At 61.7% G+C, this 57,671-nt stretch carries 40 protein-coding genes and 5 pseudogenes (1 of these 45 running past the window's edge); 26 read left to right on the top strand and 19 right to left on the bottom strand.

The genetic code is table 11. From position 1 onward, the window contains the following. The 4 genes and pseudogenes from cydB to AACY45_RS22490 form a co-directional block, all read right to left on the bottom strand. Positions 1–691: the 5' portion of a cytochrome d ubiquinol oxidase subunit II gene (gene cydB / locus AACY45_RS22505; protein WP_339547450.1), read on the bottom strand. 446 nt of this gene lie to the left of the window's left edge; 691 of the gene's 1,137 nt are visible here — the first part of the coding sequence; it begins with the start codon at positions 689–691; the stop codon falls past the left edge of the window. Next, positions 684–2,256 (bottom strand): annotated as a pseudogene (locus AACY45_RS22500) (cytochrome ubiquinol oxidase subunit I). The gene cydB and the pseudogene AACY45_RS22500 overlap by 8 nt, the downstream one beginning before the upstream one ends. Further along, positions 2,253–2,453 carry a cytochrome oxidase putative small subunit CydP gene (gene cydP / locus AACY45_RS22495; RefSeq protein ID WP_339547449.1) on the bottom strand — a complete coding sequence of 67 codons (201 nt, stop codon included), beginning with the start codon at positions 2,451–2,453 and terminating at the stop codon, positions 2,253–2,255. The pseudogene AACY45_RS22500 and the gene cydP overlap by 4 nt, the downstream one beginning before the upstream one ends. Before the next feature lie 146 nt (positions 2,454–2,599). After that, positions 2,600–3,925, bottom strand: a complete 1,326-nt coding sequence (locus tag AACY45_RS22490) for a sigma-54 interaction domain-containing protein (protein WP_339547448.1) — start codon at positions 3,923–3,925, stop codon at positions 2,600–2,602. A 237-nt stretch (positions 3,926–4,162) separates the two neighbouring features. Here AACY45_RS22490 and AACY45_RS22485 point away from each other — a divergent pair, with 237 nt between their 5' ends. From AACY45_RS22485 to ilvA, 11 genes and pseudogenes are all read left to right on the top strand, one after another. After that, the gene (locus AACY45_RS22485; protein WP_339547447.1) at positions 4,163–5,041 is read left to right on the top strand and encodes an MBL fold metallo-hydrolase; all 879 of its coding nucleotides are present in this window, start codon (positions 4,163–4,165) and stop codon (positions 5,039–5,041) included. 51 nt (positions 5,042–5,092) lie between these two features. Then, positions 5,093–6,763: a TIGR01244 family sulfur transferase gene (locus AACY45_RS22480; RefSeq protein ID WP_339547446.1), complete on the top strand. Its 1,671-nt coding sequence runs from the start codon at positions 5,093–5,095 to the stop codon at positions 6,761–6,763. A gap of 28 nt (positions 6,764–6,791) precedes the next feature. Then, the gene (locus tag AACY45_RS22475) at positions 6,792–7,592 is read left to right on the top strand and encodes a sulfite exporter TauE/SafE family protein (protein ID WP_339547445.1); all 801 of its coding nucleotides are present in this window, start codon (positions 6,792–6,794) and stop codon (positions 7,590–7,592) included. Between the two features lie 14 nt (positions 7,593–7,606). Further along, positions 7,607–7,708 (top strand): annotated as a pseudogene (locus AACY45_RS22470) (transcriptional regulator); the annotation flags it as partial. Then, positions 7,705–8,145 carry a YeeE/YedE family protein gene (locus AACY45_RS22465; protein ID WP_339547444.1) on the top strand — a complete coding sequence of 147 codons (441 nt, stop codon included), beginning with the start codon at positions 7,705–7,707 and terminating at the stop codon, positions 8,143–8,145. The pseudogene AACY45_RS22470 and the gene AACY45_RS22465, both read left to right, overlap by 4 nt. Then, positions 8,142–8,561, top strand: coding sequence for a DUF6691 family protein (locus AACY45_RS22460; RefSeq protein WP_339547443.1), 420 nt, complete (start codon positions 8,142–8,144; stop codon positions 8,559–8,561). The genes AACY45_RS22465 and AACY45_RS22460 overlap by 4 nt, the downstream gene beginning before the upstream one ends. Before the next feature lie 13 nt (positions 8,562–8,574). Beyond that, positions 8,575–8,763, top strand: coding sequence for a YgaP family membrane protein (locus tag AACY45_RS22455; RefSeq protein WP_339547442.1), 189 nt, complete (start codon positions 8,575–8,577; stop codon positions 8,761–8,763). Positions 8,764–9,102: 339 nt separating this feature from the next. Further along, a complete protein-coding gene (locus tag AACY45_RS22450; RefSeq protein ID WP_339547441.1) occupies positions 9,103–9,660 on the top strand; it encodes a Tll0287-like domain-containing protein in 558 nt (185 codons plus the stop codon). A 427-nt stretch (positions 9,661–10,087) separates the two neighbouring features. Further along, entirely contained in the window at positions 10,088–10,465 is a 378-nt protein-coding gene (locus tag AACY45_RS22445; RefSeq protein ID WP_339547440.1) for a hypothetical protein, read from the top strand. A gap of 38 nt (positions 10,466–10,503) precedes the next feature. Continuing rightward, positions 10,504–11,661: a PQQ-dependent sugar dehydrogenase gene (locus AACY45_RS22440; RefSeq protein WP_339547439.1), complete on the top strand. Its 1,158-nt coding sequence runs from the start codon at positions 10,504–10,506 to the stop codon at positions 11,659–11,661. Positions 11,662–11,839: 178 nt separating this feature from the next. Beyond that, a pseudogene (gene ilvA, locus AACY45_RS22435) lies at positions 11,840–12,829 on the top strand (threonine ammonia-lyase, biosynthetic); the annotation flags it as partial. A gap of 41 nt (positions 12,830–12,870) precedes the next feature. Here the strand turns inward: ilvA and eco are convergent. Further along, positions 12,871–13,350 (bottom strand): serine protease inhibitor ecotin, encoded by a 480-nt coding sequence (gene eco, locus AACY45_RS22430; protein ID WP_339547437.1) that lies wholly within the window; start codon positions 13,348–13,350, stop codon positions 12,871–12,873. Positions 13,351–13,700: 350 nt separating this feature from the next. Here eco and AACY45_RS22425 point away from each other — a divergent pair, with 350 nt between their 5' ends. Further along, complete coding sequence (locus AACY45_RS22425; RefSeq protein WP_339547436.1) at positions 13,701–13,970, top strand: DUF1652 domain-containing protein; 270 nt, start codon at positions 13,701–13,703, stop codon at positions 13,968–13,970. A 78-nt stretch (positions 13,971–14,048) separates the two neighbouring features. Here the strand turns inward: AACY45_RS22425 and AACY45_RS22420 are convergent, their stop codons facing one another. After that, the gene (locus AACY45_RS22420; protein ID WP_339547435.1) at positions 14,049–14,315 is read right to left on the bottom strand and encodes a DUF2790 domain-containing protein; all 267 of its coding nucleotides are present in this window, start codon (positions 14,313–14,315) and stop codon (positions 14,049–14,051) included. A 324-nt stretch (positions 14,316–14,639) separates the two neighbouring features. Here AACY45_RS22420 and AACY45_RS22415 point away from each other — a divergent pair, with 324 nt between their 5' ends. After that, entirely contained in the window at positions 14,640–15,941 is a 1,302-nt protein-coding gene (locus tag AACY45_RS22415; RefSeq protein ID WP_339547434.1) for an OprD family porin, read from the top strand. 186 nt (positions 15,942–16,127) lie between these two features. Here AACY45_RS22415 and AACY45_RS22410 read toward each other — a convergent pair whose 3' ends face one another. From AACY45_RS22410 to AACY45_RS22400, 3 genes are all read right to left on the bottom strand, one after another. Continuing rightward, positions 16,128–17,063 (bottom strand): phospholipase, encoded by a 936-nt coding sequence (locus AACY45_RS22410; RefSeq protein ID WP_339547433.1) that lies wholly within the window; start codon positions 17,061–17,063, stop codon positions 16,128–16,130. 319 nt (positions 17,064–17,382) lie between these two features. After that, the gene (locus AACY45_RS22405) at positions 17,383–18,678 is read right to left on the bottom strand and encodes a glycosyltransferase (protein ID WP_339547432.1); all 1,296 of its coding nucleotides are present in this window, start codon (positions 18,676–18,678) and stop codon (positions 17,383–17,385) included. Between the two features lie 79 nt (positions 18,679–18,757). Next, positions 18,758–19,123: a response regulator gene (locus AACY45_RS22400; protein ID WP_339547431.1), complete on the bottom strand. Its 366-nt coding sequence runs from the start codon at positions 19,121–19,123 to the stop codon at positions 18,758–18,760. Positions 19,124–19,380: 257 nt separating this feature from the next. On the opposite strand from AACY45_RS22400, the gene AACY45_RS22395 reads away from it, so the two are divergent. The 5 genes from AACY45_RS22395 (at position 19,381) to AACY45_RS22375 (ending at position 25,917) form a co-directional block, all read left to right on the top strand. Next, complete coding sequence (locus AACY45_RS22395; protein ID WP_339547430.1) at positions 19,381–22,869, top strand: response regulator; 3,489 nt, start codon at positions 19,381–19,383, stop codon at positions 22,867–22,869. Then, positions 22,869–23,684, top strand: a complete 816-nt coding sequence (locus AACY45_RS22390) for a CheR family methyltransferase (RefSeq protein WP_339547429.1) — start codon at positions 22,869–22,871, stop codon at positions 23,682–23,684. Before AACY45_RS22395 ends, AACY45_RS22390 begins: the two co-directional genes overlap by 1 nt. Next, entirely contained in the window at positions 23,681–24,286 is a 606-nt protein-coding gene (locus AACY45_RS22385) for a chemotaxis protein CheB (RefSeq protein WP_339547428.1), read from the top strand. Before AACY45_RS22390 ends, AACY45_RS22385 begins: the two co-directional genes overlap by 4 nt. Continuing rightward, entirely contained in the window at positions 24,280–25,464 is a 1,185-nt protein-coding gene (locus tag AACY45_RS22380) for a hybrid sensor histidine kinase/response regulator (RefSeq protein ID WP_339547427.1), read from the top strand. Before AACY45_RS22385 ends, AACY45_RS22380 begins: the two co-directional genes overlap by 7 nt. A gap of 75 nt (positions 25,465–25,539) precedes the next feature. Continuing rightward, the gene (locus tag AACY45_RS22375) at positions 25,540–25,917 is read left to right on the top strand and encodes a response regulator (RefSeq protein WP_339547426.1); all 378 of its coding nucleotides are present in this window, start codon (positions 25,540–25,542) and stop codon (positions 25,915–25,917) included. Positions 25,918–26,057: 140 nt separating this feature from the next. Here AACY45_RS22375 and AACY45_RS22370 read toward each other — a convergent pair whose 3' ends face one another. From AACY45_RS22370 to AACY45_RS22355, 4 genes and pseudogenes are all read right to left on the bottom strand, one after another. Then, on the bottom strand, positions 26,058–27,728 hold the full coding sequence (locus AACY45_RS22370) for a response regulator (protein WP_339547425.1): 1,671 nt from the start codon (positions 27,726–27,728) through the stop codon (positions 26,058–26,060). Further along, positions 27,725–29,228, bottom strand: a pseudogene (locus tag AACY45_RS22365) (ATPase domain-containing protein). The gene AACY45_RS22370 and the pseudogene AACY45_RS22365 overlap by 4 nt, the downstream one beginning before the upstream one ends. A gap of 106 nt (positions 29,229–29,334) precedes the next feature. Further along, a complete protein-coding gene (locus AACY45_RS22360; RefSeq protein WP_339547424.1) occupies positions 29,335–30,390 on the bottom strand; it encodes a tetratricopeptide repeat protein in 1,056 nt (351 codons plus the stop codon). Between the two features lie 75 nt (positions 30,391–30,465). After that, positions 30,466–31,365, bottom strand: a complete 900-nt coding sequence (locus AACY45_RS22355) for a bestrophin family protein (protein ID WP_339547423.1) — start codon at positions 31,363–31,365, stop codon at positions 30,466–30,468. Between the two features lie 323 nt (positions 31,366–31,688). On the opposite strand from AACY45_RS22355, the pseudogene AACY45_RS29345 reads away from it, so the two are divergent. Further along, positions 31,689–31,778, top strand: a pseudogene (locus AACY45_RS29345) (IS66 family transposase); the annotation flags it as partial. A gap of 115 nt (positions 31,779–31,893) precedes the next feature. Here AACY45_RS29345 and AACY45_RS22345 read toward each other — a convergent pair. From AACY45_RS22345 to AACY45_RS22325, 5 genes are all read right to left on the bottom strand, one after another. Beyond that, positions 31,894–32,331, bottom strand: a complete 438-nt coding sequence (locus AACY45_RS22345; protein ID WP_339547422.1) for an acetyltransferase — start codon at positions 32,329–32,331, stop codon at positions 31,894–31,896. Between the two features lie 395 nt (positions 32,332–32,726). Next, positions 32,727–34,148, bottom strand: coding sequence for an efflux transporter outer membrane subunit (locus AACY45_RS22340; RefSeq protein WP_339547421.1), 1,422 nt, complete (start codon positions 34,146–34,148; stop codon positions 32,727–32,729). Next, the gene (locus AACY45_RS22335; RefSeq protein WP_339547420.1) at positions 34,145–37,324 is read right to left on the bottom strand and encodes an efflux RND transporter permease subunit; all 3,180 of its coding nucleotides are present in this window, start codon (positions 37,322–37,324) and stop codon (positions 34,145–34,147) included. The genes AACY45_RS22340 and AACY45_RS22335 overlap by 4 nt, the downstream gene beginning before the upstream one ends. A gap of 15 nt (positions 37,325–37,339) precedes the next feature. Next, positions 37,340–38,590, bottom strand: coding sequence for a multidrug efflux RND transporter periplasmic adaptor subunit MexE (mexE, locus tag AACY45_RS22330; protein WP_339547419.1), 1,251 nt, complete (start codon positions 38,588–38,590; stop codon positions 37,340–37,342). Between the two features lie 183 nt (positions 38,591–38,773). After that, positions 38,774–40,393, bottom strand: coding sequence for a condensation domain-containing protein (locus AACY45_RS22325; protein WP_339547418.1), 1,620 nt, complete (start codon positions 40,391–40,393; stop codon positions 38,774–38,776). Positions 40,394–40,891: 498 nt separating this feature from the next. On the opposite strand from AACY45_RS22325, the gene AACY45_RS22320 reads away from it, so the two are divergent. Next, positions 40,892–42,148 carry an amino acid permease gene (locus AACY45_RS22320; RefSeq protein WP_339547417.1) on the top strand — a complete coding sequence of 419 codons (1,257 nt, stop codon included), beginning with the start codon at positions 40,892–40,894 and terminating at the stop codon, positions 42,146–42,148. 237 nt (positions 42,149–42,385) lie between these two features. On the opposite strand, the gene AACY45_RS22315 is transcribed toward AACY45_RS22320, so the two are convergent. Further along, complete coding sequence (locus tag AACY45_RS22315) at positions 42,386–42,904, bottom strand: RNA polymerase factor sigma-70 (RefSeq protein WP_339547416.1); 519 nt, start codon at positions 42,902–42,904, stop codon at positions 42,386–42,388. A gap of 221 nt (positions 42,905–43,125) precedes the next feature. Here AACY45_RS22315 and AACY45_RS22310 point away from each other — a divergent pair, with 221 nt between their 5' ends. The 6 genes from AACY45_RS22310 to AACY45_RS22285 form a co-directional block, all read left to right on the top strand. Continuing rightward, positions 43,126–43,341 (top strand): MbtH family protein, encoded by a 216-nt coding sequence (locus tag AACY45_RS22310; protein WP_095168540.1) that lies wholly within the window; start codon positions 43,126–43,128, stop codon positions 43,339–43,341. Continuing rightward, a complete protein-coding gene (locus tag AACY45_RS22305) occupies positions 43,338–44,096 on the top strand; it encodes a thioesterase II family protein (RefSeq protein ID WP_339547415.1) in 759 nt (252 codons plus the stop codon). The genes AACY45_RS22310 and AACY45_RS22305 overlap by 4 nt, the downstream gene beginning before the upstream one ends. Then, positions 44,093–47,530 carry a condensation domain-containing protein gene (locus AACY45_RS22300; RefSeq protein WP_339547414.1) on the top strand — a complete coding sequence of 1,146 codons (3,438 nt, stop codon included), beginning with the start codon at positions 44,093–44,095 and terminating at the stop codon, positions 47,528–47,530. Before AACY45_RS22305 ends, AACY45_RS22300 begins: the two co-directional genes overlap by 4 nt. After that, positions 47,530–48,585 carry a TauD/TfdA family dioxygenase gene (locus tag AACY45_RS22295; RefSeq protein ID WP_339547413.1) on the top strand — a complete coding sequence of 352 codons (1,056 nt, stop codon included), beginning with the start codon at positions 47,530–47,532 and terminating at the stop codon, positions 48,583–48,585. The genes AACY45_RS22300 and AACY45_RS22295 overlap by 1 nt, the downstream gene beginning before the upstream one ends. A gap of 11 nt (positions 48,586–48,596) precedes the next feature. After that, positions 48,597–51,644: a non-ribosomal peptide synthetase gene (locus AACY45_RS22290; protein ID WP_339547412.1), complete on the top strand. Its 3,048-nt coding sequence runs from the start codon at positions 48,597–48,599 to the stop codon at positions 51,642–51,644. Next, a partial coding sequence (locus AACY45_RS22285; RefSeq protein ID WP_339547411.1) for an amino acid adenylation domain-containing protein occupies positions 51,641–57,671 on the top strand: 6,031 nt, incomplete at its 3' end. The genes AACY45_RS22290 and AACY45_RS22285, both read left to right, overlap by 4 nt.

Below are 57,671 nucleotides of genomic sequence, written 5' to 3'. Positions count from 1 at the left end.
TAATGCGATAACCGTCGATCCATTGCAGCCAGATGCCGGCCGCTATAAACGAGCACGCCAATACGATTGCCGCCCCCACCGCACCTTTGATTGCCCTGGCCTGGATAACACCTTCAGTACGATGTGCCAGATAGGCGCCGCCCTGCAAGGTGATCATTGCACTACTCACAACGCCGGTCAGAAGCGCAAAGGGATTGAGCAGTTGCCAGAAACTTCCGGTATAAGTCGACACCAGAAGATCGTTGAAGTGGAACGGTACACCTTGCAACAGGTTGCCGAACGCGATCCCGAACACCAGGGGCGGCACGGCCCCACCCACAAAAAGCCCCCAATCCCAAGTGCTGCGCCAAGTGGAGTTGTGAATCTTGCTGCGATAGTCAAAACCTACCGGGCGGAAGAACAGCGCCCATAGGACCAGAATCATCGCCCAATAGAATCCGCTGAATGCGGTGGCATATACCACAGGCCACGCCGCGAACAATGCGCCACCCGCAGTGATGAACCAAACCTGATTCCCATCCCAGTGCGGACCAACAGTGTTGATAACAACGCGTCGCTCCAGGTCATTGCGGCCAACAAAGGGCAGCAGCGTGCCAACCCCCATATCGTGACCGTCCATGATGGCGAAGCCGATCAGCAGCAGGCCGACCAGCGCCCACCAGATAATTTTCAGGGTGAAGTAATCAAGCATGGTGGAGTTCCTTCAAATGGGCGTCGTGAACATAACGGCCTGTACCGAGGCTGCCAGGACCTTGACGGGCAAACTTGACCATCAGGAACATTTCAACCACCAGCAGCACGGTGTAGAAAACGATGAATCCCGCCAGCGAGCCATAGAGGTTGTTGACGCTGAGGGTGGAAACACTCATGTGGGTCGGCAGGACGCCGTAGATGGTCCATGGCTGACGGCCGTATTCAGCGACAAACCAGCCCAGTTCGCAGGCAATCCATGGCGCAGGCAACATGCAAAGTGCCCAGCGCAGTAACCAGCGGCTTCGCGTGCAGGTCGACTTCAAGGTGCTCCAGAAGGCTAGCCCGAAGAGCATAAGCATGGCAAAGCCAAGGCCTACCATGATCCGGAACGCCCAGAACATCGGTGTCACGCGCGGTACAGTATCGTTTACGGCCTTTTCAATAATGGCCGGCGTAGCCTGGTTAACGTCTTCGACATACTTTTTAAGCAGCAGGCCAAAGCCCAGGTCCGCCTTGTATTCTTCGAATGTCTGGAAAGCCGCCGAATCGCTGCGATTGGCCCTTAGGGCCTCAAGCGCATTGACGGCGGTAACACCGCGGAGAATTCGAGCGCGGTTTTTTTCTTTGATGTCATGTATGCCTGGAATTTGCTTGCTGACTGAGCGGGTGCCAATCAAGCCCATCACCCAGGGCACTTCAACTTCCCAGTTATTTTTGGACTCGGCTTCGTTGATGCTGGCCACCAATGTCAGGCCCGCTGGTGCAGGTTTTGTTTCCCACATCGCCTCCATGGCTGCCAGCTTGGTTTGCTGTGCTTCACCCACTGTGTAACCCGACTCGTCACCCAGCACAATCACGCTCAGCACTGATGCCAGGCCGAAGGCCGCCGCCACCCGGAAGCTGCGTTTGGCGAACTCGACATCACGATTCTTGAGCAAGTACCAACTGGAAATCGACAGCACAAACATCGAGCCGGTGACGTAACCTGCGGAGACGGTGTGCACAAACTTGGCCTGTGCAACCGGGTTGAAAACCACCGCCCAAAAATCAACCATCTCCATGCGCATGGTGATGTAACTGAACTCTGAACCCACCGGATTCTGCATCCAGCCATTGGCGATCAGAATCCACAACGCTGAAAGGTTTGTACCAATCGCCATCAGCAGCGTGACCAGCAAGTGGTGCTCTTTCTTCAGGCGATCCCAACCAAAAAAAAAACAAGCCGATCATGGTCGATTCGAGGAAGAACGCCATCAAGCCTTCAATGGCCAGTGGGGCACCGAAGATGTCGCCGACGTAGTGCGAGTAATACGCCCAGTTGGTACCGAACTGAAATTCCAGGGTGATACCCGTGGTCACCCCGAGGGCGAAGTTGATGCCGAACAGCTTGCCCCAGAAGCGCGTCATGTCTTTCCAGATGACATTACCGGTCATCACATAGACGCTTTCCATGATGACCAGCAGCCACACCATGCCAACCGTGAGCGGTACAAAAAGAAAGTGGTAAAGCGCAGTGGCTGCAAACTGCAGCCGAGACAGATCCACCAGTTGTTCTGAAATCACTTGCTTGCCCCTTGAGTCGAGGTGGGTACACCGAACCTGTCGCCGATGGTGTTCGAGTCGACGCTGACGTGCGAATCCCGGATGAACAGCCACCACAGCACTGTCAGCACCAGTAGCTTGATCAGTACTGCTGTGAGCAGATGGCGTCGCAGTCGTTTGTCGGAAATGGTCATGACGATGCAGTTAGCACGCGGCATGCCAAGGGAGGCTTGTTTATTTTATCGTTTAATAACAGTGACTTAATAATGGAACTGCCACGGAAGGGGATGCCATGGCAGGTTAATGCGCTGCCAATCTGCCAGAGTGGCAGTCATTGGCAGTCGTGTGGCGTGAGCGCTAGCGACTAGGCCAAACCTTGTTCTTTCAGTCGTCTGTACAACGTACGCTCGCTAATCCCCATGTGCTTGGCCAGCTCACTGCGGGTACCTTTAAAAGTAGCGAGTGTTTGTACCAGCGTGCTGCCGTCGAAAGGGGGGGAAGTCGAGGACTGAGCAGGCATCACGACGCTGGGCTGGGGTAAATGTATGGAGCGGATCACTCCATCGTCGGCGAACAGACTGGCTCTTTCTAGAACATTGCGTAACTCACGGATATTGCCGGGCCAGGAAAGCCGTTGCAATTGTGCCAGGGCATCCGCATCTATCGTCAGCCGGCGCTTGCCTGTACCGGCACGTTGTAGAAATGAATTCACCAGCAACCCAATGTCTTCGACTCGGTTGCGCAAGGGGGGTAACTGAATGGGAAAGGCGCTAATGCGGTAGTACAGGTCCTGCCTGAACTCCCCTTTCTCCATCATTTTTTCCAGTGGTTTGTGGGTCGCCGCAATTAACCTGAAGTTGGCGTGAAGGGTCTCGACACTGCCGACACGACGATAGGTGCCCGATTCGATCAGGCGCAACAGTTTCACCTGCATTGCCAGCGGAACATCGCCAATCTCATCAAGGAACAACGTGCCGCCCTGGGCCGTTTCGACCAAGCCAGGCTTGCGCGTGGTGGCACCGGTGAATGCTCCTTTTTCATGGCCGAACAGCTCGCTCTCAAACAACGTTTCGGTCAATCCTGAGCAATCTACGACTACAAAGGGTCCAGTGGCCCGCTCGCTGGTTTCATGTACCGCGCGAGCGAACAACTCTTTGCCCGTACCGGACTCGCCTAATAGCAGTACCGGCAGCATTGATGGTGCGACCCGCTGCAGCTCAGACAGGGCGAGGTTAAAGGCGGGTGAACAGCCTACCAACCCTTCGTTGCTGGGTCGCGCTGAGGCGCTGCGGACCAGTGTGAGACGCTCCACATAGGCAGTAACAACGCCGTGCTCATCTAAAATCGGACGCAATTCGACGTCGACATGCTCGGGACCGCGAGGCGTATGGTGAATGTGCAAAACACGATCCGGCCCGCGCATTTCCTGCGCCTTTTTCATCGGACAATTCTCACCCGCCTGATCACATGGGACATCGTAATGGTGTGAGACTTGATAACACTTATGACCGATAAAGGGTTTGTCAGCACTGCCAAACTGTCGCTGATAGGCAGTGTTGGCCGCCAGGATGTTGTACTCCGGATCGAGCACGATCATCGGCTGTGATTCGTGCTCAAGAAACGAAACAAGTGACTGCACTTGATCCGGGTGTGGGAGTGAGTTGTCTGAGTTGAGCAGGATGGTCTTCATGGTGGCTCCTGAGAATCCATCCATCCTGTTGTGGCACTGCCACCTCTGTCAATAGGTACTGCCAATGGCAGTGGATTTGGGTGGGCGTAGAAAAAATCCAACCCTAAGCAGAAAGTTAAACCTAATAAAATCAAATGGATAAGATTAAATTCCTGTACGACTTTAGCCTGGCAGACTTATTGCTATGTCAGTCCTTAGTGTGAGCGGCTCGGTAAAAGCCCCCTAAGGAGACAGGTTATGAGCGTAAAACTTCACGTCGAAGGATTCTTCGACTCTGCTACCAATACCGTCAGCTACCTTGTGCTGGACGAAGCGACCAAGCACTGCGCCTTAGTGGACAGCGTACTTGACTACGACCCTAAATCCGGCCACACCGCCACAACGGCTGCCGACAAATTGATTGCGAGGGTGAACGAACTCAATGCGAGGGTCGACTGGATTCTTGAGACCCACGTCCACGCAGACCACCTGACGGCCGCGCCTTACTTGAAGGAAAAACTCGGTGGAAAAATAGGGATCGGCAGTCAGATTTCGACGGTGCAAGAGGTGTTCGGCACTCTGTTCAATACAGGTGGCGATATGGCGCGCGACGGAAGTCAGTTCGATCACCTGTTCGTTCATGACGAGCCCTTTACCATTGGCACGCTGCAATGCCACGCGCTCCATACACCGGGCCACACACCAGCCTGTATGACTTATGTGATCAGCGATGGGACCGAAACGGCTGCATTCGTCGGCGATACCTTGTTTATGCCTGACTACGGTACTGCACGTTGTGACTTTCCCGGTGGCGATGCGCGTACGTTGTTCCAGTCAATCAACAAGGTGCTGAGTCTGCCGGCCAATACCTTGCTGTACATGTGCCATGACTACCAGCCTGGTGGCCGCGAGGTGCAGTTCGTCAGTACTGTTGCAGACCAACGCGCGCACAACGTTCATGTGCGTAACGGGATTAGTGAGGAGGAGTTTGTGGCGATGCGCACAAAGCGTGATGCATCGATGGACATGCCGACGCTGATCCTGCCATCCGTTCAGGTCAACATGCGGGCCGGGCATTTGCCTGAGCCTGAAGCGAACGGGACGCGCTACCTGAAAATCCCACTCAACGTCGCCTGACGTTGCCTCCCCAAACAACCTATAAGAAAAATACCCATAACGGAGACCCTTATGGACATTCGCTGCCTTGCGCCTGGACTGTCGGTATCAGAACAGATTTTTCCCAACCAATTGGCTGAACTAAAAGAAGCCGGTTTTCGCGCCATTGTGTGTAACCGTCCCGATGGCGAAGGCAGCGATCAACCCTTGTTTGCCGAAATCAAACGAGCCGCCGGAGCGCTCGGCATCGATGCGCACTACCTTCCCGCTGAATCAGGCAAAGTGACCGATGAGCAAGGTATTGCCTTCGGCAGGATCCTTGAAACGCTTCCCAAACCGGTGTTGGCCTATTGCCGTTCCGGCATGCGCTCGACAACGATGTGGGCGCTGTCACAAGCGGGCCAACAACCCCTGCCATACATCGTCGAGACCGCCAAAAAAGCCGGGTTCGATATGAAAGGCGTCATTCGCCGGATTGCGAATCAGGGGCGCACGCCGGTCGAAGTTGCGGAGGCGCAGCATGCCGTGGTCATCATCGGGGGCGGTACGGCAGGTATCGCGACTGCATCCAGTTTACTGGCGCGAGATCCTGGACTCGACGTTGCCATAATCGACCCGGCAGATGTGCACTACTACCAGCCAGGCTGGACACTTGTCGGCTGTGGTGTCTTCGATGCGCCCCGAACTGCCCACACGATGGGCACGACCATCCCCCGAGGCGTGCACTGGATCAAGTCGGCGGTCGCCGCTTTCGAACCCGAGAGAAATGCCGTCATCCTTGATGGATGCAGAGTTGTCAAATACGAGCAACTGATCGTGTGCCCTGGGCTGAAGCTCAATTGGCATGCAATCGAGGGTTTGTCGGACACCCTAGGTCGCAACGGCGTGACTTCAAACTACCTGTATCACCTTGCCCCCTATACGTGGGAACTGGTGCAGCAACTGCGTGGTGGGCGAGCCATTTTCACGCAACCACCCATGCCGATCAAATGTGCCGGGGCGCCGCAAAAAGCAATGTACCTGTCGGCTGATCATTGGAAACGTACCGGTGTATTGGACAACGTCGAGATCGAGTTTTGCAGCGCCGGCGCGGTGCTGTTCGGCGTTCCCGACTATGTGCCCGCACTGATGGAATACATCAAGGACTACGGTGTCGACCTGAGTTTCGGCAACACACTCACCAGCGTGAATGGACCCGCACGGACTGCAACGTTCAACTGCGTTGATCCGGATGGTAGCTCCCATCTTGTAAAGCGCGAGTTTGATCTGCTTCATGTGGTGCCACCGCAGATTGCGCCGGATTTTGTTCGGGTCAGCCCTCTCGCTGATGCGGCCGGCTGGATCGATGTCGACCCTGCCACTCTGCGTCATAAAACCTGGGTCAATATTCACGCGCTGGGAGACGCTGCCAACTCCAGCAACGCCAAAACCGCGGCGGCTGCACGCAAGCAGGCTCCCGTTGTTGCCCACAATGTGTTGGCTGCAATGGGTAAAGCAAAAGGCAGTGCTCGCTACGACGGTTACGGCTCCTGCCCGCTGACGGTAGAACGCGGCAAGATCGTACTGGCGGAGTTCACCTATGGCGGCAAGGTCGCCCCCAGCTTCCCGTCCTGGCTGATTGACGGTACCCGGCCATCGAGGCTGGCATGGCTGCTCAAGGAGCGGATTCTTCCACCGCTGTACTGGAAGGGAATGCTCAAGGGCCATGAGTGGATGGCGAAACCTGAGCTGGCCGACCTATGAAACCAGACCTGAAAGCAAGGAGACTGAGATGACCGTCATCTTACTGCTCGGGCTTACTGTTGGGGTCATTCTCGCGCTGACCGGCGCCGGCGGAGGAATACTGGCTGTTCCCTTGTTGGTGTTTGGAGTGGGCTTGAGCATGGCTGAAGCAGGACCAATTGGCTTACTGGCTGTCGGTTTAGCCGCGAGCCTTGGTGCCGTAATGGGACTTAAAAACGGCACTGTCCGCTACAAAGCGGCGCTTTTGATCGCAGGAGCAGGGATCATCTGTTCTCCGCTTGGCCTTTGGTTGGCGCAGCGCATACCTAACCGTCCGCTGACGATCATCTTTGCCGTTGTCTTGATGTACGTAGCGTTCCGGGTGTTTCAACGCTCATTGCCTTCTTCCGCGCAAGCAAAGACACCGGTTATGAACAAATCACCACCTTGTTTGTTGGACGCAAATCGCGGAAAGCTGAACTGGACTGCACCCTGTGCATGGGCGCTTACCGTTTCGGGCATTGTCGCGGGAGGACTTTCTGGTTTGCTCGGCGTGGGCGGTGGCTTTGTGATGGTGCCGGCGCTACAGCGATACACCAATCTGACAGCGCAGTCAGTGCTTGCAACGTCTCTGGCCGTCATTGCTCTTATTTCAATTTCAGGCGTTGCTGCAAGTTCGGCAGCTGGGCACTTACAGTGGGCGGTTGCCATTCCGTTTTCCATTGGAGCATTGGTTGGAATGGTGTGCGGGCGCCTGATCGCGGCCCGGCTAGCGGGCCCACAGCTGCAAAGAGGCTTCGCCGCTGTTTCTATGGTGGTTGCGGTGGCCTTGATGGTGAAAGCTGTTTAGCCATGTACATGAGACGCCGTGACGGAAAGCAGGTGCTCTATCGCGTCAGCAGTCCCGCGGCATTGGCAGTCATCCAAACCTTGAATCAACAATTTTTCTCCGGAGAAGCCTCATGAATGTCGACTGGCTCAACTTCACTCCCTGGTCATCCCTTGCAGGTGGCGCATTGATTGGCCTGGCGGCCAGTCTATTCGTCGTCGCCAATGGGCGTATCGCGGGCATCAGTGGTCTGATCGGCAGTCTTTTGCAGCGTGGAAGCGAGGGGGTGAGTGAGAAAGCGCTGTTTCTCCTGGGCCTGCTCATCGCGCCGCTGCTATGGGGCTTGTTCGCCACGCTGCCGCAGATTGAGTTCCAAAGTGGCTGGTTCGGATTGATCGTCGCCGGTGTATTGGTGGGCATCGGCACACGATACGGTTCAGGTTGCACCAGTGGCCATGGGGTGTGCGGTATATCGCGCCTTTCGCCGCGATCGATGGTCGCCACTGTGTGCTTCATGTTCAGTGGTTTCGCCACCGTGTTTGTCTTGCGTCATCTTCTGGGGGGGTGGACATGATCAAACTGAGTGCATTCATTGCTGGTCTGCTATTCGGCTTAGGTCTGCTTCTGGCAGGCATGGCCAACCCGAGCAAAGTACTCGCTTTCCTGGATTTCACTGGTGCTTGGGACCCTTCCTTGGCGTTGGTCATGGTCGGGGCAATTGGCATAGCCGTTGGCCCGCTAACCTGGGCGCGACAACACTCCAGTTCGTTGCTGGGAAGGCCAATGCAACTACCGATCAAACGTGAGCTGGACCCGCGCTTGATTGGCGGGAGCCTGTTGTTTGGCATCGGCTGGGGAATAGCGGGCATCTGTCCTGGCCCCGCCGTGGCAATTCTGGCGACAGGACGCTGGCAAGTGATCGTATTCATGTTGGCCATGCTGGCCGGCATGTTGTTGTTTACTGCGCTGGAGACTCGGCGCAGCCATTGATCGGGAGATCGCCATGAAAGCGAACATTGGAACCATCGACCGTAGCCTGCGCATTGTCGCCGGTCTGCTTCTCATTGGCCTCAGTCTATCCGGTGTGATCGGCATGTGGGGTTGGATAGGTTTAGTGCCGCTGGTCACTGGCATTTTCCGTTTCTGCCCTGTCTATACGGTGCTAGGCATCAAAACCTGTAACCGTTGCTGAGCGACAAACGTTGCACACTTACGGGTGCCTGAAGGTGCCCGTGGTGGTTTAGGTACGCAGCGCAGATCATGACTCTTTACCAAGGCCGTTGTAGATCAGCACTCCGGTTCATATATCGAAGAGAGAATTCCATCACGAAACCACCTGTTGAAGTTTTTTTGACTCCGCCACGTACACCTACAGCTCTGTTGTCAGTGACTCACTTAAACCTAGGCATGCATCAATGGCATCGCCACCTGACAAGTGCAGTTGCACGTTTTAGATCGTGGTTCAATACCCCGCCAAGGCCATGTTTGTTAACCCCAACAGTTCGATCGATGAAAGTATAAGGAGATTGAAATGAGGATAGTAACGATTTTTCTGGGCGGAGCATTGAGTGTTGCAGCCTATGCTGACGACCTCGAAAAGATGACGGCTGAAGGAGCAAGTTTTATTCCCCCCTTCCAGCAGCATCTTATGGAAACCGTGAAATCAGCTATGCAAACAGGTGGATCAGTTAACGCCGTTGAGGCTTGCCAGTTGCTCGCACCGCAAATTGCTAATCAGCACAGTCAAACACCGTGGGTTGTGGGGCGGACAGCATTAAAGGTTCGAAATCCCGATAACGTACCAGACGCTTGGGAAAAGCAGATACTTGAGCAATTTGTTAAGCGCGCTGCGGCAGGTGAAGCATTATCTGGTTTAGCGTATTCCGAAATCGTAAAGGGTGAGTTCCGAATGATGAAGGCTATCTCCACAGGTGAAGCGTGTTTAGGATGCCATGGTAAGGAGATAAAAGCGGAACTGACTGCGGTAATAGATCAACGCTATCCGCAGGATAAAGCCCGAGGCTTTGCTCTAGGAGAGTTGCGCGGTGCATTTACTCTACGCCGAATCATAGAGACAGCAAATGATTAACTCAGGCATGCAAAACAACGAGAATATATCGATTCTTTGTGAGCGGAATTTCTGTTAAACCTACAACGTTCGATTCTTGAGCCGGGTACTAGAGCGGTTCAATTTTTATTAGACCACTGCATCTGACAACTAAGTAAGAAAAATGGGTAATTGCACTGACTTGACCAGTTGTTTGCATAGGACTTGACCAGATTTAGCCTCTATCTGATTGCGCCTTTCCAGAGTGCCTGTGCCATCGCCGTTGCCTCGCGCTGTGATGTTCAGGTACCCGCGTGGGGTGGCGAAAGTTTCCGGTGGGGGCCAGGTGGAGCCCGGTGGCAGGCAGCCCTGCAAGATCTTTTCTGGGAGTATTTCCTTCACAGCAGCGAACCCTGGGCGTAGCGTGGTATCGAAGACCTTATCGGCATGACAGTGGAGGACCTCCATCATGAGCAGGTACGTGTTGGCTGTAGCGCTGCTGGCGTCGACCTTGCTGGGGACGATGGCGCAGGCGCAGGACGATCCCGACCGGATTGCCGCGCTCGCCGCGCCTGGCCTTGTGGTTGCGCAGAATCTACCGGGCGCCAGCAACAACAACCCCTACAACAACCCGATTCGCCGGGCCAACCCCAACAGCATGCAGGGCACCCGACCGGCAGCGCCGGTGATTCGCGCGCCCAACACCGTGCCGGTGCCGCGCCCGCCGACCCTGGACAACGGCGGCATTGGCAACGGTTACCCGCGCCCCAACGCGACCCCTGGTACGGTGAGGCCCTATGTCTCACCCGCACCCCCTCCCAGAGACCCGGGCAGCAGCAATCGCTGATGGGCCCGTGGCAACGATCAGTCATAAAGGATGTGTGAATGTCAGGAAAAACTCTTTTGGCGACCCTGTTGGGCAGCGCCCTGATGATCGCGCTGCCGGTGTCGGCGGCGTCCAGTCAACAACTGCCGAGCGAGCTGGGCAGCCTGTCGGTGACCCAGCTCAGCCAAGGCCTGGAACACCCCTGGGCCCTGGCGTTTCTCCCCGACCAGCAAGGCATCCTGGTAACCGAACGGTCAGGCAACCTGCGGATCGTCGACGCCGGCGGCAAGCCCTCGGCGCCATTGAGCGGGGTGCCCAGTGTCTGGGCCAAGGGCCAGGGCGGCTTGCTTGACGTGGCGCTGTCGCCGCAGTTCAAGAGTGACCGCCTGGTGTACCTGTCCTATGCCGAGGGCGGTGGTGCCGGGGGCAAGGCCGGCACGGCCGTCGGTCGTGGCCGCTTGTCCACGGACCTCAAGGCACTGGAGGATTTCCAGGTGATCTTCCGCCAGGAGCCCAAGCTCTCCACCAGCAACCATTTCGGCTCACGCCTGGTGTTTGATCACGACGGCTATCTATTCATCACCCTGGGCGAGAACAACGTGCGCGAGACCGCGCAGGACCTCGACAAGCTGCAAGGCAAGGTGGTACGGATCTACCCGGACGGCCAGGTGCCCAAGGACAATCCGTTTGTCGGCCAGGCCGGGGTACGCCCGTCAATCTGGTCCTACGGCCAGCGCAACCCGCAAGGCGTGGCCCTGAACCCCTGGAGCGGCGAGCTCTGGGAAAACGAGCACGGGCCCAAGGGCGGCGATGAGATCAACATCATCGCGCGGGGTAAAAACTACGGTTGGCCCTATGCGACCCACGGCATCAACTACTCCGGGCTGCCAATCCCCGAAGCCCGCGGCCAGGCCGTCGAAGGGACCGTTGGCCCCCATCACGTCTGGCTACAATCGCCGGGTGTCAGTGGCATGGCGTTCTACGACAGCGACCGGTTCAAGGCCTGGCAGCACAGTGTGTTCATCGGCGCGCTGGCGACCCAGGAACTGATTCGTCTGCAACTTGCGGGCGACAAGGTGGTGCATGAGGAGCGTCTGCTGGGTGAACTGAAGGCGCGGATCCGCGATGTGCGCCAGGGGCCGGACGGCTACCTCTATGTACTGACCGACGAACAGAACGGTGCGCTCTACAAGATCGGCCTGCAAACCGGGGATTGACTTGCCGACGCCCCGACGCTAATTTCCGGGCATGACTTTCACCGTATCGCGCCGCCAGCCAAGCATTATTATTACCGCCATTCCGGATTTGGCGGGCTAGCTGACGGCTGCACCCAACCCGCCCTTGAGGCGGGTTTTGTTTTTCTGTCTCCAGGGCCTGCACACTCAGGAGACATCAATGGACACTCCCACCGCCGGGCAACCGCTGCTGGCGCACTACGTGAAAATGATCCTCGCCGCGCCGGTCTATCAACTGGCGGTGCGCACTCCCTTGCAGGCCGCGCCGGCGTTGTCCGAGCGCCTGGGCAACCAGGTCCTGCTCAAGCGCGAAGACCTGCAACCGACCTTCTCCTTCAAGATTCGCGGCGCCTACAACAAGCTGGCCCACCTGAGTGAGGCACACAAAGCCCACGGCGTGATCACCGCCTCGGCCGGTAATCATGCCCAAGGGGTGGCGCTGGCCGCGCGGGAGCTGGGGATCGACGCCTGTATCGTCATGCCCGAGTCGACGCCTGAGTTGAAGGTGCTCGGCGTGCGCAGCCGTGGCGCCCAGGCGCTGTTGCACGGCGCCAGTTTCCCGTTTGCCCTGGAGCATGCCCTGACGCTGGCGCGCGATAGCGGTCGCACTTTCGTCTCGCCGTTCGACGACCCGCAGGTGATAGCCGGGCAGGGCACCGTGGCCATGGAGATCCTGCGCCAGCATCCGGGGCGGCTGGATGCGATCTTTGTTCCGGTCGGTGGGGGCGGGTTGATTGCGGGCATCGCCGCGTACGTCAAGTACCTGCGGCCGGCTATCCGCATCATCGGCGTCGAATCCGAGCATTCGGCCTGTCTGCAGGCAGCCATGGCGGCCGGGGAGCCGGTGACGCTAGCGAGTGTCGGGAGTTTCGCCGATGGCGTTGCCGTGGCACAGATCGGCGCCCACGGTTTTGCCATCTGCCGCGACTACGTGGATCAGGTGCTGACCGTCAGCAACGATGAGTTATGCGCCGCCATCAAGGATATCTACGACGATAGCCGCTCGATCACCGAACCTTCCGGGGCGTTGGCCGTCGCGGGGATCAAGCAGTATGTACAACGCAACGCCATCGAGGGGCAGACGCTGGTCGCCATCGACTCCGGTGCCAACATCAACTTCGACAGCCTGCGCCATGTTGCCGAGCGCGCCGCCGTGTGGGGCGCGTCGGCGTGAGGCGTGGGCCTGCAGGGTTATTCCTGGACGGCTTTCTCGACCTTGTCGGAAGCCGACCAGATGCGGTAGCGCACTTCGATGTCCTTGGGCACGTAGAGCACGATCGGCAACTTGCTGTTGTAGCGCAGCATGAAGCCATCTCCGACCACGGGCACGAAGGCTTCCGTGCGCTTGCCATCCGGGCAAGCCATCAGGGTGCTCATCGGGCCGATGACCTTGTCCATCCGGTAGAACGGATAACCCCAGCCTTCCAGGTTCTTTTCTTCGAGCATGCCGCCCAGGCGTTGGCGATTGCAATCCACGGTCAGGGTCTTGCCGGCGAGGATCTCGACCTGGAAGTTGTCTTCAGCGGTTTGCGGGGCGAGGTGAATGACCTGCCGGGTAAAACCCTTGTCCGCCTTGGGGAAGGGCGCGACGTCTTCGAGTTTTGTGGCCAGGGCCTGGGTCGACAGACCGGCCAGCAGCACAGTCATGACGCTTAGATGAGAAGAGCGCATGATGCCTCCTTGCGTAGGGTGGATTCAGTAAGCGCGAGCATTCTTACCGCGGCGCTCGGCTAATGCAAACCGCAATGGCTTGGCGGGCAAATTGCAGGATGCTTTATCACGATTCTTGCGTTTTGCATGAGTCCATTCGTCGATGCCTGACCTAAGCTGCTGATTAGTCGACGAACTGCCGCGCGAGGTTTAGGGCATGTTTTATGCTCATGTAATAAGGCGCATCATGTAAAAAAACATCGGGATTGCGTCATGGCACAACCTGAGAACACCGCCAAGGAAAGAACCGGCTTGGTCGGCAGTGGTTGACCAAAAATCATTATTCGGTCGATAAAAAGGAGAGCCTGCTTATGTTTCTGTCTGCCTTGGAACTGCGCAATATCATTGAAAGCAGTTTTTTGCCTAAACGCTGCCAATGCACGCTGTCACCGGACCTTTCGATGACCATCAAGGTTTTCGGCGACCACCAGACCGATCAGATCGACCTGGTGGTTACCGGGATCGACGCCAGCACCCTCAACGGTTGCCGCGAAATCAATGAGCTGATTGCCGAACTGCGCCACGACCTGGCATACAGGCCCGGTACTCACGCGATCGAGCCGAAACTGCGGGCATTTTAAGCCTTCGCCCGCTGAATTCGACCCCGATGCGCCGAGCCTGGTCATGACGCCAGGCCCGGCGCATTGCTCCCTCTTCGTTCAGTTCTGATAGCTGCAGGCGTTCGATAGCGTCAGATAGCTGATGGCCTGCTGTTTGCCCTGGTTATCGATGAACGTCATCTGCGCCGTGACCACTTTGCACTCCTGGGTGCTGGGTTCGGTCATCGAAATCACGTGTTTCACCTGCAGCGGCATGCCGTAGTGATAGGGCACGGGTAACGCGGTAGTGGTGTTGTCGGCCAGCACCAGGCCGGACACCCCGGTGCTGGCAAGGGTAGAGGCAAGCAGCAGGATTCGCAGGTTCATGGGTAGTCTCCGCAGCGGGCTTGAAGTCGGCGCGGCATTTCGGATGCCGGCCCTGCCGCGTGGGGCGTCAAAGAGTTCTGCGCGAACGCGGTCCAGTCACTGTTGGACCACAGGATTAACCGGAGGTTAAGTCGGTTTGTGCTGAATTTCCGCCGGCCGATTTCAGACTAAAGTCGCCTGCCGCGATGCTGGGCCTTGTGCCACCATTGGCGATCACCCGTTATCACTTCCCCTTGTATTCCCGCGCCTTGTCCGGCGTGGGGTGCGCGTTATTTGTGTTGGTTGATTGACCCGTCGCACAGATGCACTGCTGGAGCTTTTTTCATGCGTCCCCCGTATTCCCTCATCACACCGTGCCCGGCCCTGGGCCTCGGCGCCCTGGCCCTGTGCGCAGGTTTTAGCGCAGCCACCCAGGCCAATGGTTTCATCGACGACAGTCACGCCAGCGTCGAGTCGCGTACGGTGTATTTCAACCGCGACTTTCGTGACGGGCACAGCAGCAACCCGCAAGGTGCCTCCAAGCGTGAAGAGTCCGCTCAGGGCTTTATTCTCAACCTGCAGTCGGGCTACACCGAAGGCACGGTGGGTTTTGGCCTGGATGCGCTGGGCATGCTCGGGCTCAAGCTCGACTCCAGTGCCGACAGCAGCAACAGCGGCCTGCTGCCGTCCTCCGGCAGTCACCCCCGTGGCTCGGCTGATCAATACGCCAAGCTCGGCCTGACCGCCAAGATGCGCATCTCCCGCAGCGTGCTGAAATATGGCGCGCTGTTGCCGGACATGCCGCTGCTCAAGTACAACGACGGGCGCCTGCTGCCGACCCAGTTCAACGGCGCCTTGCTGACGTCCAGGGAACTCAAGGACCTGACCTTTACCGCCGCCCGCCTGGACCAGTACACCGCCCGCGATTCCACCGACCAGCAAGACCTCCGCGTGCACTGCAAGAACAAGCGCTACGCCTGCAATATCACCGCCGATCACTTCGACCTGTATGGCCTGGACTTTAAGTTCAACGAGCGCGTGAGTGCGCAGTACCAGTACGCAGAGCTCGATGAGATCTACCGTCAGCACTTCGTTGGCTTGCTGGGGAACCAACCCTTGGGCCCAGGGCTGCTCAAGGCTGATCTGCGTTTGCTCAGCAGCGCCGACACCGGCGCCGCACGCGCTGGGAATATCGATAACCGCGCCTTGAGCGGGATGCTCGGCTACACCATCAGCGGCCACACCTTCAGTGCCGGCTGGCAGCGGATGATCGGCGACACCTCGATGCCCTACCTGGATGGCAGCAACCCTTATCTGGTCAACTACGTGCAGGTCAACGACTTCGCCGCGGCCCAGGAGCGCTCCTGGCAAGTGCGCTACGACTACGATTTCAAGGCGGTGGGCATCAACGGCCTGAGCTTCCTGACCCGTTACGTCAGCGGTGATCAGATTAAGGTGGCGGGCAGTGAGCAAGAGGGCAAGGAATGGGAGCGCGACAGCGAGCTCAAGTACGTGATCCAGGGCGGTACGTTCAAGGACCTGAGCCTGCGCCTGCGCAGCGCGACCTACCGCAGCAACTACGAGGCAGTGGCCCGGGACGTGGATGAAACGCGGCTGATCCTCAGCTACAACTTTTCAGTGCTGTAGGACCGGGGGAGCGATCGGGATGCCGCGGCCACGGTAGGGGCGGGCACCCGCTTGGCGTTCGCGCTTTTTGCCAACATGTCAGGGCGCTTTGTCGTTTGTTCACGCCCTGATCATGCCTTTTCGTCATCAAGTTGCGAGCCGCGGCCAAACGGGCGGACCCGCCGCCAGGATCGACCAGGGGGGCGGCTATTGATTCATGGCCTTGTACATGTTGGCTTCCCGACAATATTCGACCAGCAAGGTCTCGTCGATAAAGTCGACATTGATAATGCTGCATTTGAGCAGCCACTCGCCGCTGGGGCTGGGACTGAACCATTCATTCAGTTCATCGGTGATCTTATTGACCCGGACGAAGGTGTCGTCAACCTTGAAGAACGGGTCAAGCGGGGAAATGGCGGTGAGGTCGAACCGGATGTAACTGGTTGCCGACAGTGACCACGGCAGCGAACCACCCGGTGGATTGTCGAGTGTGCGGGCGATGTGTTGTTTCAACTCGCTGGGTGAGGTGAAGTCCTGGCCGCTCCATCGATGCTGGATCTTGGGCCAGAACACTCGCGCGTCGAGTTCATGGTGTGCCGCGGTGGCAATCACGACCCGCTGTTTGCGGCTGACCGATTTCAGCTCGCCCAGTGTCAGGTGGCGATTCTCGAAAGGAATCAGGCGTTCGCCCAGGCGACTGTCGATCACGTCGTTGAAGTCTTTGAAAGCAAAGCGATTGCCCCGACTGCCTTCGGTCTGATGCACATCGAGCAGGATGAACTCATTGGGGTTCTTGTCGAGGAAAAAGTCCAGGGCCTTGACCAGGTCGCTGATCGGGCTGCCGGTCGCGGGGCCGTGAAACGTGTCGAACTGATAAACGTCAGTGTTTCTGGAGTTGGAGAACACTCTCAGGTCCAGGGCGCGTGCACCGCTATTCAACTGTTGGATGTAGGGGCCGTTCTGGCACATGGCATGGCTGGCCAGCACGCTGTTCAGAGCGTTCTGGTTGGCGGTGTACACATCCATTCCCGCGTTATGCGCGCCCGGCCAAACCAGTTGGTTCAGGGTCAAGCGGTCCATGCTCGGGGTCTTGCTCATCCATTCATGCCGGAATGAGATTTTTTCGGTGTGGGTGATGTTCATATCTACACTTCCTTGAGTAGTCATGATCCCGTCCTGTCGCACCAGGCTATATAAGACGGGTGATGAAGTCGGGCTGTTGGTCAACAACGTTTCCATTCTTCCTATATGCACGCCGCACCGTTTGGTGGGTGAAGTCAGTCATGCGTCATCTGCCACTGTGCTATATGAGAAGAAGGAAGGCCCAAGCTAGGCGCAAGTCGCGGTGCTCGGTAGTTGCAGATTTCGCTGGGGGGCGTGGGAATTGGAGGCGGTGGTGCAGGAATAAGGCGTCGTGCCGAAACCCTGTGCGGCCCGGCACTGCGCCCCGTCAGCAACTCGCTCAAGCGTTGTTGCGGTTTTTCTCTTCAATCCATTGCGACATGTATTGGGTGCTCTTGTGCTGGTGATGACGCAACATGCTGCCAATAAAGTTGGCCCGGCGTAGTTCAAGCAGATGTGCGCGGCAGTGTTCCAGGCGTGCGATCAGTGCCGGGCCATGGAGGCTCTGGCGGTAGCGGGCGTGCAGCAGCTGTACGCCGGCATCCTGGGCCTGGTTCCAGAGGGTTTCATCCTGGTACAGGCGCACGGCGGCCGCGGCGATGGCCGTGGCACTTTCGCCAATCGCGCCGGCCCAGGGCATGTCCCCGGCCATCCCTTCGGCGCCGATGGGGGTCGTGACGTTAGGGGTGCCAGAGAGCATCGCGTCGACAATTTTGCCCTTGATCCCGGCCCCGAAGCGCAGGGGGGCCAGGCAAATACGCGCGGCGGCCATCACCTGCAAGGCGTCCTCTGCCCAGTTCATGATGTGAAAACCCTGCGCCGGATTGTGCAGCGCGCTGGCCTTGGGCGGCGTGTAGGCGCCGTAGATGTGCAACTGTGCGCCGGGCAGTTGCTGGCGGATCAGCGGCCAGATGGTGTTTTTCATCCAGAGCACCGCGTCCCAGTTCGGCGCGTGGCGGAAATTGCCGATGCTCAGAAAATGCGCGCGATCGGCATACGGAGCCAGGGCCTGGGCCGTGGGGTCGAGCATCAGAGGGCACCAGTGCAGGGCGCTGGGTGGCAGGCTGAAGTGCTCGACCAGCAACTGGATCTCCACTTCGGAGATCATCAGGTTGAGGTCGCAGCGAAACAACGCGGCTATTTCCCGGCGTGCCAGGTCGGTGTCGGCCATCCAGGCAAACTCTTGGGCCAGCGTGGGGGCAAACAGCGCGGCACAGTCATCAACGTCATCGCGGGTCTTGAGGTGGTCCTTGAGCCGCTGGTGGCGAGCGTGGCGCAGGCTCTGCAGATCTGACGTTTCCAGGACGCGCAGGGCCGTCGGGCACTGTTTTTCCACACGCCAGCCAAACTGCTCTTCCATCATGAATTGGTCGAACAGCACGATATCCGGCGCCAGTTCACTGACGAAGGCATCAAAACTGCTGCTATTGAGCTCAATGCTGCACTCTGCAATACCCATGGCCACCAGGTCGGCCTTGTGTTCACCAGGGCCTGCGGGGCTGCTGAAGGTAATGTCCCAACCCTGTTCCAGGAACCTCTCGAGGATCTGCATCACGTGCCCGCTGGCGGCGGATGAGCGGGGTTCGGGCCAGACGTAACCAATAACCAGGACCTTGGTTGCGCGGGACTGACTCATGAGCGGTATTTCCTTGAAGCGGCAGGGGGAAGGGCGCGAGGGGCGTTATTAAACCACAGGCCGCAGCCGTGCCGGCGGGTCAGGCGTCTGGCAGCAGGCTCTTGACCTTGTCGCGCAACTGATCGATGGAGAACGGCTTGCCGATCACGTGCATCCCGGCGGGCACTTCCAGGCTTTCGGCATAACCGCTGGCAAACAGGATCGGCAGGCTGGGGCGTAAAGCGCGTGCGCGCGTGGCCAACTCCCGACCATCCATTCCCGGCAGGCCAACGTCGGTCATCAGCAGATCAATCACCGTGTTGGGGTTTTCCAGCAGCTCCAGGGCCGCCTGGCTGCCATCCACCTCCAACACCTTGAACTGCAGTTCTTCCAGCACATCGACGATCAGCATGCGCACGATGGCGTCGTCTTCGACTACGAGGAGGGTGGAAGCGGTGCTGGGCATAGTGGCTGTTCTCGAAAAGGGCGGGGGGTGGCCGGTGGTGCACATTGACCGGCTTTTTCATCAGTAATCAGCGGGTCCCGACACGTTCCCGGCGAGCTGCAAAAACACGCCGGGTACGGACCCCGACAGGATAACCCTGGTGCTTAGGAGAATGCAGCGCAATGCAGGAAAATGCTGGCTACGCTGTCATAAAATGGATCCCAAAGGCGATTTTGGGGCAAACTCCTTCGTTTATGCCCGTCCACCAAGGCCCGCAAATGATCACTTCGTCGTCCGTTGATGAGCACAGTTTCCGCAAACTCCTGAGCCGCAACATCGGATTGCCCTTGGGTGTGGGTGCGCTCAGCGTGGTGTTTTTCGTCTCCCTGATCACGTACCTGATGTCGACCATCCAGTGGGTGGAACATACCGACCGGGTGATCAACAACGCCAACGAAGCGGTCAAGCTGACCGTCGACCTGGAAACCGGCATGCGTGGCTACCTGCTGACCGGCGACGAGCATTTTCTCGACCCTTACGAAACGGCCAGGCCGCGTATCGTGGTCGCCCTGAAAACCTTGCAGGAACTGACTGCCGACAACCCGGTCCAGGTCGACCGGCTGCGCCGCCTGCAAGCCATGCAGGAGGAATGGAACACCTACGCCCAGACCATGATCGAGCTGGCGCGCAGCAGCGGCGACTACCGTTCTGCGGTGCGCGCCGGTCGCGGCAAGCGCCTGACCGACGAGATCCGCAAGCAGTACGAAGACGTCATCGAGATGGAGCAGCAGTTGCGCACCTCGCGCAATGAACAAGTGCGGCGCACCACACTCTGGAGCATCTCGTTGTATGTCTTGTTCGTGGCGGGCATCAGCGCTTTGCTGGCCTACATCGGGCGCCGCGACTTGCTCAACCTCTCGCGCAACTACAGCGCCAACCTGGCGACCCAACACAGCAGCGCCCGGCGCCTGGAGCAACAGGCCTGGTTACGCAACGGCCAGACCGAACTGGCGGAGCAGATGCTGGGCCAACTGTCGCTGAGCCTGCTGGGGCGCAATATCCTGCAGTTTTGTGCGCAGTACCTGGGCAGTGCAGTCGCGGCGGCTTACGTCAAGGAAGATCATGGCGGCCTCACTCGGGTGGCGGCCTATGGCTTTTCCCGCGAACAGGCCGCCGTGGACCAGCAGATCTACAACGGCGAGGGCATCGCCGGCCAGGCCGTGCAGCAAGGCCGCCTGATTCGCCTGGACGAGGTGCCGGCAGACTATTTCAAAGTCAGCTCCGGGCTGGGGGACGGGGTGCCGCGCAGCGTGCTGGTGGTGCCTACCAGCGATGACGGCCAGGTCAATGGGGTGATCGAACTGGGTTTCCTGCGGGCCCTGGACGAGCGTGACATCGAATTGCTCGAATTGATCGCCGGCAACATCGGCACCTCGATCGAAGCGGCCCGTTATCGCCAGCGCTTGCAGGAGGTGTTGGCCGAAACCCAGCAGCTCAACGAAGAGCTGCAAGTCCAACAGGAAGAACTCAAGACCGCCAACGAAGAACTGGAAGAACAGTCGCGGATTCTCAAGGAGTCCCAGGCCCACCTGGAAACCCAGCAGGTAGAACTGGAACAGACCAACGAGCAACTTGCCGAACAGGCGCAAATCCTGGCCGAGCAGCGCGACGCCATGGACCTGAAAAACACCGAACTCAATCAGGCCCAGGTCCAGCTCGAGGACCGCGCCCAGGAACTGCAGCGTTCCAGCAAGTACAAGTCCGAGTTCCTGGCCAACATGTCCCACGAATTGCGTACCCCGCTCAACAGTTCGTTGATCCTCGCCAAGTTGCTGGCCGAAAACCCCCAGGCCAACCTCAGTGCCGAACAGGTCAAGTTCGCCGAGTCGATCTACTCGGCTGGGAACGACCTGCTGAACCTGATCAACGACATCCTCGATATTTCCAAGGTCGAGGCCGGCAAGCTCGAGGTGCGTCCGGAGCACACCAGTGTCGCGCGCCTGGTGGACGGCCTGCGCGGCATGTTCGAACCGCTGGCGGCCGACAAGCACCTGGCGTTCCACGTCCACCTGGACTCGACGGCACCGGCGCTGCTGTTTACCGACCGCCAGCGGGTGGAGCAGGTACTGAAAAACCTGTTGTCAAACGCAATCAAGTTCACCGAGCAGGGCGAAGTCAGCCTGAATGTCAGTGCACAGACAGGGGGTGGGATTTGCTTTGCGGTGCGCGACTCGGGGATCGGCATTGCCGGCGATCAGCACGCCAGTATTTTCGAGGCCTTCCGCCAGGCCGACGGCACCACCAACCGGCGTTACGGTGGGGCCGGTCTGGGGCTGTCGATTTCCCGCGACCTGGCCGCATTGCTCGGCGGTTCGATCACCGTCAGCAGCGAGCCGGGGCAGGGCAGCCTGTTTACCTTGCTGCTGCCCCAGCAGTACGTCGAACGTGACGAGGACAGCGTCGCGCCGCCGCCAGCGGCACCGGTGGCCTTTGTCCCGGCGGCCCCGGTGGCACGCCCGGCCGCCATCGTCGAACCGCAGATCCCGCGCTTTGCCGATGACCGCGCCCATGCGCCGTTCAGCACCCGCTGCATCCTGGTGGTGGAGGACGAGGTCAACTTCGCGCATATCCTCTACGACCTGGCGCATGAACTGGGTTATCAGTGCCTGGTGGCCCATGGTGCCGACGAAGGTTACGACCTGGCCAGTGAGTTCCTGCCTGACGCAATCCTGCTGGACATGCGCCTGCCGGACCATTCCGGGCTGACCGTGCTGCAGCGTCTCAAGGAGCACGCCGAGACCCGGCACATCCCGGTGCATGTGATTTCCGTCGAAGACCGGGTCGAGGCGGCGATGCACATGGGCGCCGTGGGCTATGCGGTCAAGCCGACCACCCGCGAGGAACTCAAGGACGTGTTCGCCCGCCTGGAGGCCAAGCTGACGCAGAAGGTCAAGCGGGTGTTGCTGGTGGAGGACGACGACCTGCAGCGCGACAGCATCGCCCGGCTGATTGGCGACGAAGACATTGAAATCACCGCCGTAGGCCTGGCCCAGGAGGCGCTGGAGCTGCTGCGCAACACTGTCTATGACTGCATGATCATCGACCTCAAGCTGCCCGACATGCTCGGCAATGACCTGCTCAAGTGCATGTCCACCGAAGACATCTGCTCGTTCCCGCCCGTGATCGTCTACACCGGGCGCAACCTGACCCGCGATGAAGAGGCAGAGCTGCGCAAGTACTCACGCTCGATCATCATCAAGGGCGCGCGCTCGCCCGAGCGCTTGCTGGATGAAGTGACATTGTTTCTGCACAAAGTCGAATCCCGGTTGTCCCATGAGCGGCAAACGATGCTCAAGACCGCGCGCAGTCGCGACAAGGTCTTCGAAGGGCGCAAGGTGCTGTTGGTGGATGACGATGTGCGCAACATCTTCGCCCTGACCAGCGCCCTGGAGCACAAAGGCGCAATCGTGGTCATTGGCCGCAATGGCCGTGAGGCGATCGACAAACTCAATGAAGTCGAGGACATCGACCTGGTGCTGATGGACGTGATGATGCCGGAAATGGACGGCTTCCAGGCCACCGTCGAGATCCGCAAGGATCCGCGCTGGCGCAAGCTGCCGATCATCGCCGTCACGGCCAAGGCCATGAAGGACGATCAGGAGCGCTGCCTGCAGGCGGGCGCCAACGATTACCTGGCCAAGCCCATCGACCTGGATCGCCTGTTCTCGCTGATTCGTGTGTGGTTACCGAAGATGGAAAGAATGTAGTGGAGCGTAATACCGAAATCGAACTGCGGCTGTTGATCGAAGCGATCTACCTCAAGTACAGCTACGATTTTCGTGACTACTCGGGCGCCTCGATCAAGCGCCGGGTCAATCATGCCCTGCACCAGTTCGAATGCAAGACCATTTCGGCGTTGCAGGAGCGCGTCCTGCACGATCCGGCGGCGTTCATGCAGTTGCTGCAGCTACTGACCATTCCGGTCAGCGAGATGTTTCGCGACCCGACCCACTTCCTGGCGATTCGCCAGGAAGTGGTGCCGCTGCTGCGCACCTATCCGTCGATCAAGATCTGGATTGCCGGCTGCAGCACGGGCGAGGAGGTCTACTCGATGGCGATCCTGCTGCGCGAAGAGGGCCTGCTGGAGCGCACGATCATCTACGCCACTGACATCAATCCGCGCTCCCTGGAAAAGGCCAAGCAGGGGATCTTTTCCCTGGAGAACATCCGCGCCTATACCCGCAACTACCAGGAGGCCGGTGGCCAGAGTTCGTTCGCCGACTACTACACCGCGGCCTACGACCATGCGATTTTCGACAAGAGCCTGCGGGACAACGTGACCTTTGCCGATCACAGCCTGGCGACCGATAGCGTATTCTCAGAAACTCAATTAATTTCATGTCGTAATGTATTGATTTACTTCAATAAAAATCTTCAGAATCGTGCCTTCGGATTGTTTCATGAGTCGCTCTGTCACCGCGGTTTCCTGGTGCTGGGCAGCAAGGAGACCCCCGACTTCTCGAGTTACGCCAAGCAGTTCGAGCCCTTGGTCAAACAAGAACGGATCTACCGTAAAACATGAACAGCGACGTGTTGGATACGGCCCCAGCCTCGCGGATCGAGGCTATCGTCATCGGCGCTTCGGCCGGTGGTGTGGAGGCGTTGCTGAATATTTTCGGCAGCCTGGAGCCGGGTTTCGCCTTGCCGATCATTGTCGTCCTGCACCTGCCGGAGCAACGGCGCAGCCAGTTGGTGGAGGTCATTGCGCGGCGGGTGGCAATGCCGGTGGTCGAGGCGCCCGACAAGGCCGTGATCGAGGCCGGCACCCTGTACCTGGCAGCACCCGGTTATCACCTGTCGGTGGAGCAGGACCGCAGCCTGTCGTTGAGCCTGGAGGCGCGCCTGCACTATTCGCGGCCAGCGATTGACTACCTGTTCGAATCCGCCGCCGACGCCTACGGCCCGGCACTGCTGGCGGTGCTGTTGACCGGCGCCAACCAGGATGGTGCGCGGGGCCTGGCACAGGTCAAGCGCCTGGGCGGGTTGACCGTGGTCCAGGACCCGGATGAAGCCCAGGTGGCGACCATGCCCGAAGCGGCACTGGCCCAGCAGCAACCCGATTACATTCTCCCTTTGCGCGGCATCGGCCGTCTGCTTGTCGAGCTGGAACGAACCTCATGCTAAGTACTATCCAGGCCAAATTGCTGATCGTCGACGATCTGCCGGAGAACCTGCTGGCCCTCGAGGCGCTGATCAAGCGCGAAGACTGCGCGGTGTACAAGGCGCTGTCTGCCGACGAAGCGCTGTCGTTGCTGCTGCAGCACGAGTTCGCCCTGGCCATTCTCGACGTGCAGATGCCGGGCATGAACGGCTTCGAGCTGGCGGAACTGATGCGCGGCACGGAAAAGACCAAGAACATTCCCATCGTGTTTGTCAGCGCCGCCGGACGCGAAATGAACTATGCCTTCAAGGGCTACGAAAGCGGCGCGGTGGACTTCCTGCATAAACCCCTGGATCTCCACGCGGTGAAGAGCAAGGTCAACGTCTTCGTCGACCTGTTCCGTCAACGCAAGGCCATGAAGCTGCAGGTCGAAGCCCTGGAGCAAAGCCGCCGCGAGCAGGAAGCCTTGCTCAAGCAGTTGCAGACCACCCAGGGGGAGCTGGAGCAGGCGGTGCGCATGCGCGACGACTTCATGTCGATCGTGGCCCATGAGTTGCGCACGCCGTTGAACGGGCTGATCCTGGAAACCCAATTGCGCAAGATGCACCTGGCCCGCGACAACGCACACGCCTTTACCCTGGACAAGATGCACGCGATGGTCGATCGCGATGAGCGGCAGATCAAGAGCCTGATCCGCCTGATCGAAGACATGCTCGACGTGTCGCGGATTCGCACCGGCAAGCTGTCCATTCGGCCCAACCGCTTCGACCTGACACAACTGGTGGCTAACCTGCTGCACAACTTTGCGCCGCAGGTCGAGGCTGCCGAGTGCTCCATCAGCTTTGTGGCCGAGCATCCGGTAGAGGGGCACTGGGACGAGTTCCGCATCGAACAGGTGATTTCCAATCTGTTGACCAACGCCCTGCGGTATGGCGGCAGAGGCCTGATCGACGTTCGGGTGTACAGCCAGGAGGGCCAGGCCTGGGTCGAGGTACGCGACCGCGGCATCGGGATCAGCGAAGAAAACCAGCAGCGGATTTTCCAGCAGTTCGAACGGGTTTCGGCGAAAACCGTGGTGGCGGGCCTGGGCCTGGGGCTGTTCATTTCCGAACAGATCGTCGCCGCCCATGGCGGTTCGATCAGTGTCCAGAGCCGGATCAACGAGGGCGCATTGTTCCGGGTTTGCCTGCCGCTGGAGTAAAACGGGCAAAATAAACGCAACCTCTGCACCGGTGCAGGGTCGTAATAGCAGCTATTGACCGAACAAAGGCTTGCCATGAGTGAAGATGCACAAGACGTCGTATTGATCGTCGAAGATGATCCTTCGATCCTGATGGTGCTTGACGCCTATCTGTCGGGCGAGGGCTATCGGGTGTTGCGGGCGGAGAATGGCGAAGAAGCGTTCGCAATTCTGGCCAGCAAACCCCACCTGGACATGATGATCACCGACTTTCGCCTGCCCGGAGGCATTTCCGGGGTGCAGATTGCCGAGCCGGCAGTCAAGCTGCGCCCGGAGCTCAAGGTGATTTTCATCAGCGGCTACCCCCAGGAAATCCGCGAGTCCGGCAGCCCCATCGCGCAAAAAGCGCCGATACTGGGCAAGCCGTTCGACCTCGACGTGCTGCAGGAATTGATGCAGGAAATGCTGTCCTGATTAAACCGTAACCCTGTAGCAGCTGCCGAAGGGTGCGTTGGGTTGCGCAGCGACCCCCACCTTCCCCAATCAAACGAGCGTCCTGCGGCCGCTGACGCAGCCTCGCGGGCTCGGCAGCTGCTACCGGCTTGGTGTCTGATTCAGGCGCGGATCATCTCGCGCACCTTGGCGGTCAGCAGGTCGAAGGTGAAGGGCTTGGTGATCATCTGCATGCCCGGGTCGAGAAAACCGCCGCGCACCGCAGCGTGTTCGGCATAGCCGGTGATGAACAGCACCTTGAGCTCGGGCCGGTATTGCCGGCCGATTTCCGCCAGTTGCCGACCGTTCATGCCAGGCAGGCCGACGTCGCTGATCAGCAGGTCGATACGTTGCTCGGAATTGAGGATCGGCACTGCGCTGTCGGCATTTGCGGCTTCGACGAAGGCATAACCCAACTCGCTCAATACCGCGCTGACCAGCACCCGCACCGCGGGATCATCCTCGACGATCAACACGGTTTCCCCGGCCTTGGCCGCCAGTGCGTGGGGAACCTGGGGCGGCTGACTGTGGGTGAGGTCGCCGCGAAAGCGTGGCAAGTACAGGTTCACCGTGGTCCCGCTGCCCACTGCACTCTGGATGGTCACGTGGCCGCGGGACTGCTTGCTGAAGCCATAGATCATCGACAGCCCCAGGCCCGTGCCCTGACCGATCGGCTTGGTGGTAAAGAACGGGTCGAAGGCCCGGCTGACGGTGGCCTGGGGCATGCCGCAGCCACTGTCGATCACGCTCAGGACCACATAGTCGCCGGCCTGCAGGTTGCCATGGGCCTGGGCGAACTCGGCGTCCAAGTGCTGATTGAAGGTCTTGACCGCCAGGGTGCCGCCGTCGGGCATGGCGTCACGCGCATTGAGGACCAGGTTGAGCAGGGCGCTTTCCAGCTGGTTGGGGTCGGCCTCGGCCACCCACAGCGGATCCTGCAGTTGCATGTTCAACTGAATGCTTTCATTGATGCTGCGCTGCAGCAGTTCGTCCATCGAGCGCACCAGGGCATTCATCTCCACCGGTTTGGAATCCAGCGACTGGCGCCTGGAAAACGCCAGCAGGCGATGGGTCAGGCCGGCGGCGCGGTTGGCGGAAGTCACGCCCAGGTCGATCAGCCCGTCCAGATCCTCGGTGCAACCGCGGGCCAGGCGCCGGCGCAGCAGCTCCAGGCTGCCGATGATGCCGGTCAGCATGTTGTTGAAGTCATGGGCGATGCCGCCTGTGAGTTGGCCCACCGCTTCCATTTTCTGCGATTGACGCAGGGCCTCTTCATTGTGTCGCAGCTCGGTGGTGCGTTCCTCGACCTGCTGCTCGAGGGTTTCCAGGGTGTTTTTCAGGCGCAGCTCGCTCTGGTACAGGTCCACCAGGCGGTCGCGGGCTTCATACTGCCGGCGACGCCCGCGCAGCGCGGTGGAGATCAGGCTGATCAGGGTCACCGGGTGAAACGGTCGTTCGAGGAAGGTCACGTTGCCCAACTGGGCACCGAAGCGCGCCGCCGGGTTCTGTTCGGCGCCACCATGATGGGTCAGCAGCACGATCGGCAAGTCCGACCAGGCCGGTTGCTGCTCAATGAACCGCAGCAAAGGCTCAAGGTCCTCACCCAGCAAAGCCTCGGAGGCGATCAGCAGCAGACCCGCGCCGTGCTCCAGTTGCTGGCACAGCGCGTCCAGCCCCCGGGTGATCACGCCGTCGTAACCGGCCTCGTTGAGCAGGGCCAGGGCAATCTGGCTGTCGCGTCCCAGGGGCGCGAGAATCAGTGCGCGCTCGGACACCGCCTTGAGCGCGGTCAATGGATGTCGTCCGCGAGCAGCGGAGTGTTGGCGCCCAGGTAGGTCGGTACACCGCGCAATACGCCCTGGAAGGCGTCCAAGGGGTCACCGATGGTCATGCCCGTGCTGCCGATACGGTATTCGCGAATGGTCGATTCATGGCTGCCTGTGCGTTTCTTGATGATCGAGATGGCCCGACGCACTTTGCCCAGGGCCTCGAAGTAACGCAGCAGAATCACGGTGTCGGCCAGGTAGGTAATGTCCACCGGGGTTTGCATGTCACCCACCAGCCCGTGTTGGGCCACGGTCATGAAGGTCGCGGCGCCCTGGCGATTGAGGTACAGCAGCAGCTCGTGCATGTGCAGCACCAGGGCGTTTTCCTCGGGCATGGCAGCCTGGTAACCGTTGATGCTGTCGATCACCACCGTCTTGATCCCGCGGTCGTCGACGCATCGGCGTACCCGGTGCGAGAACTCGCCCGGGGACAGCTCGGCGGCGTCCACCTGTTCGATCAGCAGGTTGCCCGTGCCTTGCAGCGCCTGCAGGTCGATGCCCATGTTCTTCATGCGCTCGAACAACAGGCCCAATTCTTCATCGAAGATAAACAGCGCGGCCTTTTCGCCCCGGGCCACGGCTGCGGCAGCGAAGATCATGGAGATCAGCGATTTGCCCGTACCGGCCGGACCCAGGATCAGGGTACTGGAACCGGTCTCGATACCCCCCCCCGAGCAGGGCGTCCATTTCCTTGATGCCGCTGGTCAACTGCTGGCGGGTATAACGCCCGCGATGTTCGGCGGCCACCAGGCGAGGGAACACGTGCACGCCATCGGCCATGATGGTGAAGTCATGAAAGCCACCGCGATACTTCTGGCCCCGGTACTTCACCACCCGGATGCGCCGGCGTTCGGCGCCGTAGTTGGGGGTCAGCTCCTCCAGGCGAATCACCCCGTGGGCCACGCTGTGCACGGTTTTGTCGAGGGCTTCGGTGGTCAGGTCGTCGAGCAGCAGCACCGTGGCGTCGTAGCGCACGAAGTAGTGCTTGATCGCCAGGATCTGCCGCCGATAGCGCAGCGAACTCTGGGCCAGCAGGCGGATTTCCGAAAGGCTGTCGAGTACCACCCGGGTCGGCTTGACCCGCTCCACCACCTCAAAAATCTGCTTGGTGGCTTCGCCCAGTTCCAGGTCCGAGGAATACAGCAGGCTCTGCTGATGTTCGCCATTGAGCAGGCTCTCTGGCGGCGTCAGTTCGAAGATGTGGATGTTCTCATCCAGCGCCCAGCCGTGGGATTGGGCACCCTGGCGCAATTCGCGCTCGGTTTCCGACAGGGTGATGTACAGCGAGCGTTCACCCGCGCCGGCCCCGGCCATCAAAAAATGCAGGGCCACTGTGGTCTTGCCCGTGCCGGGTTCTCCTTCCAGCAAAAACACATGGCTGCGGGACAGTCCACCGGCGAGGATGTCATCCAGGCCTTCAATGCCGGTGGCGGCTTTTACGCTGTTCAACTCGTTGGATGTAGACAAAAAATGCCCTCTCATGACTAGGGAAGCGAGGCAGCCGCCGATACTGGCCAAATGGCTACCTACTTACTGGACCCCAGGAAGAGACCAACGGTTCAACAGAACTTGATCACAGACCTTGCTGCAGCGCCGGATCGTCCGGGTTCATCTGCTCCAGTTGCGCCAGCAGGACCTGGACATTCTGCAACTGGCCGCCTTCCTTCCAGTAGTTGATCAGCAGCACCCGCGCCTTGCGATCGGCCGGGTGGCGCTGGACGATCTCCTGCAACTGCTTTTGCGCCGCTTCCAGCTCGTGCTCGCTGTGCAGGGTGGTCGCCAGGTCGTAGCGGTAGAGCTTGTTGTCCGGCTCCAGCTCCACCGCCCTGGACAACCCCAGCAGGGCAAACTCGCTCTGCCCGTGGTGCAACAGCCACAAACCCAGGGCATGTTGCAGGTACGCCGAGTCGGGCTGGGCCTTGAGCTGGCGGGCCAGCAGTTGCTGGGCCGCGTCGCTCTGGCCCTGTTTGTCCAGCACCTCGATCTGCATCACCAGCGCGGGCAGGTTGCCCGGGTCCAGCGCCAGGGATTGCTCCAGGGCCCGTTGCGCCTGCTTGAGCTCGGCGTTGTGCAGGTGCAGGCGCGCCAGTTGGTAGTGGGTGTGGGCGCTGGCCGGCTGGCTTTGCAGTGCCTGCTCATATTCATCGATGACGTGCTGCAGCGGACCGAAGTACAGGCCCAGGTCATCGGGCGACAGGCCGAGCAACGCCTCGGCGGCGGCAAATCGCACGGCTTGCTCGCTGTCCTCCAGCAATGGCCCGAGCAACAGGCTGCGCTGGCCGCTGGGGAGCAACCCGACGATGCTCTCGATTGCCGCTTCGCGCACCGCCACCGAAGGGTGGTGCAGGTCGGCATCGGCCAGTTTCAGGGCCTGGGGGCTGGGGTAGTTGGGCAGTTCGGCATGCAGCCACAGGCGGCGCTTGTCGGAGATATCAGGACGGGCCAGTTGCTGGTAGAGCACGCGCGCCGCACCGGGCTTGCCATTGCGTGCCTGGTCCAGGGCTTCGCTGTAGCCGCGCTTGATCGCCTCCGGCACTTGCGGCGTGACACTGCGCAGGGACAGCCAAACGATGGCGATGGCAACAGCCACCAGCAGGCTGATGATCAGGTAGCGACGAGGCTTGGACATGCAGGGATCCGGAAGCTGACAACGAGTGCAGGGTTGCCAGCTTCGGTCAGCGCAGGCCCGGAGTCAAACCCGCGGCTAGTTTAAAACGTAGTCGACCGGCTCCAGGGCCGGGGGCAGATCATCGTGCCCCAGGGCGGCCAGGACCTCGCGCTCGATCAGGCGCAGCAGGGCATTGCACGGCAGATCGTTCTCGTCGAAGCCGAACGGGTCTTCGAGGTCGTCGCCGATTTCGTCCAGGCCAAAAAAGGTGTAGCTGACGATGGCCGTGAACACCGGCGTCAGCCAGCCCAGCGGTTCGGCCATGGCGAAGGGCAGGAGGATGCAGAACAAGTAGATGGTGCGATGCAGCAACAGGGTATAGGGGAAGGGCAGGGGCGTGCTTTTGATCCGCTCGCAGGCGGCCTGCACCTGGCTCAGGCTGACCAGTCGGGTTTCCAGTTGGGTGTAGCGCCATTCGCTGATCCGCCCCAGTTCGGCCAGGCGCGAGCAACGGGCGCCGACGTGTTGCAGCAGGCGGTCACTGAGGTTCGGATGGCCCAGGTCGGCCTCGACAGCAGCCCATGGCCTGATGGCCGCAGCCTCATCTTCGACCCGCAGCCGGGCAATCAGGCCATGGGCAAAGCCACACAGCTCACGCAGCAGCGGTTCGCGTTCGCCCGGGTCCTTGAGCACCTGGGTTTCGCGGATCAGCGAGCGCAACTCGATGATCAACTGGCCCAATTGCTTGCGGCCTTCCCACCACCGGTCATAACAGGCGTTGTTGCGAAAGCTCATGAAAATCGACAGTGACAGCCCCAGCAGGGTGAACGGTGTGGCATTGACCTTGGAGAAGTACGCCGGGTGCAAGGTTTCCACCAGCACAATGACCGATGCCAGCAACGTCACCAGCAGGCTGCGCAAGGCGATGCGCTTGGCAATCGAACCCTTGAGGGAGAACAGGATGCCGATCAGGTTGGGTTTGGGGCGGACAATCATCAGTGGGGTCTTCAGCCGTTCTGGTGCTGTGGCAGCGGTTGAAGGCTAGAGGTCGGGGGGCCGCTTGTCCAATTGCTCTGGCTGACGGGGTGATCGATGGGGTCTATGGTTATGGGGTAACTGATCGATCAGGCTCCCCAAAACCTCCGTGGGAGCGGGCCGGGCGGCGCTCCGCTTGCCCGCGATGACGCCGGTCCATCGAACATCAATGGTGCCTGACAGTAAGCATCTGGCGAACTCACCTTCCGAACTCCAGCATTAAAGGCGATGGTGTCCGCGTATTTTCAAGCGGACGCGATGACTGGATGTTGGCCCAGCGCGACAATCAGGTTGAGAACCAGATACGGCCTTGGGCGCTCGGACGCTCGAATTGGCTGTTCGCCGGGTCGTTGCGCAGCGGTAATCAGGCGGCTGCCGACACAGCGGGCCAGTGAGATCGGGCAATTGCTACCGCATCAATGGATGCTGACCTGATGGATAATGAATCGCCCCGAAGCAGAAGCTTAGGAGCAATTCAAGATTAACGCCCTAGCCGGGCAGGCTCAGGTTTAGCAAGGGGAAGGGGCGGCCTTCGCCATCCAGCGGGGAACGACCTGTTTGAACGAAGCCGTAATGTAAGTAGAACCCTACTGCTTCGGGGTTCTGCTCATTCACGTCAACACTCATCTGATTGCGCGAGCTGCGGGCATGATCCAACAGCGCGCGGCCAATACCTTTCCCTCGCAGGTCTGGCTCGATGAAGAGCATCTCTACGTGGTTTTCATTGAGTCCGATAAAGCCTATCGGGTAGTCCTCGGCATTTACCGCAACCCATAATTCAACAGCGGGTAGGTAGATATCGCGGAGCTGAGGAAGCAATGCCTCAATATCGGACTCTTGCAGGAAGTGATGAGTGGCGCGAACAGAGCGCAGCCAAATGTTGAGCAGTTGCGGATGGTCGGCATTAGTCGCCTGACGAATGATCATAGAATCATCCTTTACGCTGGATATCGGAAATGAGGCGCGCTAGTAGATAGCGACCGTATAAGTGTCGGCAACTTGTATGACCGCTTCGCGAGTTAACGCCTGGGCGGTTCACGGCAGAGGTAGCCGGAAAGGAGGGAGGGAGGACGATACTGATAGGTTTTCGGAGGGTCAATAAAAAATAACGGATGGAATAGTGGAAGCATACCTGATCAAGCGACGGTGTTAGGAAGGTGTGTTGCCCGGACGGTTACGCCTGACACACCGCCATCGCGGGCAAGCGGAGCGCCGCCCGGCCCGCTTCCAGCCATCCCCAGGCCAAAAAAAGCCCCGCGACCGAATGAGACGCGGGGCTAAAAATTGGTTGGTTGCGGCCAACCAAAGGAGCACGTTTAAGCTTAGTTGCTGGCGACGGTTTGTGGTTGCCAACCGCCACCCAGGGCTTTGTAAATCGCGACGATGCCACGGTACAGGTCGACTTCGGCCTGGGCCTGGGCGTCTTCGGCGGCCAGGCGCTCGCGTTGGGCGTCCAGTAGCACCAGGAAATCGACCGTGCCTTCGCGGTAGCGAATCTCTGCAAGGTCAGCGGCGGCCCGGCTCGATTCGCTCTGGCGAATCAGCGAAATCAGGCGCTGCTGGCGTTTGCCGTAGTCAGAGAAGGCGTTTTCCGACTCTTCCAACGCCAGCAACACTTGCTGCTCGTAGCTGGCCAGGGCGCCGTCGGCGTCGGCATCGGCGGCCCGCAAACGCGCGCGCACGCTGCCCAGGTCAAAGGCCGCCCAGGTAATGCTGGGGCCCAGCGCCCAGGCATTGGCGGCCGATGAACCGATCTGCGAGCCGCGCCCGGCGGTAAAGCCCAGGAAACCACTGAGGCTGACCCGCGGGAACAGGTCGGCCTTGGCCACACCGATACGCGCGGTGGCGGCCGCCAGCTTGCGTTCGGCGCTCTGGATGTCCGGCCGGCGTTGCAACAGCTCACCCGGATCGCCAATCGGCAAGGTCTTGGTTATGGCCGGCAGGCTGGCCGGGCTGAGGTCGACGCTGAGTGTGTCCGGGCGCTCGCCGAGCAAGGTGGCGATGCGGTTGCGCTGGCGGATCTGCACTTCCTGCAATTGCGGCACGCTGGCTTCCACGGACGCGAGGCGGGCATCGGCGCGTACCACGTCCAGCTGATCACCGACACCGGCATCACGCAGAGTCACGGTGATCTTGCTCGACTCCTGCTGGTTCGCCAGGTTGGCCAGGGCGATCTTCTCGCGCAGTTGCGCACCACGTAGCTGACCGTAGGCATCCACCAACTCGGCAATCAGGGTCACTTGCAGTTGGTACAGGTCGGCCGCGGCCACCTGGGTGTCGGCGTCGGCCGCTTCCAGGTTGCGCTGGATACGTCCGAACAGGTCCAGTTCCCAGGCCATGTCCAGGCCCAGGTCATAACGTTCGCTGCTGACCCGGTCGCTGGTCTGGCCAGGGATCTGCCCCTTGGCCAGGTCACTGCTGACGCGGCTGGTCACGACCGGCATGGCGTCGTTGCTGACGTCATCGCGAAACGCTCGGGCGGCCCGCAGGCGGTCAAACGCCACCCGCAGTTCCCGGTTGCCCTGCAGCGAGGTGTTGACCAACTGGTTGAGGATCGGGTCCTCGAATTGCTGCCACCAGATCCCTTCGAAGCGGGCCCGGTCGAAGTTCTTCTGACCCTGGGCGCCATCGGTGGCGGCCGTGATGTTGGCCACCTCCGTCGTTGGAGTCTGGTAGTCCGGGCCGACGGCGCAGGCACTCAGGGCCAGCACCAGCAAGCTCGGCAGGAAGACGTTCAGGCTCATGGTTGTGCCTCCAGTGGCAGGGCCTTGGCCGCTTTGCGGGCTTCGCCGCGCTCGACATAGCGGCGGATCAATACGTAGAACACCGGCGTCAGCAACAGGCCGAAGAAGGTCACCCCCAGCATCCCGGAGAACACCGCCACCCCCATGGCGTGACGCATTTCGGCACCGGCACCGCTGGAGAAGACCAGGGGCACCACGCCCATGATGAAGGCGAAGGAGGTCATCAGGATCGGCCGCAGACGCAGGCGGCAGGCTTCCAGCACCGCACTGAGGGCGTCCATGCCTTCCTCTTGCTTGTCCTTGGCGAACTCGACGATCAGGATCGCGTTCTTGCACGCCAGGCCCACCAGCACGATCAAGCCGATCTGGGTGAAGATGTTGTTGTCACCCCCGGACAGGATCACCCCGGTAATGGCCGACAGCAGGGTCATCGGTACGATCAGGATCACCGCCAGGGGCAGGCTCCAGCTCTCGTACTGCGCCGCCAGCACCAGGAACGCCAGCAGTACACACAGCGGGAACACGAACAGTGCGGTGTTGCCGGACAGAATCTGCTGGTAGGTCAGGTCGGTCCATTCGTAGGTCATGCCGTTGGGCAGTTCTTCCTTGAGCAGTTTCTCGATCGCTTGTTCGGCCTGGCCGGAGCTGTAGCCGGGCGCCGCGGCACCGTTGATTTCAGCGGTGATGAAGCCGTTGTAGTGCATCACACGGTCCGGCCCCGAGGTGTCGCTGACCTTGATGAAGGTCGCCAGTGGGATCATCTCGCCTCTGTTGTTGCGCACTTTCAGCTGGCCGATCTGGTCCGGTTCGAGGCGGAACTGCTGCTCGGCCTGGACGTTGACCTGATAGGTGCGACCGAAGCGGTTGAAGTCGTTGGCATACAGCGAACCCAGGTAGATCTGCAGGGTGTCGAAGATGTCGCTGACGGCCACGCCATGGGTCTTGGCTTTTTCCCGGTCGATGGCGGCATCGACCTGGGGCACGTTCACCGTGTAGCTGGTGAACAGGCCGGCCAGTTCCGGCACGTTGTGGCTCTTGTTGATGATGTTCATGGTTTCTTTGTACAGCTCGTCGTAACCCAGGTTGCCGCGGTCTTCGATCTGCAGGCGGAACCCGCCAATGGTGCCCAGGCCCTGGACCGGCGGCGGTGGGAAGATCGCCATGTAGGCTTCCTGGATGTCGGCGTACTGGCCATTCAAGGCCCCGGCAATCGCCCCGGCGGACTCGCTCGGGTCCTTGCGTTCATCGAAAGGCTTGAGGGTGACGAACACGATCCCGGCGTTGGGGCTGTTGGTGAAGCCGTTGATCGACAGGCCCGGGAAGGCCACCGCGCTTTCCACGCCCGGCTGCTTGAGCGCCATGTCGGACATGCGCTTGATCACTTCCTCGGTGCGATCCAGGCTCGCCGCATCCGGCAACTGGGCGAAGGCCACCAGGTACTGCTTGTCCTGGGCCGGAACAAAGCCGGTCGGGGTGTTGGAGAAACCGAAGAAGGTCAGCACCATCAGCCCGGCGTACAGCAGCAGGGCAATCCCGCTGCTGCGGATGACCCGGGTCACAGTGCCGACATACCCATGGCTGGCGCGGTCGAAGAAGCGGTTGAACGGACGGAACAACCAGCCACCGAACAGCGTGTCCAGGACCCGTGAGAAGCGGTCCTTCGGCGCGTCATGACTCTTGAGCAGCACCGCGGCCAGGGCCGGCGACAAGGTCAGCGAGTTGAAGGCCGAGATCACGGTGGAGATGGCAATGGTCAGGGCGAACTGTTTATAGAACTGCCCGGTCAAGCCAGAGATGAACGCGGCCGGGATAAACACCGCGCACAGCACCAGTGCCGTGGCAATGATCGGGCCAGTCACTTCGCGCATGGCGCGCTTGGTGGCTTCCACCGGTGTCAGCCCCAGGCCGATGTTACGTTCGACGTTTTCCACCACCACGATGGCGTCGTCGACCACGATGCCGATGGCCAGTACCAGGCCGAACAGCGACAGCGCGTTGAGGGAGAAGCCAAACAGGTGCATCACGGCAAACGTACCGATCAACGAGACCGGTACCGCCACCAGGGGAATGATCGAGGCGCGCCAGGTCTGCAGGAACAGGATCACCACCAGCACCACCAGGATCAGCGCTTCGAACAGGGTGTGTACCACCGCTTCGATGGAACCACGGACGAAGATCGTCGGGTCATAGACGATGCTGAAGTCCATGCCCTCAGGGAAGTTCTTCTTCAGCTCCGCCATTTTCTCGCGAACCTGGTTGGAGATTTCGATGGCGTTGGAGCCCGGACGCTGGAAGATCGGAATCGCCACCGCCGGATCGTTGTTCAGCAGCGAGCGCAGGGCGTATTGGCTGGAACCCAGCTCGACCCGGGCGATGTCCTTGAGACGGGTGATTTCACCATCGTCGCCGGCGCGAATGATGATGTTCTCGAACTCTTCCTCAGAGACCAGACGCCCCTGGGTGTTGACCGAGAGCTGGAACGCAGTGGCACTCGGCGCGGGCGGCGCGCCCAGGGCACCGGCGGCGACCTGGCGGTTCTGTTCGCGAATGGCGGTGACCACGTCGGTGGCGGTCAGGTTGCGCGAGGCGGTCTTGTTCGGATCGAGCCAGACCCGCAGCGAGTAATCGCCCATGCCGAACAGTTGCACGTCACCGACACCGCCCAGGCGCGCCAGCTCATCCTTGATGTTGAGCAGGGCGTAGTTGGACAGGTAGAGCATGTCGTAGCGTTTGTCCGGGGAGGTCAAGTGCACGACCATGGTCAGGTCGGGCGAGGCCTTGTCCACCGTGATGCCGATCCGGGTCACTTCTTCCGGCAGCTTGGGCTCGGTACGGGTGACGCGGTTTTGCACCTGCACCTGGGCGTTATCCAGGTCGGTGCCCAGGGCGAAGGTGATGGTCAGGGTGATCTTGCCGTCGGCGGTGGACTGCGAGGACATGTACAGCATGTTCTCGACGCCAGTGATGGCTTGCTCCAGGGGCGCGGCGACGGTTTCGCCGATGACCTTGGGGTTGGCGCCGGGGAAGTTGGCGCGCACCACCACGGTCGGCGGTACCACTTCCGGGTATTCGCTGATCGGCAACTGGAACAGCGAGATGCTGCCGGCGATCAGGATCAGCAGCGACAGCACGGCGGCGAAAATCGGCCGTGAAATGAAGAACTGGGAAAAATTCATTGGAGTCTGTGTCCCTTAACCGCGTGGAGTCGCAGCGGCGAGCTTGACCGCCGTACCCGGCGCAACCTTGGCAGGCGCGACTTGGGGCAGGTTGCTGGCTTCAAGCGCCTGGCGTTGTTGGGCGAGGGCGGCGAGGGTTTCCTGGCTGGCCATCTGCACCACTTCAGGGGTGACCGGCGAGCCTGGGCGTACCCGTTGCAACCCCTTGACGATGATCGTGTCGTCCTTGTTCAGGCCACTGCGCACGATGCGCAAGCCTTCGATCTTCGGACCCAGTTCGACGGCGCGGTACACCGACTTGTCGCCATCCATCACCAGCACGAATTTCTTGCCCAGGTCGGTGCCCACCGCTTCGTCGGTGATCAGCACCGCCGAATAGGTACCGCTGCCCACCAGCTTCAGGCGTGCGTAAAGGCCGGGGGTGTATTCGCCCTTGCTGTTGTCGAACACCGCACGACCGCGAATGGTGCCGGTCTTGGGGTTGACCTGGTTGTCCATGAAGTTCATCTGGCCCTGGTGCGGGTTGCCGTCTTCGTTGGACAGGCCCAGGTACACCGGGGTGCTCTGGCCGCGCTGGCCCTGGCGAGCAAGCTGGCTGTACTTGAGGAACACCCGCTCATCGGCGTCGAAGTAGGCGTAGACCTTGTCGGTGGAAACCACGCTGGTCAGCGGCGTGACATCGGCGGTCACCAGGTTGCCGGCGGTGATTTCGGCGCGGCTGACGCGGCCACTGATGGGGGCGGTGACGCGGGTGAAGCTCAGGTTCAGCCGGGCCAGGTCCAGTTGCGCCTGGATCGCGCCCACGGCGGCCCGGGCTTCCTGGGCGGCGCTGGTGCGCGAGTCGGCGAGTTCCGCGGAGATCGCGTTGCTGGTGCGCAGGCGTTCGCCGCGCTGGGCTTCGTTTTCGCTGCGGGTGGCATTGGCGCGGCCTTGGGCAACCAGGGCTTCGAGGCGGCGGACCTCAGCCTGGAACGGGCGCGGATCGATCTGGAACAGCAGGTCGCCCTTTTTCACCAGGGCGCCTTCGGTGAAGGCCACTTGGTCGATCTGGCCGGACACCCGCGGGCGGATCTCCACGGTTTCCGGCGCTTCCAGGCGCCCGGTGAACTCGTCCCACTCATTGACCGGTTGTTCCAGCACCTTGGCCACGCTGACTTTGGCGGCGGGCATGGCGGCGGCCGAGTCCGGTGTCTTGCCGCAGGCGCTCATCACCAGCACGGCCAGGGCGGCCAGGGGCAAGCGCAAATGTTTGAGAGACTGTTCCATGGATAGATCCGCCAATGTATTGAGATGGGCGGATGATGCTCGGCGAGGCTCTATCTCACGAATCGAATGAAGCAAAGGTAACTATCATTCGGAATGATATAAGCCTCGGGACAGCCCTCTAGCCTAAGGCTTTTGCGAACAAGTCCTTGAAGGTGCTGAGCCGAGATGGATCGGGTCGTGTTGTCACTTGCCTATGGCAAGTAACTCATTCAATGCCTGCTTGAAGCTGACCAGCAGCGCGTGCATGCAATCGTCAGGAATGGCGTCACGATAGTAGGAAAGACTACCGATCAATCCGCTTTCGGTACGTAGTGTGTTAAGCGAAACATCAGTCTTAATTCCGCTGGATGGAACCGCGATACCGTGGAGCTGTGATGCGCCTAATTCGCGCTGCCGTGAGGGATAGTTGTGGTGGTTGTACCAGTAAGGAAATCGGGAGCCGTAAGCGATAGAGCGGGGCGAGCAGTTGGCCTCAAAAACAGGTGGTGGCAGCATGGCATGGCGATAGGCATCCAACACACAACGATTGACCTGCGCGAGCAGCCGCTGAGAAGGTGACCATTCGCAAACCCGGGGTCGAATCAACATGGGTTGAACAAAATACCCCACCACCGGTTCCAGGGCCGCGTCGGTCCGGTTGGCTACAGGAGAGCGTACATAGAGGTCGATCGTGTCCGTGTTTCTGGCGAGAGAAACCAAGAACGCCGTGAGAATAACGGTATAAAGGCTGAAGCCTGTTCGGCTGCACAATTGCGCGATTGCGGGGTATTGCGCATCCAGGTTGAGCGGTAGAACCGCACAGCGATAGGTAAATTGCTGAGGCCGCTCAATAGCGCCGCGCAACGGAAAGGGTTCAGGCAGTTGCTTCAGTGTCTCTTGCCAAAAAGCGCTATGTGTATCCAGCAGGTTTTCAGCCAAACGTTGCTGTTGGGCATCAGTAAATTCAGCGTATTGCATGTAATGTTTGGCTTCGTCAGGCACGCCGGTAGCGAGTAACGACTGATAGTGCGCGCAAAGCTGGTCCATCAGTACCGCAGCTGACCAGCCATCAAATGCAATGTGATGGGCAGTGATGATCAGCACGTCATCTGTCCCTTGGCATTCAACGTAGGTTGCCCGAATCAACGGTGCATGTCTCAGGTCAAAAGCGCGCAATGATTCTTCAACGATCAGATCGGCCACGGTTTGGCTGATGTCGCTTTGAAGCGCCAGTTGTATCGGGTGAAAAGGCAATGGGAGCTCATCAAGGGCGTGTTGTGATCGACGCCACTGGCCGTGTGAGTTGAGTTCGAAGCTGCAACGTAACGCCGGTTGCTGTTCAAGTACGGCGCCGAATGCTTCGCGAACCCTGGTGACTGAACACTCGCCTCGAATGTAAAACGCCATCACCACATTTTCCAGATAGCCTGGGGTTTCGGGGGGCTTTTCAAGGATCTCGCGTTGCGCCAGTCCGGGTGTATCTTCACCTTCGCGCTTGCGCCAGGCATGGGCGTCCCGCAATAGGCTGTTTTCACCATCCTGGCGTGCGCTGCGGTTGAGCAACACCGCCTGCTGAGCCAGTATCGGATGGTCGAAAATATCGTTGGGGGTCAGGTCAACATTGAAGAGGTTGGAAATCCTGCCAAGCAGCATCATCACCGAAAGGGAAGTCGCGCCGCATTCAAAAAAATGGCTGTCGGCCGAAATCGTCTGGTGGCTGAGGATTTCTTTCCAGATAGCTTGTAATCGATCCAATGTCGACGCGTCGCCGGCCACTGCCGCGCGCAGATTGGTTTTTAGAGAAAGTAGCTCGTTGTGGTTCATGGCGGCCCCCTTTGCTGTTTAAATTATCCATAAAGCAGGGGTTAATATTCGCAGTTGTAGAGGCCTTGTTAAGTCGGCCTTGTCCGATATCTCCGATCCGTTTTCCATTTGTCGAGAGAGAGGATTCCTACAAAGTGTTTGGTCGATTCAACTCTTTTGGCTAAAAAATTTAACTGTCCCCAAGTGCCTACATTCAAGGCTATCCGCTGACTTCTGACGCTGTGTTCCGGATCCTTATCTGGAGCTAAGGCTTTCGTTAGGCTGCTATCAATATCATTGATGGGCCCCCGGACCCGCCAATCCCGCCCCTGTCCAGCCCCCTGAAAGCACAAACTGCTCCATTCCGGGCATCTTAGACCAATGAATAAGCGCTCATGAGTGTTATTCCGAACACCATGTGTGATATTTTGCGCGCCGTTCAAGGTTTTACTGCATGCAGTGCTTTGATGACGAACGCTGCGTGGATTCTGCAATAACTATAAATAGCGAGAATTGTTCATGAGCAAGACCCCTTACGCCGTGGCCGACGCGCCACACGAGGCGAGCCATGCCGAGTCTTCCGGGCTGGAAGTCAAACGCCTGACCTTCGTCGAGGCGGTGGCAATGATTGTCGGCACCAACATTGGCGCCGGTGTGCTGTCGATGGCCTACGCCAGCCGCAAGGCCGGTTACATGCCGCTGCTGTTCTGGCTGGCGGTCGCGGGCATCTTCACCACCATCTCCATGCTGTATGTCTCGGAAACCGCCTTGCGCACCCGCCGTCACCACCAATTGAGTGGCCTGGCCCAACGCTACGTCGGCTCCTTCGGCGCCTGGGCGATTTTCCTCTCGGTGGCGGTCAACAGCATCGGCGCGCTCGTGGCCTACATGAGCGGCAGCGGCAAGGTGCTCAGCGAATTTTTCGGCATCAGCCCGGCACTCGGCAGCGTGCTGTTCTTCCTGCCTGCGGCGTTGGTGCTGTTCCTGGGCCTGAAGGCCATCGGCAAGGGTGAGAAGTTCATCAGCATCGGCATGCTCAGCATGACCCTGGTGTTGGTCATTGCCACACTGGTCAACGAGAACACCCAGTTTGCCAACCTGTTGGAAGGCGATTGGGTCTACATGATCCCGGTGTTCAACATTGCCGTGTTCTGTTTCTCGGCCCAGTACGTGGTCCCGGAAATGGCTCGCGGCTTCAGCCACGCGCCCAAGCGCCTGCCGCTGGCGGTGATCACCGGGATGCTGATCACCTTCATTCTGCTGGCGATGGTGCCGATGTCGGTGATCGCCCTGACCGGCCTGGAAAACCAGAGCGAAGTGGCGACCCTGGCCTGGGGCCAGGCACTGGGGCAGTGGGCGTTCTACACCGCCAACACCTTTGCCCTGTGCGCCATGATGACCTCCTACTGGGGCCTGGGTGGCAGCTTCCTGACCAACATTTTTGACAAGTTCCAGAGCCTGGGCTCGGAGAGCAACCCCAAGACCCGCCTGATGGTCCTGGCCATTGTCTGTGTACCGCCGTTTATCCTGGCCTACAGCGGCATGGTCGGCTTCGTCAGCGCCCTGTACTTCGCCGGGGTTTTCAGCGGGGTGATCCTGTCGATCATGCCGATCCTGATGCTGCGTTCGGCGCGCAAGAATGGCGACATCGTCCCGGCCTGGCAATGCGGCTGGATTGCCCATCCGCTGATCCAGGTCACGGTGGTGGTGCTGTACCTGCTCAGCATGGCCTACGCCATCTGCGCGGCACTGGGTTGGTTGCCCGCCAGTTGGTAGGGTTTTGCGGCTACGCACGTTGATCTAAAAAACGCCCCGACCTGTCGGGGCGTTTTTGTTTTGGCGGGTGACAAATCTGTAGCCGCTGCCGAGCCTGCGAGGCTGCGTCAACGGCCGCAGGACGTTCATTCAACTTGGCAATACAGTCGCTGGGGGACGCTACGCAACCCAACGCAGCCTTCGGCAGCTGCTACAGGAATCGGGGCCGCAGGACGTTCATCGGAATTGGCAATACCGCTAGAGGGCTTTTTCCCGGCAATGCAGGAGGGCTTCGCGGATCATTGCGCTGACCAGGGGGGCGGAGACGCCGAGGTCCCTGGCAATGTCCTTCTGTTTCATGCCATGGATCCGGCACATCTCGAATACATAGCGAGTGCGCTCGGGAAGATCGGCCAGCGCGCCGCTTACCCGTTCCAGAAGTTGCTGGTCCGATACCAGGGCTTCCGGTGTGCCGGCGTGGTGTGCAAGGGCTTCGTTGCTATCGCTGTCCTGGCATATCAGGCGTTCCTCGAATTGGCGTCGACGGTAATGGTCGATCGACAGATTGCGCACGACGCGAGTGAGGTAGGACGCCTGGGACCTGATTTGTTCGTTGTCTCCCGCATCGTCGACTTTCATGAAGGCTTCATGAACGATGTCTTCAGCGTGGCTGCGACACCCGGTGATCCGGGCAGCGAGACCGATCAGGCGTGAACGCTGGTCATAAAACACCTCAAGCAAGGGGGAACCACTTCTGGCTACATCGATTTTTTGCATGAGGCACCTGATCAATTCTTGGTAGTACGCCAGCGAGGGTGAAAAATCTAATACTATTAAGAACTATTTGCAACAACTCCCTGATTCAATCTCCGTCCTGGCCGTGATCAATGGCCGTGCAAGCACCTCTGAAGTTATTTCGCTGTCATTCGTCGATCTAGGAAACCGCGAGACAGGGCCTCATGCCCCTCGCATTGACTCCACAGATCGAGGAATCGCAAATGGCTTTCGACCGCGAAGATGCAACGTTCAAAGTTCTGGTCAACGCAGAAGAACAGTATTCGCTGTGGCCCGACTACAAGGCGGTGCCAGCGGGCTGGCGCGAGGCGGGGAAAAGCGGCCTGAAGCAAGACTGCCTGGACTACATCGAGTCGGTCTGGACCGACATGCGCCCCCTCAGTCTGCGTCAGCACATGGACGGGCAGGCCGGCCGGTGAGCGTTCTGCTGACCCTGTTCTGCCTGCCCTACGCAGGGGCCAGTGCCATGAGTTATGCGCGCTGGCGCCGTAGTGCGCCGGCCTGGCTGGACATTCGTCCGCTCGAGCTGCCGGGTCGGGGCAGCCGTGCTGGCGAGCCGCTGGCGAGCGACCTGGTCGACCTGGCCGCGCAACTGGCCCGCGAGCTGCGCGGTGAAACCTATCGGCATTACGCATTGTTCGGCCACAGCATGGGCTCGCTGCTGGCGTTCGAACTCGCCTGTGCCTTGCGTGCGCAGGGCCTGCCGCCGCCTCGTGCATTGCTGGTGTCCGGCGGCTCGGCCCCCGCGCATCGCGACTACCTGCGCTTTCGCCAACCCCTGGACGATGAGCAACTGATGGCCGAGTTGGCCTCCCTGCAAGGCACGCCCATGGAGGCGCTGCAAGACCCCGAACTGATGCGTCTGGCGCTGCCTGTGCTGCGCGCCGACTTCCTGCTGTGCGGCCGCTATCGCTACCAGCCGACGGCCCCCCTGCAGTGCCCGGTGCATGTGCTGGCCGGCACCGAGGATCGTGCCAGCGAGGCGCAATTGCTGGCCTGGCGCGAACATGCCGGGCTCGACTTCAGCCTTGAGCTGTTCGCCGGTGGCCACTTCTTCATCCAAGAGCAGGAGCGGGCGGTGCTCGATCACCTGTTTGCCTGCCTGGCGGCCTCCTTGCCGGGCGGAGCCGGTGTGCGCCCTGACTCTCACTTTCTTTGCAAAGGTGCGACATGACAGTCCTCCCTACGTCTCTGGTTGATGCGCTGACCGCGCATGCGGTCCGGCACGCTGACAAGCCGGCGGTGCATTTTCTCCTCGACGGCGAAGCGCAGCGCCTGACGCTGACCTATGCCGAACTCGACCGTCGGGCCCGCGCGCTGGCGGCCGTCCTGTCACGCCATGCCGGCGTTGGTGACCGGGCGCTGTTGCTGATGCAGAGCGGTCCGAGCTATGTCGTGTCGTTCTACGCCTGTCTGTACGCAGGCATCATCGCCGTACCGGCGCTGCCGCCCGAGTCGTTGCGCCAGTACGAACTGAGCCGGGTGCGTTCGATCCTCGACGATGCCCAGCCAAGCCTGGTACTGACCGAGGAGCATCTGCGCGAGTCGCTGGTGCAGGCCTTCGCCCAGGCGTTGCCGACCACCCTGTCGGTCGACGCGCTGGATGCACCGTTGCGCGAGGGCGCCGACAGCTGGCCGGTGCGGCGCCCGGCCAACGACGACATCGCCTTCCTGCAATACACCTCCGGCTCCACCGCGACCCCCAAGGGGGTGGAAGTCAGCCACGGCAACCTGGTCGCCAACGAGCAGATGATGCTCGATTGCTTCGACCTGCATGAAGGCGACACCTTTGTCAGCTGGTTGCCGCTGTACCACGACATGGGGCTGATCGGATGCCTGCTGCTCTCGGTCTATCGCGGCGCGACCCTGGTCCTGATGTCGCCGCGGCACTTCGTCGAGCGTCCGGCGCGCTGGCTTGAAGCGATCAGCGAGTTTCGCGCAACCCATACCGGTGCCCCGGACTTCGCCTTCCGCCTGGCCGCCGAGCGGGTCAATGAGCGCGTGCTGGCCAAGCTCGACCTGAGCTGCCTGCGCGTGCTGTTTTCCGGTTCCGAGCCGGTGCGCCAGGACAGCCTGCAAGCCTTCGCCCGGCACTTCGCGCCGACCGGGTTCAATCCGGCGGCGTTCTTGCCGTGTTATGGGCTGGCCGAGGCCACCCTGTTCGTCACCGGCACTACCGCTGCGGAGCACTTCGTCAGTGCCAGTTTCGACAGCCATGCCCTGGGCGAACACCGCGCCGAGCCGGGGCAGGGCAGCTTGCTGGTCAGCAGCGGCATCCTGCACGACGGGCTGCAGGTGATGCTGGTGGATCCGCAAACCGGCGCCATCCAGCCGGACAGCCACATCGGCGAGATCTGGACCAGCGGCGCCAGCGTCGCGCGCGGCTACTGGCGCAACCCGCAGGCGAGCGCGCGGGCGTTTGTCAGCCGTGAAGGGCGCACCTGGCTACGCACCGGCGACCTCGGTTTCCTGCGGGACAACCGCTTGTTCATCACCGGGCGCCTCAAGGACATGATCATTGTCCGTGGCCTGAATATTTACCCGCAGGACCTCGAGCGCGCCGTCGAATACAACGTCGAAGGCGCGCGCAAGGGCCGGGTCACGGCATTTGTGGTGGAACAGGCCCACGGGGAAGGTATCGGCATCGCGGTCGAGATCGGCCGCACCACCCAGCGCAAGATCAGCGCTGCACAGTTGTGCGCTGAAATCGACCGGGCAGTGGCGGATGCTTGTCAGCAGACGCCGGTGTGGATTGCCCTGCTCAACCCCGGTGAACTGCCCAAGACCTCCAGCGGCAAGCTGCAGCGCTCCGCCTGCCGGCAGATGCTCGAGCGCGCGGAGCTGGACTGCTTCCATCTGCGGCGCAACGACCAACCGGTGGCGCGTCAGGGCCAGGCGTTGGTCGACGATCATCAGCGTCTGGTCGCGGCGGTCTGGGCCGAGGTGCTGGGGCAGGATGAGGTGTTCTGCGACGATAATTTCTTCGCCCTGGGCGGCAACTCCATCGCGGCCGCGCAGATTGTCGGGCGCCTGCGCGAGCGCCTGGGGGTAAACCTGGCGCTGGCGAGCGTGTTCGACCACCCCGAGCTGGCTGCTTTCGCACGCTGCCTGGCCGAGGCCGAGGCCGCTGCCGGCCAGGCCCAGCCGGTGTTGCGCCCAAGCGTGACGGACGAACTGCTGCCGTCCTATGCCCAGGAGCGCTTGTGGTTCGCCTGGCAACTGGACCCCCACAGCTCGGTGTACAACGTGCCGCTGGCCCTGCACCTGCGCGGTCCGCTGGCGGTCGAGGCGCTGCGAGCTTCGTTTGTCGCGCTGCAGCAGCGCCACGGGGTGTTGCGCACCACCTTTGCCCCGCAGGGCGAGGGAGTGCGCCTGCTGCTGCAGGAGGCCCTGGCGCTGGAGTTTGCCGTTGAGGATCTATCTGACCTGGCGCCCGAACAGCGTTTGGCCCAGGCCCGCCGGCGCGCCGCCGCGCACGCCCGGCAACCGTTCGACCTGAGCACCGGGCCCCTGCAGCGAGTGTGCCTGCTGCGTCTGGATGAGCGCGAGCACGTGCTGTTGCTGACCACCCATCACATCGCGGTGGATGGCTGGTCGATGCGCAACCTGGTGGATGAGCTGGAAGTGCTTTACGCGGCCCGGCTGGCAGGTAGCGAAGCGGTGCTGCCGGCGCTGGCGGTGGGCTATGGCGACTTTGCCCGCTGGCAGCGTGAGCTGTTGGCCGGGCCTGAGCATGCCCGTCAGTTGGGTTACTGGCGCCAGGCGCTGGCCGGCGAGCCTGGCTGGCTGGAGCTGCATGCACAGCGGCCCCGGGACAAACACGCACTGGCGGTCTGCGAACACTTCACCTTCAGTGGCGTGCAAACCAGTGCCCTGCGTGATTTCGCCAAGGCGCGTGGCGTCACGCCCTTCATGCTGCTGCTCGGTGCGTTCGCGGTCAGTCTGCGCGAGCAGAGTGGTCAGACGCGTATCCGCCTGGGCAGCGACATCGCCAACCGCAGTCACCCGGCCACCGAGCCGTTGGTAGGGTTCTTCATCAATCAGTTGGTGCTGCAGATTGATCTGGACCTGGCCGCCAGCACCGATGTGCTGCTGGAGCAGTGCCGGCGCGTGGTGTTGGGCGCCGCAGGGCACCAGGACTTGCCCTTCGAGCAACTGGTGGAGGCGCTGCGCCCAGCGCGTCGGGCCGGTCGCTCGCCGTTCTTCAGCATCAAGCTCAATTACCAGGAAGGCGAGCCGCCGCTGCCACGTCTGCGCGATGTGCGGGTGGAAGGGTTCGACGCCGGCCAACAGGCCGCCGAGCTGGACCTGATCCTGGGTTTCTACAGCAGTGCCAGCCGCCTCGAAGCGCGCTTCGAGATGCCCGAAGGGCTGTTCCAGCCGGGAGAAATCCCCCAGCTGTTCGCACAGATCCAGGCCGTACTCCACTGCTGGCTGGGTAAGCCAGCGCAGACCCAGGCCGACCTGCTGGAAGCCGCCGCCCAGGTGCGGCGCGAGGCACGGGCGAGCGAAAACCAGCAGCGCCAGACCCTGCTCGCCAGCCAGCGCCCGATGCGCCGGCGCGTCGCGCAGTCGTCCACTCAACCCCACAGCGTCCAGGAGCAATGATGAGCGAGGCCAACGTCACCGCACTGCCAACCATGGGTCGGGCACGCAGAAGCATCACCGCCAGCCAGGAAGAGCGGGTGGTGTTCACGCCCCTGCTCGAAGGGCACACGCTGCCGCTGCTGTGCCGGCCACGGTTCGCCGGCACCGATCTGGTGGCGTGGCTGGGGCAGCACCGCGAGCTGATCGAGGCGCGCCTGCTGGAGCACGGCGCGATCCTCCTGCGCGGGTTTGATGTGGATGGCATCGATGGGTTCGACCGCTGCGTGCAGGCGATCTCCGGCGGTGCGCTCGAATACCTGTTCCGGGCCTCGCCACGGACCCAGGTGACCCGCCAGTTCAACATCTACAGCTCCACCGATTATCCGAGCAACGAACGGATCTTCCCCCACAACGAGCACTCCTACTCGCCGGTGTTTCCGCTGCACCTGTACTTCTACTGCGACCTGCCGTCGCTCACCGGTGGCGAAACCCCCTTGGGCGACACCCGTGCGTTGCTGCAACGCATCGACCCGGCCGTGCGCGAGGAATTCCGCCAGCGCCGGATCATGTACGTGCGCAACTACGGCGACGGCATGGGCCTGCCGTGGCAGACCGTGTTCCAGAGCGAGGACCGTGGGGAAGTCGAGGCCTATTGCGCCCGCATCGGTATCGAACCGCAGTGGAAGAGCGGCAACCGCCTGCGCACGCGCCAGGTGGGGCCGGCCATCGTGTGTCATCCGCGTAGCGGCGAAGAGCTGTGGTTCAACCATGGCACGTTCTTCAACGCCCTGACCCTGCCCGAAACCCTTCGCGCGGCACTGATCAGCGAATTCGCCCCCGACGATCTGCCGCAGAACACCTTCTTCGGCGACGGCGCGGCGATCCCCGACGCAATCATCCGCCACCTGCAACAGGCTTACCGCGACGTGATGGTCGAATTCCCCTGGCACAAAGGCGACGTAGTCCTGCTGGACAACATGCTGTCGCTGCACGCCCGTAACGCATTCACTGGCCCGCGCAAGATTCTCACCGCGATGGCAATTGCCCAGAAAAGCGCCGACCTGGCACTCGATTGAGGTTCCCCGACATGCAACTGCCTGCCCACCCAGAAGCTTTCCCTCTTTGCGCACAGCAAGGCGCCGTGCTCAGCCGCCAGGACCGTCTCGGTCGGCCGTTGAACGCCTTGGTCCGCGTGTCTGTCGCTGCCGTTTGCGACCCGTCGCGGCTGCGGGCCGTGCTCGATGAGCTGCAACGGCGCCATGAAGTCCTGCGCACTCGCTATCTGCGTATCGACGGCTTGCGCCGCCCGGTGCAGGCAGTCGAGCAGGCGCTCCGGTCGCCGCTGTATCCGGCGCTGGCGGGGGAGGCCGACGAGGTGGTGCGCCGTGCCTTGGAGCAGGTCGCGTTCGCCGCCGCCGTGGTGCCAGAGGCCAGTGATGCCGACGGCTTCGTGGTGTTGCTCGGTGCGTCCCTGGCCAGCGTCGATGCCCAGGCCTTGCAGCAACTGGCCGAGGAACTGCGACAAGGCTACAGCGCCAGCTTGCCGCCCGCCGATGACGAGGCCTTGCAGTACATCGACTACGCTGCCTGGCAAGGTGAACTGGTCGCTGCCGACCTCGGTGCGCAAGGCGCCAGCTATTGGCGCGAGGTGCAACAGGCCGGGTTGCCACGGGGGGCATTGCCGTTCGAACGGGACGTGCCGGTCAGTCGGGTTACGCCGTTGCGGGTGCCGGCAGACGAGTTGCTGCAGGCCGTGGACCGGTGCGCTGCAGCGCTGGGCATGCCGGCGGACGACCTGCTGCTGTGCCTCTGGGGTGGTTTCCTGTGCCGTTTGACCGACCAGTCGCAGGTGTCCTTGACGGTGACCCTGGAGGGTCGCAATGACCAGGTGCAAGGCATCCTCGGTCGCTTCGAACGTCGCCTGCCGATCAACCTGGTGTATCCCGTCGAGGCCAGCCTGGCGCGTACGCTGGAGGATTTGCGTGGGCGCATTGACGAGGCCCGCTCCTGGCTCGAATGCCTGGACGAAGGTGCCGTGGCCGGGCTCGACCGGGACGCTGGTTTTGGCTTCAGCGCGCAGTGTCGGCCGGTGGCGGGCATCGAGGTCCAGCTCGATGCCCATCAATGGCCATTGTTGAGCCTGGGCCGGGAAGGGCGGACGCTGTGCCTGGAACATGCCGCCGAGCGCCTGGAACCCGCGGTGGCGGCGCTCTGGCTGGAGCAGTTCGGGGTGTTTGCCGGCACTGCGCTGAGCGATCTCGACCAGCGCCTGACCCAGGTCAGCCTGCTGGGCGCCGCGGAGCGTGCGCGTATCGCCACTTTCGAGCAGGGGCCGGACATGCCCCTGGCATCGCCGGGGCTCTTGCACCGTCTGTTCGAGGCGCAAGTGGCGCACAAACACAGCCAACTGGCGGTGCGCCAAGGCGACCAGAGCCTCGATTACGCCACGCTGGAGCGGCGTGCCAACCAACTCGCCCATGCCCTGCAGGCCGCGGGCGTGGGGCGTGAGCGGATCGTCGGGGTGTATGCGCCGCGTTCGCTGTCGGCCCTGGTGGCGATGCTGGGAATCCTCAAGGCCGGTGGCACCTACCTGCCGCTGGACCCGGACTACCCGGCCGAGCGCCTGAGTTTCATGCTCGCCGATGCCGGCGCGACGTGCCTGCTGAGCCTGGACCCCCTCGACACCGAACTGCGCCTGCCGGCCGGGCTGGCGGTGCTGTCCCTGGCGCCGGACTCGGCCATCTGGCAGGGGCCGGACGCACCTGTGCCGGTAACGGTGACCGGCGATGACCTGGCCTATGTCATCTATACCTCCGGTTCCACCGGCACGCCCAAGGGCGTTGCCGTCAGCCATGCCAACGCCCTGGCCGCGACGCTGGCACGTTTTGTCCACTACCAGGCCCCGGTGGAGTCGTTCCTCTTGCTCTCGTCACTGTCGTTCGACAGCTCCGTCGCCGGGCTCTTCTGGACCCTGGGCCAGGGGGGTTGCCTGCACCTGCCGAGCGCTGAGCAAGCCAAGGACCCCCGCGCCATCGCCCAATTGCTGGGTGAGCAGGGGATTACCCATTACCTGGCACTGCCCGGCCTGCACGGCGAAGTGCTGGAGCACCTGGGCGAGCAGCGCCTGCGCGTGGTGGTGGTAGCCGGCGAGGCGTGCACACAGGCCTTGGTGGCTCGGCATGCCCAGCGACTGCCCGCCACCTTGTTGAGCAACGAGTACGGGCCGACCGAAGGCAGCGTCTGGTGCAGCGCCTGGAACGCCGACCCGGGGCCGGTGGCGATTGGACGCCCGGCGCCAGGGATGCGCGTTCTACTGCTGGACGCCCAGCTGCATCCGGTGCCGATCGGCCAGATCGGCCAGCTGTATGTCGCCGGTCCCGGGGTCACCCGTGGCTACCTCAATCGCCCGGCCCTGACCGCTGAACGCTACCCGACGCTTGCCGATGGCAGTCGTGGCTACTGCACCGGCGATTTGGCGCGCTGGCGCATTGACGGTCAGTTGGAATTCCTCGGGCGAATCGACGCCCAGGTCAAGATTCGCGGGTTCCGCATCGAGCCCGGCGAAGTCGAAGCCGTCCTGGCCAGCTGTGAAGGGGTCAGCGAGGCGGCGGTGGTGGTTCGGGAAACGGCCAGCGGCGCGCAACTGGTGGCGTTCGTGGTCGCCCGCGCCGAGAGCGCCCAGGAGCAGCTTGCCGAGCGTCTGTCGGTACAGCTGGCACAGCGGCTGCCGGCGCACATGGTCCCGAGCGCGGTGCAGCGCCTCGAACACTTGCCGCTGATGCCCAACGGCAAGGTGGACCGGCGCGCGCTGGCGGCCGAGGCCGTGGTCGAGCAGGCCTACCAGGCGCCGCAGACTGAACTGCAGCGCATCCTCGCCGGCGTCTGGCAGGACGCGCTGGGGGTCGAGCGGGTCGGCCTGCAAGACAACTTCTTCGCCCTTGGCGGTCACTCGCTGCTGGCCACCCGCTTGCGCGCGCGCCTGCAGGAACAGCTGGGCATCGAACTGCCGTTACGGCTGTTCTTCGAGGGCGAAACGCTTGAGCGTTTCAGCGCCAAGGTCGCCGAATTGCAACAGGCGCCAGCCAGCGACCTGGATGCGCTGGAAAATCTGTTTGCCGAAGTGGAGGCACCATGACTGTCGCCGATCGTTTGCTCGCACTGGCCCGGCGCTTCGCCGAACTCGACCCGGCCGCACGCCGCCAGTTGGGTGAGAAGCTCAAGGCCCAGGGCATGAGCCTTGAAAGTCTGCCGATTCCTCCACGCCCGGACAGTCCGGCAGCGGTCGTCGCCTCTTATGCCCAGCGCCGCCTGTGGACCCTTTGGCAACTGGACCGGCAGTCGGCCGCCTATAACCAGGCGGGCGTGCTGCACCTGCAAGGTGATCTGGACGAGGCGGCCTTGCAGGCGGCGCTCGACCACGTGGTCGAGCGCCATGAAATTCTGCGCACCCGCTTTGCCGAGGTCGACGGCGAGCTGTCGCAAGTGATCCAGGCGCCATCCGCGGTGACCTTGCCAGTCCTCGATCTGCGTGCCATGGCCGACCCGGATGCAGCCCTGGCCACGGCCTTGCAAGACGCTGGCGCGCAAGCGTTTGACCTCTATCAAGGGCCGCTGCTGCAGTTCACCCTGGTGCGCCTGGGCGAGCAGCGTCAGGCCTTGCTGCTGGCGTTGCACCACATCATTTCCGATGGTTGGTCGATGCAGATCCTGCTCGGCGAACTCGCACAGGGCTACGCCGCCTACCTGCAGGGACAGGCCCCGCAATGGCCGGATTTGCCCGTGCAATATGCCGACTACGGGCTGTGGCAGCGCAATTGGCTGGAAGCCGGCGAGGGCGAGCGTCAACTGGCCTATTGGCGCCAGACCCTGGGCGAGCGTCCGCCGATCCTCGAACTGCCGGCCGATCATCCACGACCCGCGCAGATGAGCTGTCGCGGCGCGAGCCTGGGCTTTGAGCTGGAGCCGGCACTGGCCGCGCGCCTCAAATCGCTGGCCGCCGCCAGCGGTAGCAGTGTGTTCATGCTGTTGCTGGCGGCCTTCAAGGTCCTGCTGCACCGCTATACCGGGCAACAGGAACTGCTGGTGGGCGTGCCGGTGGCCAACCGTCAGCGCCAGGAAGTCCAGGGGTTGATCGGCTTTTTCGTCAACACCCAGGTGTTGCGCAGCGAGTTGCAACCGCGCCTGGCGTTTCGCGCCGTGCTCGATGGGGTCCGGCAGACGGTCATTGCTGCCCAGGACTGCCAGGACCTGCCGTTCGAGGAACTGGTGGACGCCCTGGGCGTGGAGCGCAGCCTGAGCCGCAACCCGCTGTTCCAGGTGATGTTCAATCACGAGCAGCGCAGCACTGCCGAACTCTCCGGCATGCCCGGCTTGCATGCCCGGTTGCAGGTGGCCGCGCCGCAGATGGCCAAGTTCGACCTCAGCCTCGATACCGAGGAAGACGCCAATGGCGTAATCAGTGGCGCCTTCACCTATGCCACGGACCTGTTCGATGCTCCGCGCATCGAGCGCATGCGTGGGCATTTCCTGCGGCTTTTGGGCGACTGCGCCGAGCGTCCCGATGGGGCGATCGGCGACCTGGCGCTGCTCGACGCCGATGAGCGCCACCAGGTGCTCGAAGGCTGGAACGCGACCGCGGTCGACTACGCAGAGCCGCAGTGCCTGCAGGTCTTGATCCAGGCGCAGGCGGCCGCGACCCCCCAGGCCACCGCGCTGATCGTCGGCGAGCGGCAGCTTAGCTACCGCGAACTGAATGCCGCCGCCAACCGCCTGGCGCATTACCTGCGCGCGCGCGGTGTGGGCCCGGAGCACCTGGTCGGGGTGTTTGCCGAGCGTTCGCTGGACATGGTGGTCGGCCTGCTTGCCGTGCTCAAGGCCGGCGCCGCCTACCTGCCGCTGGAACCGGACCAGCCTGACCAGCGCCTCGCCTACATGCTTGAGGACAGCGGTGCAAAACTGCTGCTGACCCAGGCGCCTCTGCTGGCGCGCCTGCCGGCCAGCGAACGCGAAGTGCTGTGCCTGGACCGCGACGCCGCGCACTTTGCCGAGTACCCGGCGGATGACCCGAGCCTGCTCAACCACCCCGATCAGCTCGCCTACAGCATCTACACCTCCGGCACCACCGGCCGGCCAAAAGGGGCGGGCAACAGCCACGCCGCGCTGTGCAATCGCCTGCAGTGGATGCAGGCCACCTTTGCCCTGGATCAGGATGACCGGGTGCTGCAGAAGACGCCGTTTGGTTTCGACGTCTCGGTGTGGGAGTTCTTCTGGCCGCTGATGACCGGCGCCACCCTGGTCATGGCCGCCCCCGGTGCCCATCGCGCCCCGGCCGAGCTCAAGGCGATCATCGCCGGGCAGGGCATCAGCGTCCTGCACTTCGTGCCGTCCATGCTGCAAGCCTATCTGGCGTGCGAGTCCCTGGCCGACTGTCCGCGCCTGCGCCTGGTGATGTGCAGCGGCGAAGCCTTGCCCCTTGATCTGCAGCAGCGTTTCCTGGCCCAGAGCCGCGCCGGCCTGCACAACCTTTATGGCCCCACCGAGGCGGCCATCGACGTCAGCCACTGGGCCTGTGATGACACGCCGGGGCTGTACAGCGTGCCCATTGGCCGGCCGATCGCCAACCTGCGCCTGTACGTGCTCGATGGGCAATTGCTGCCGGTGGCCAAAGGCGTGCCGGGCGAGCTGTACATCGGTGGCGTTGGCCTGGCCCGTGGTTACCTGGGGCGTCCCGGGCTGACCGCCGAGCGCTTTGTTGCCGATCCGTTCGGCCAGGGCGGCCGGCTGTACCGTACCGGTGACCTGGCGCGCTGGCGTGAGGAGGGTGCGATCGAGTACCTGGGACGTATCGACCATCAGGTAAAGATCCGTGGCTTGCGCATCGAACTGGGTGAGATCCAGGCGCGCCTGCTGGAACACCCGGCGGTCAGTGAAGCGGTGGTGGTGGTTTCAGACGCGGCAGCCGGCAGCCAGCAATTGCTCGGCTATGTGGTCGCGGCTGCCGATGACGGCCTGGCAGACGCCCTGCGCCTGCGCCTGGGCGAAGCGCTGCCGGAGTACATGGTGCCGGCACAGATCATCGTGTTGGCGCAGATGCCCTTGAGCGCCAACGGCAAACTCGACCGCAAGGCCTTGCCGGAGCCGGTGCGTAAAGTCCGTACCTCGGACGCGCCACAAGGGCCAGTGGAGCAGGCCCTGGCGACGATCTGGAGCCAGTTGCTGGGTGTCGATGACATCGACGCCCAGGACAATTTTTTCGAACTCGGTGGCGACTCCATCATCGCCATCCAGGTCGCCAGCCGGGCCCGACTGGCGGGTTGGCAGGTGGGTCCGCGTGACCTGTTCCGTCATCAGACCCTGCGTCAACTGGCGCAGGTGGCCACCGCCCTGGGTCAGCCATGCGAAGGGGCTGCACGCCCTGCGCAGGGCGCAATCGCGCTGACGCCATTGCAGCAACGGTTTTTCGCCACGCCCATGGCCCAGCGCCAACACTGGAACCAGTCCTTGCTGCTGACGGTGGAGGCGCCGCTGGCTGTGGCGCAACTGCAGCAGGCGCTCACGGCCCTGGTCGCCCATCACGATGCCTTGAGCCTGCGCTGGCGTCAGGACAGTGCGGGCACCTGGCAGGGCGCCTACGCGGCGCCCAGCGCAGTCGAGGTCTGGCATCGCCAGGCGCCGGATGCCGACGCCCTGGCGCTGCTCGTCAACCAGGCGCAACGCAGCCTGGACCTTACTCACGGCCCCCTGTTGCGGGCGGTATTGATCGACCTGCAGGACGGTGGCCAGCGCCTGTTCCTGGCGATTCATCACCTGGTGGTGGATGGCGTGTCCTGGCGCATCCTGCTCGAAGACCTGCAGCAGTTGTTGGCAGATCGCACGGCGGCATTGCCGCGGCGCAGCCATGCGTTGGGTGAGTGGACCGGCTTTCTGGCACAGCGCGCGCAGCACCGCGAGGTGCTGGCGCAGTTGCCTTGGTGGCAGGCGCAACTGGGCGAAGTGCCGGCCAGCTTCCCGGGGGCGCGCCACGACGGCCCGGCCCCGGTCAGCGAAGCCGTGACGCTGGCCTTGCAGCTGGATCACACCCAGACCCGCCACCTGCTGCGCGATGCCCCAGCGGCCTATCGCACCCAGGTCAACGACTTGCTGCTGTGTGCCCTGGCCCGCGCCTGGTGGCGCTGGAGCGAGCAACCCGAACTGTTGCTGGAGCTGGAAAGCCATGGCCGCGAGGAACACCTGGCCAACCTGGACCTGAGTCGGACCGTCGGCTGGTTCACCGCTACCTATCCGGTGCGGCTGCAGGCGTGTGCTGACCTGGGCCAATCCCTCAAGGCCACCAAGGAGCACCTGCGTCGGGTGCCGGACAGCGGCCTGGGCTTTGGCCTGCTGCAACAATTGGCACCTGCTGAGGTACGGGCGCAGTTGGCGGCGCGTCCGGTGCCACGCATCACCTTCAACTACCTGGGCCAGTTCGATGCCAGCTTCGACGCTGGCCTGCTGGGCCGTGCGGGCGAATCCTGCGGCGACAGCCTGGACCCGGCTGCGCCGTTGTCCAATTGGCTGTCGATCGATGGCGGGGTGAACGACGGACGCCTGCAGTTGGCCTGGACCTTCAGCCCCCAGCAACTCGACGCGCAGCGGCTGGCCGAACTGGTGGCGCTGTATGAGGCCGAACTGCTGGCGCTGGTCGCCCATTGCCTGACGCCCGGCGTCGGCGGTGCGACGCCGTCGGACTTCCCTTTGGCGACCCTGGATCAGGCGCAACTGGATGCCCTGCAGTTGCCGCTCAGCCAGGTTGAAGACCTGTACCCGCTGTCGCCGATGCAGCACGGCATGCTGTTCCACAGCCTGTATCAACCGGGCGATGGCAGCTACATCAATCAGGTGCGCATGGATGCCGAAAGCCTCGATCCCGAGCGCCTGCGTGCCGCCTGGCAAGCCGCCCTGGACAGCCACGGCGTTCTGCGCAGCGGCTTCGTCAGCCCGGCGGGCGGGGTGCCGTTGCAGGTCATCCTGCGTGATGTCGCACTGGACTGGAGCGAGGTGAAGGCCGGCGATCTTGAAGCCCTCGCCGAAGCTGAACGCCGTCCCTTCGACCTGCTGTGTCCACCCTTGATGCGCCTGCTGCTGGTGCAGACCGGCACCGGCCGGCATCACTTGATCTGGACCTGCCATCACCTGTTGCTCGACGGTTGGAGCCAGGCCCAGCTGTTCGCCGAGGTCATGCAGCGCTATGCCGGGCAAGCGCTGCCACCCCCTGTGGGGCGCTACCGTGACTATATCGCCTGGTTAGCCGGCAACCATCCGGCCACCAGCGAGCGCTTCTGGCGCGAGCAGTTGGCGCCGCTGCAGTCGCCTACCTCGCTGGCGGCGGCCATCGCCCTGGAAAATCCTGGGCAAGGCACCGCCGAGCATCGCTCGCACCTGTCCAGCGCGGCCAGCGAGCGGCTTCGTCAATTCGCCCGGCAGCGCAAGGTCACCCTCAGCAGCCTGTTGCAGGCGGCCTGGCTGTTACTGCTGCAGCGCTACACCGGCCAGGCGTGCGTGGCCTTCGGCGCCACTGTCGCCGGGCGTCCGGCCGAGTTGCCGGGGATCGAGCAGCAACTGGGGCTGTTCATCAATACCCTGCCGGTGGTTGCCAGCCCGCAACCGCAACTCACCGTCGGCCAATGGCTGGACCAGGTCCAGGCACTGGGCCTGGCGGTGCGCGAGCATGAACACTCGGCGCTGTATGACATTCAACGCTGGGCCGGGCAGGGCGGCCAGAGCCTGTTCGAGCAGATCCTGGTGTTCGAGAACTACCCGCTCGACAGCGCGCTGCTCAGTGGCCAGGGCGACGGCCCACGGTTTTCCAATCTGGTCAGCCGTGAGCAGGGCAATTACCCGCTGATGCTGCTGGTCAACCAGGGCGACGCGTTGGCGTTCTGCTACAGCTATGACCGCGCCCGCTTCGATGGGGCGGCCATCGAGCGCCTTGACGGCCATCTGCATCAACTGTTACTGGCGATCAGCGAGGACGCCAGCCAGCGCCTCGGGCAACTGCCGTTACTGGGCGCCAGCGAACGGGCGGCGGTACTGGCTGCCGGTAACGCCCACGATCACGGGGTGGCCGATTTCGACCTGGTGCACCAGTTCGAGCGCCAGGCCGCCCGTGTGCCCGAGGCGATTG

The sequence above is a fragment of the Pseudomonas sp. RA_35y_Pfl2_P32 genome, assembly GCF_963970735.1.
Classification (GTDB): Bacteria; Pseudomonadota; Gammaproteobacteria; order Pseudomonadales; family Pseudomonadaceae; genus Aquipseudomonas.
The sequence above is the reverse complement of the archived record's forward strand: the minus strand, read 5'-3'. Positions and strand labels throughout refer to the sequence as shown.

Excerpts from the sequence above, each read along its gene's own strand:
- eco (WP_339547437.1), bottom strand. The coding sequence starts at position 13,350 with ATGCGCTCTTCTCATCTAAGCGTCATGACTGTGCTGCTGGCCGGTCTG.
- AACY45_RS22320 (WP_339547417.1), top strand. The coding sequence starts at position 40,892 with ATGAGCAAGACCCCTTACGCCGTGGCCGACGCGCCACACGAGGCGAGC.
- AACY45_RS22355 (WP_339547423.1), bottom strand. The coding sequence starts at position 31,365 with ATGATTGTCCGCCCCAAACCCAACCTGATCGGCATCCTGTTCTCCCTC.
- AACY45_RS22300 (WP_339547414.1), top strand. The coding sequence starts at position 44,093 with ATGACAGTCCTCCCTACGTCTCTGGTTGATGCGCTGACCGCGCATGCG.
- AACY45_RS22405 (WP_339547432.1), bottom strand. The coding sequence starts at position 18,678 with ATGAGTCAGTCCCGCGCAACCAAGGTCCTGGTTATTGGTTACGTCTGG.
- AACY45_RS22400 (WP_339547431.1), bottom strand. The coding sequence starts at position 19,123 with ATGCCCAGCACCGCTTCCACCCTCCTCGTAGTCGAAGACGACGCCATC.
- AACY45_RS22440 (WP_339547439.1), top strand. The coding sequence starts at position 10,504 with ATGTCAGGAAAAACTCTTTTGGCGACCCTGTTGGGCAGCGCCCTGATG.
- AACY45_RS22340 (WP_339547421.1), bottom strand. The coding sequence starts at position 34,148 with ATGAGCCTGAACGTCTTCCTGCCGAGCTTGCTGGTGCTGGCCCTGAGT.
- AACY45_RS22425 (WP_339547436.1), top strand. The coding sequence starts at position 13,701 with ATGTTTCTGTCTGCCTTGGAACTGCGCAATATCATTGAAAGCAGTTTT.
- AACY45_RS22325 (WP_339547418.1), bottom strand. The coding sequence starts at position 40,393 with ATGAACCACAACGAGCTACTTTCTCTAAAAACCAATCTGCGCGCGGCA.
- AACY45_RS22485 (WP_339547447.1), top strand. The coding sequence starts at position 4,163 with ATGAGCGTAAAACTTCACGTCGAAGGATTCTTCGACTCTGCTACCAAT.
- AACY45_RS22465 (WP_339547444.1), top strand. The coding sequence starts at position 7,705 with ATGAATGTCGACTGGCTCAACTTCACTCCCTGGTCATCCCTTGCAGGT.
- AACY45_RS22335 (WP_339547420.1), bottom strand. The coding sequence starts at position 37,324 with ATGAATTTTTCCCAGTTCTTCATTTCACGGCCGATTTTCGCCGCCGTG.
- AACY45_RS22480 (WP_339547446.1), top strand. The coding sequence starts at position 5,093 with ATGGACATTCGCTGCCTTGCGCCTGGACTGTCGGTATCAGAACAGATT.
- AACY45_RS22310 (WP_095168540.1), top strand. The coding sequence starts at position 43,126 with ATGGCTTTCGACCGCGAAGATGCAACGTTCAAAGTTCTGGTCAACGCA.
- AACY45_RS22315 (WP_339547416.1), bottom strand. The coding sequence starts at position 42,904 with ATGCAAAAAATCGATGTAGCCAGAAGTGGTTCCCCCTTGCTTGAGGTG.
- AACY45_RS22375 (WP_339547426.1), top strand. The coding sequence starts at position 25,540 with ATGAGTGAAGATGCACAAGACGTCGTATTGATCGTCGAAGATGATCCT.
- AACY45_RS22380 (WP_339547427.1), top strand. The coding sequence starts at position 24,280 with ATGCTAAGTACTATCCAGGCCAAATTGCTGATCGTCGACGATCTGCCG.
- AACY45_RS22395 (WP_339547430.1), top strand. The coding sequence starts at position 19,381 with ATGATCACTTCGTCGTCCGTTGATGAGCACAGTTTCCGCAAACTCCTG.
- AACY45_RS22420 (WP_339547435.1), bottom strand. The coding sequence starts at position 14,315 with ATGAACCTGCGAATCCTGCTGCTTGCCTCTACCCTTGCCAGCACCGGG.
- AACY45_RS22475 (WP_339547445.1), top strand. The coding sequence starts at position 6,792 with ATGACCGTCATCTTACTGCTCGGGCTTACTGTTGGGGTCATTCTCGCG.
- AACY45_RS22290 (WP_339547412.1), top strand. The coding sequence starts at position 48,597 with ATGCAACTGCCTGCCCACCCAGAAGCTTTCCCTCTTTGCGCACAGCAA.
- AACY45_RS22490 (WP_339547448.1), bottom strand. The coding sequence starts at position 3,925 with ATGAAGACCATCCTGCTCAACTCAGACAACTCACTCCCACACCCGGAT.
- AACY45_RS22415 (WP_339547434.1), top strand. The coding sequence starts at position 14,640 with ATGCGTCCCCCGTATTCCCTCATCACACCGTGCCCGGCCCTGGGCCTC.
- AACY45_RS22410 (WP_339547433.1), bottom strand. The coding sequence starts at position 17,063 with ATGAACATCACCCACACCGAAAAAATCTCATTCCGGCATGAATGGATG.
- AACY45_RS22455 (WP_339547442.1), top strand. The coding sequence starts at position 8,575 with ATGAAAGCGAACATTGGAACCATCGACCGTAGCCTGCGCATTGTCGCC.
- AACY45_RS22385 (WP_339547428.1), top strand. The coding sequence starts at position 23,681 with ATGAACAGCGACGTGTTGGATACGGCCCCAGCCTCGCGGATCGAGGCT.
- AACY45_RS22450 (WP_339547441.1), top strand. The coding sequence starts at position 9,103 with ATGAGGATAGTAACGATTTTTCTGGGCGGAGCATTGAGTGTTGCAGCC.
- AACY45_RS22295 (WP_339547413.1), top strand. The coding sequence starts at position 47,530 with ATGAGCGAGGCCAACGTCACCGCACTGCCAACCATGGGTCGGGCACGC.
- cydP (WP_339547449.1), bottom strand. The coding sequence starts at position 2,453 with ATGCCGCGTGCTAACTGCATCGTCATGACCATTTCCGACAAACGACTG.
- mexE (WP_339547419.1), bottom strand. The coding sequence starts at position 38,590 with ATGGAACAGTCTCTCAAACATTTGCGCTTGCCCCTGGCCGCCCTGGCC.
- AACY45_RS22445 (WP_339547440.1), top strand. The coding sequence starts at position 10,088 with ATGAGCAGGTACGTGTTGGCTGTAGCGCTGCTGGCGTCGACCTTGCTG.
- AACY45_RS22460 (WP_339547443.1), top strand. The coding sequence starts at position 8,142 with ATGATCAAACTGAGTGCATTCATTGCTGGTCTGCTATTCGGCTTAGGT.
- AACY45_RS22345 (WP_339547422.1), bottom strand. The coding sequence starts at position 32,331 with ATGATCATTCGTCAGGCGACTAATGCCGACCATCCGCAACTGCTCAAC.
- AACY45_RS22360 (WP_339547424.1), bottom strand. The coding sequence starts at position 30,390 with ATGTCCAAGCCTCGTCGCTACCTGATCATCAGCCTGCTGGTGGCTGTT.